The organism is Legionella sp. (assembly GCF_049790535.1).
In the GTDB taxonomy this organism is placed as follows: Bacteria; Pseudomonadota; Gammaproteobacteria; order Legionellales; family Legionellaceae; genus Legionella.
Genome location: NZ_JBAQZB010000053.1, coordinates 1 through 57671 on the forward strand (window position 1 = coordinate 1; position 57671 = coordinate 57671).

Genomic DNA, 57671 nt, shown 5'->3' on the forward strand with positions numbered 1-57671 from the left:
AAAAACAACTTATTTTTTCTAATGAACAACTCTTTCTTGCCTCCATTCTCTTGGTACAGATGATCATTCAAACACAATTGGAGCAAGGGATATATGAGTAAATTCGTGTGGATCGTTCAGGGTCAGATGCCGATCCAAATAAGCGCTTACTAATTACATCGCATTCAGTTTCTACACGTAAAATAATTTGTCGAAAACATTGAGCTTGCTTATTTTCTTCTTGTGCAACCCAAAAACTATTTTCATCATTAAAACCCAGCCTCTGCAGCAGGGTCACACACATGAATCGCTCCTGCAAGTTTTTAGCAGCTGCCAGATAAGCCTTATCGTTTTGCAAGACTAATGGTGGTTGAAAAGCTTTGGAATTAGCGGCATAAAGCGCCTTTATTAACACTTTTCTTTCGTGTACATTACTAATAGTAGCGATTTGCGATAAAAATAAGCGTAACGATTTTGCTTGCTCATCAACAATCACTGAATGATATGCTGCATACTCTGTAATCCCAGAATTTCTTAATACATTAAGCGCCTTACTCGTCATCTCTAATTCAGTTTCATTAAATTTCTTAATGTCCGCAACTACACAATGATAGTGTTCATTTTTTTCAGAAAAGAAATGATGTTTAATTGATTTTTGTAAATGCTTTCGTCGATCAAAGACGAGTTGTTCTAACTTAACTTCATCAACGAAATTGTTTGTATCTAATGCCACTAATGTAGAAGCCATTAATGGATATTTTTCTGTTTCAGCAACTATATTTTTATACTTGTCTAAAGATAAGCTGCTTTTAATCCAAAAAACCAAACACAGGCGTTTAGCGTCTTCATCTACTAAACTATGAATATAGTTTAATTGCTTTAATTTTTCTTCTCTAGTAAACAGCGCAGGAAGTTCTGACATTAACTTGGGGTTTATTAATTCTACTCGACTTACGGCACTAAAATAACTTTCCTCCGATAATACGAGTTGTATGAATTGATGTTCATAAGACTTATCGTAAAAATAAGAAAGTAATTTTATTTGCTCTTTACTCCACATGAATGCACCAAATGACTTGATAAACTGTTGATCATCAAGTAACTTGTAGTTTTTTTCCAAAGTTCCAGCTTCAGAATAAACAAGAACCATTTTTAGCAAATTCTTATTCATTCGCTTATCATTAGTTAGTTTAACGCGTTTCAGAGCTTTTCGTAATTCACTATCTTCCAAGCAACAATCAATTAACTGTGCAAAAGATAAAGGCAGCTCACGTTGAATAGAATAGTCCATAATTAAATCAAGAGCTGGATTATCTGCAAATAGGGGTAGTACACTCAATTGTAAATAATCAATAGGGTCTAATAGGCTCACTGCTTCTTGAGTGACATTTATAGTTCTCGTTATAAAATTAATTCGTTCAAAATGCTTATTAATTAAGCCTTGCTCCTCATTAAAGGCGTTTTCAAAGGGGATAACTGAACCTAATTGCTGTATCAGTTGATTTCCTGCGAAAGGCACAAAGTTAACTGCAATCTTGAATTCAGGTTTTATTTTATCAGTTAAATCAAAACTAGATAAAAGACTAATATTCCTATGTTCAGGAGCTAGATGTGTTGCTCTTATCAAACCCATCATCCATTGTCCTGGATTATCCCGTCGATACATTATCATAAAACCGCAGGGCACTTGCTTGTCATCAATATATGCAAAATCCAGATGAACAAATTGTTGCTGAAACTCTCTAGTGTCTTCATTTTCTTTTTTTAATGGCTTTGGGCCTAACAAGCAGCGTAAAATAGCGGCGGACATGTTACCTTGCCTGTAACCATAGGCCAAAAACTTCTGCTGCCATAAATGATAATAGAGTTGTGCCTGTTTCGGAGTGCCAAGAAAGGGGGTGGACAGAATATCTCGGCTCCATTCATCGTCAACATCAGCTTGAGTAGCAAATTCCGGGTGACCAAAAGCTGAAAAAACATGTAACGCATTTCCTTTTACCAAATAAGGCATTATTGTTTCCCGAAAATAACAAACTGTGGTTATTATAACCAATAACAAAAACAGTGGTTATAATTTTTTGCAAAAAAAGCATTATTTATGCAAAATTTATTTTAAATAATGCAGGGAAACAAACTTCAAGAAATGAGAATATCCTGCTCTTTATTTTTGTTCCAGGCCCTGGAACTTTGTTGGTTGTTTTGGGCCACACTTAAAGATGTGTTGTATTTAATGGTTTTAGATGTTCGAAAAGTTCCTTATCTTGACCTAAGGTATATTCTAAATTAGCTTTAGCTGTTTGATCTAAGATTTCAAAAATTTCTTTAATACCATCATTTTCACAACGAGTCAGCCTATCCACTAAGCTTGAAGCCTCATCATAACCTATGTCGACCAACCCATCAGGAAGAATCTCCATAGCGCTACCATCAATAATTTCCCAACAATGACGATACTTATCATACATCAGATTTTTAGAATGAATATCACAAAAAACCAGATTGGATTTGTACAATGGTCGTAAAAAATTGACAAAACTTTCTCTAAGTTCAAACTGTTCTGGATCGATAAAGTAACCTTTATCCAGATAAAACCTCAATGTTTTTCCTCTAACTCGTGTTTTTAATTGTGAATATCTACTTGCAGAATTAAAAAATGTTATTCCAGAAATACCATGTTTGCATAATATCTGATTAGTTTTAAGTTCTTCTGAATGTACATAAAAACTCTCTATTGGATATCTTAAAGGTAATGGATGATTAATATTTTCGTAAAGCACTTGAATCGCGGGTTTAAAAATTTTAATGCAATACTTTTTCGATCTTTCATCAATTGGCTTACTATTTACAGGGTAAATGTAATCATAAAGATAGGGAAACCAGCTTGACCAGAATCCTTTTTCATTTTCTGGTCGAAGTACCACCCTGAAAACACTTCCATAAACACCTTTACCAAGGCATTTATTATAATCTATTTTGTAATCCTTAAGTGATAATTGACAGGTTTGTCCTATGGATGGGTCTGTTAGACCAGTATTATTTAAAGTACCATTAGTATATTTTTCTCTATTCAATTTACATTCCTTACAAACTTACTGCTAAAACAATGTATATGTTTATTAGATAAACGCAATGGTGTAATTATATCATGCTAAAAAGTTTAATTCATGGAGAAATATGGAAACAATTTTTGGAGATAAAGTTGTTTGGATTCCAGCCGAAAAAATTGTTATTAGGTAACGTCCTTGAAGTTTTTTTAAACACCATTTAAGCTTCGATTGAGCACAGATTTTTAATTTCATCACGATCTGCCCCCCTTGTATGTTAAACCTCTTGCAAAAAACTACCAAGACGTTACAAAAGAGGCTATTGTTCTGAGTTAAATTGCTACTTTATGTACGTTGCAATCTTGGGGCATATAATTGAAGAAATGGGTTCACACTTTGCTGCATCTGCAAATTTACTTGTCTTGGTATCCTCTGTCTTTTGCTGAGTAAAGAATGCATGATACTTTTTAGAGCAAATTTTTGGTGAATCACTATTTTGATTTTGGACAAATTCACAAAATGCATCATATTCCTCACTAATAAATGGGGATAGCTCTTTCTTTTTCTCATCAGGTGTCAATAATTTATTAATCAGATGATTAGAAGCAATAGCCAATCCTAATACGGCTCCAAGTGCGCCGAAACCAATAGTTAAAGGAAAAAAAACAAGACAAGAAAAAACAATCGCAGGAACCAGTGCATTAATCATAATTGAGCGCACTAAGTGAACAGACTGCAGAACAATTAATTGCTTTTGATACTCTGTTTCAGCGTGAAATTTTTTAATTTCCAAATAGCGCAATTTGTTTTCATTGTTGTTTAAATCGAAGCTTACATTCAGGTTCTTAAGATGTTCTTGAAATTTATCTTCCGTCTCATTTTTAGATTGATGCAATTGATAAATAGCACTACCATCTTTGATTGTTCTGCTAATCACTGTCAATGCAAAACACAACAGAGCACCAACCGTACTTAATGTTAAGGCAGTCGCCGCAGAAATAGGCATAAATGGCATAGTTAAGAGTGTAAAGGCAAGCATTAAAGTAATCGCATAAGCACTATTATTGAATAAATCTAATTTTTGCAGTTCCCAATCTCTTTGACACTGTTGGCGCGCCCGCTTCAATGCGTTCAATTGTATTTGATAAGTTTTTAATTTTCTTTCTTCTGTTTCTTCTTCTGCTGCTGCAGCCATCAATTGTTTGATATCTTCATCATATTGTTTTATTTGTGCCTTATATTGTGTTTGTTGTTCGGAAAGATCCCATAAAGCCATACTGATATCAAAAACTAAGAGCATTAGGGTTAAGGCATCCCCCCAAGTTCCCAGAATCCCTTTACCATTTAACCAAAAAAAGCAAACAAAATTAGCTATGCCCCAAAGTGAATCATTAAGCAGCATAAATTTTCTTTGTGCCCATTGTGTTTGGAAACGTTCATGCCAAGGTGTATTTCCTTCTTCTTCACTCATCCACGGACCTTTTATCGTGTGTTTAAGTAATAAAAATAAATTCAATGAAAAACGAAAGTAATAAAGACTCCAGCTTAGAGCACCAAAATAAGGGTCTGGAGTTTTAATTGTATTCGCTGCTTGCTGAGCGTTATAAAAATCTTCAGGAATTAAATTAAGCATTGTTTTTATGAATAATGAACCCCAAACCCAATAAAGCCTCTTATCATTAAATGTGCTTAATGTTTCTTTAATCGTCTTTGTTTTACGTTCCATGCACGTGGCTATTTTCTCTGCGAACTCTTTAGCCAGAGGGATGCCACAGTATTTGACCGGTTTTCCATCAGAAAAATAGGCTTGCTCAGGCGATTTTGCAATTAGTTCCTGATACGTGGGATTAAACATATCAAGAAGAATTTCACATCGTCTAATGTGTAAATCATATTTTTTACTGTTTTCAGTTTTTTGATGACTCAATTCATAGTGTTTTTCCGCTAACAAAAGTAAATGAGTGATTTCAAGATCATATTTTAATTGAGCCTTTTCTTCTTGCAGGTAAGGAATTATAATGGGATCGATAGTCACTAAATTACTTAAATAAAAATTTAAGGGCGTGAGAAAATCACCACCGTTCATTTCGCGGTTATGTGTAAGTAGCGCTTTATGACAAAATGTCAATTTTCTATTTAAAGCATCTTTGAGATAAGATTGCAGTATTCTACTGCTTGTTGTCATCGTGTCACCTCGACATTTTGTACTAGCGATTCATTTTTAAAAAATAACCTGTTCTTTTGTATAACATGGCATCTATTTTAAAAACAATGTGGTTTTTTCTAGATTTACAAATTTGATACTAAAATTTGCACTATTTTGCATTTACTAACACAAAATAAATCTCATCAGCGCAAAAAATAGTCGTTATTTAATTATTGGTTATGGCATAATTCACCCGTAGACTTCTTTCGCAATGCTACTGTGCAGCCGCAAATTTGCCGCTCGTGCATGTACATTCTGGTTTTGCGCTCCAAGTTTTCTCGTATTTTGCGTTTTGCAGTGAGTTTTGAAGAAGCCTAATTAATTAGAATCTGAGGTATCGAAATGAAAAAAGCACTAGTGTTATTATCGGGTGGATTGGATTCAACTACCTGCCTGGCTTTAGCCAAGTCACGAGGTTTTTCTTGTTATGCTCTAAGCTTTTCTTATGGACAAAGACATACTACCGAATTACGCGCGGCCGCACGTATAGCGCAACACTATGAAGTCGAGGAACACAAAATTGTAACTCTGGACACGGCCCTGTTTCGTAATTCATCGTTAACTGACGTCACCATGGACGTTTCTGACTTTCATAATAGCACGGAAATTCCTGACACTTATGTTCCTGCACGTAACACGATTTTTTTGTCTATGGCCCTAGGCCTTGCCGAATCTTTAGGCATTAGAGACATTTACATTGGTGCCAGTTCAGTTGATTATTCTCATTATCCTGACTGTCGTCCTGAATTCATTGCTGCTTTTCAAACTTTGGCAAATTTGGCGACCAAAGCAGGTGTCACAGAAACACCTTTTACTATTCACGCGCCATTACAACATTTAAGTAAGACTGCGACCATTAAACTCGGAATAAATTTAAATGTAGATTATCGTTTGACTGTTTCCTGTTATCAAGCCAATGATGAGGGAGAAGCCTGTGGCCGATGTGACAGCTGTATTTTCAGAAAGCGTGGGTTTGCTGGCGCTGACGTGGTAGATCCTACTTTGTATCAATAAATTTACACTTTAGTTACAATATAGTGAACATTTATGATTCAATAGCCATTCAATCATTGATATGATTCCCTGGCTGTTTATAACTATTTTTATGGAGTAAAGTATGGAATTTCTAAAGAAAATTGTCATGTTACCGGGTAAGATTGTTGGAGGAATCTTTAGCGGTGTATCTTCTTTTATTAGCAATCATGAGCGCGCAATTTCAGTGGCATTCTGGGCTTCTCTGGGTATAGGCGCGGCAGTGGGATTAACCTTATATCTGTTGCCTGCTGCATTAACTGCTGTTGCTAGCTTCAGTATTTATGGTTTATCAATTGCTGGGATTGTTGGCGCTAACCAACTGTTTCAAGTTGGCTTTGCTGCTGGATTAGCTTTTGCAGCTACGTCTGCTTTAGTTTATCTTTCTGCGGCTATTGTTGATGGAATTATGGCGATTAAAAATGCATGTTACCCCCCCTCAACACCATTAGATAAAAGTCTTTCTAAAAAAATAACTTTGAATGATGAAACGAATAATGAAACGGATGATGAAACGGATGATGAAACGTTCTACTCAAAAAATAAGTTGAGCTCCTCCCCCATAGAAGTAGCACACCATTCTAGCCCAATATCATTTCAACCCGTATCTCGACCCATACGCCCTGCTGCCAATGAAATTTCTACCAATGATGATGATGATGACGAAATGAATCGGAAGACTCCGACAATGGTCCACTAATTAACTATAATAATCGTTAAAACGCGGCTAAAGCCGCGTTTTTTATTTTCATTAAAAAGTACTCCCTCTCATCTACAGCATTTAGTTCCTATTTGCGCTATAATCAGCCGTTTTTATCCATACAGGTTCATCGGACTAAAGAGGAGTTGATTTAACATGTCCACAAACCATAAATTAAAAGCTACAGAACGAAAAATATTGGTTACTACGGCTCTTCCCTATGCAAATGGGCATTTACATTTAGGACATTTAGTTGAGCATATTCAAAGTGACATTTGGGTGCGAGTTCACAAAATGTCTAACATCCAATGCATTAGTGTCTGCGGTGACGATGCGCATGGTACGCCAATCATGCTAAAAGCAGAGCAAATGGGAATTACTCCGGAACTATTGACTGCTGAAATAAAAATAAGTCATGAAAAAGATTTTAAAGGTTTTGCCATCGATTATGATTGCTATCACACGACTCATTCACCTGAAAATCAGATTTTAGCATCCGCTATTTATGAGCAATTGTGCGCAAACGATAGCATTGTTAAAAAAACCATCCGTCAGGCTTATGACCCGCTGAAAAAAATGTTTCTTCCTGATCGTTACGTCAAAGGAACCTGTCCTAAATGCGAGGCTAAAGATCAATACGGTGATAATTGTGAAGTTTGTGGTGCGACCTATTCTCCAATCGATTTGCTTGATGCCGTATCTGCAATTTCTGGTGCAAAACCTATAGAGAAAGATTCTGAACATTATTTTTTTGATTTGCCTCATTTTGAAAATTTATTAAAAGAATGGACAAAAAATGGTCACTTGCAAACTGAAGTAGCTAATAAACTGGAAGAATGGTTTGCTACAGGTTTAAAACAATGGGATATTTCTCGTGATGCACCTTATTTCGGTTTTCCGATTCCTAATACTACAGATAAATATTTTTATGTGTGGCTTGATGCACCTATAGGTTATATGGCCAGTTTTAAAAAGTATTGTGACGAACACGGAGCCTCATTTGCTGAGTTCTGGGATAAAGATTCACAATGCGAATTGTATCATTTTGTTGGCAAAGACATTGTGTATTTCCATGCTTTATTTTGGCCAGCCATGTTAGCTGCCAGTAATCATCGCCTGCCTACAGCAGTTTATACACATGGTTTTTTAACCGTTGATGGCCAAAAAATGTCTAAATCACGCGGTACATTCCTTGAGGCGCGAACTTATCTTGAACACCTGCATCCTGAATATTTGCGTTACTATTTTGCGGCTAAACTCAATGGTAGTATTGACGATTTAGATTTAAATTTTGCAGAGTTTGTTAACAGAATTAATGCTGATCTTGTGGGTAAAGTCGTAAACATAGCCAGCCGTTGTGCAGGTTTTATCAATAAGCGTTTTGCCAATCGCTTAAGTAGTACTTTAAGCGAACCACAATTGTATAAGGAGCTCCTTGAGGTGCGTCCGACACTAATTGACGCTTATGTTTCCCGCGATTATGCACGTGGAATTCGTCTTATCATGGATTGCGCAGATAAAGTAAATCAATACATTGATGCCAATAAACCATGGATATTGGCAAAAGAAGAGGAACGGCTGGCAGAAGTACACGATATTTGTAGTATGGGCATTAACTTATTCCGTATTTTAATTACCTATCTTAAACCAGTATTACCGATGATGGCACATGATGCCGAGCATTTTTTAAACTGCGACCCATTAACCTGGCAAGCTATTGATAATGCCCTGTTGAACCATACCGTTCATACATTTCAACCATTGATGGTTCGCGTTGAAAAAGAAAAAATAGAAGCTATGCTCAAGCAGTCCAAACAGGTGAAATAATGGCCTCAGTTAAAGAAATCGATAGGCTTTTACCACAAACGCAATGTGGCGAATGTGATTATTCTGGCTGCTTGCCTTATGCTGAGGCCTTAGCTCAAGGAACTGCCACGATTAATAAATGTCCTCCTGGTGGTATGGCCACCATTAAGGCTTTAGGTGCTTTATTGCAGCTTGATGCCACTCCTTATTTAAATGAGGCATTAGTCAAGACACGTGCACCCTCCGTAGCTGTTATTCGTGAAAGTGAATGTATTGGTTGTACCAAATGCATTAAAGCTTGTCCTGTGGATGCAATTATTGGGAGTGGTAAATTAATGCACGCAGTTATTGCCCACGAATGCACCGGGTGTGGCTTGTGCATTGCTCCTTGTCCCGTTGATTGTATTGAAATGGTGACTTTATCAGCTCCAGATTATGATAAAGATTTGGCCCGTCAACGGTTTAATGCCAAACAAACACGTTTATTACGTGATGAACATGAGAAGCAGCAAGCCTACAGGGAAAAAAGGCTTTTGATTTCGCAATCTGCAAACCAGATTCAGGATACTAAAGCGAAGCAGGATTACATTCAACAGGCTCTTGCACGAGTTAAAGCGAGGAAAACGCATGAATAAACAAAAAATTCGTGAAATTTTTATGCGTTTTCGCACCCAGAATCCTCATCCCACCACAGAATTGATATATCATTCTGTTTTTGAATTGTTAATCGCAGTGATTCTTTCAGCACAAGCAACTGATGTCAGTGTTAATAAAGCAACGGCTAAATTATTCCTTGTTGCCAATACTCCTCAACGTATTTTGGATTTGGGTTTGGAGCAACTGAAAGAATACATTAAATCAATCGGTCTTTATAACAGTAAAGCACAGAATATAATAAAAACCTGTGAGTTACTTATCCACAATTATCAAGGGGAAGTGCCCAGTCAACGTGAGTATCTGCAGTCTTTGCCTGGCGTAGGGCGAAAAACGGCAAACGTGGTATTGAATACGGCATTTGGGCAACCAACAATGGCAGTAGATACGCATATATTTCGAGTAGCTAATCGAACAGGTATTGCCAAAGGCAAAACGCCTTTAAGCGTCGAATTAGAACTAGTCAAGAAAATAGAGCCAGAATTTCTACATGATGCTCATCATTGGTTAATTTTACATGGACGTTATGTCTGTACTGCAAGAAATCCACAGTGCAAAACCTGTATTATATGTGATCTTTGTGAATTTAAAGATAAAAATTTATCTTAATATCAAATTACTATGAAATGGTGGTCATCTATAGTTAATAGCGTTGCGCTTACAGGTAAAATGATTAATACGGGTAGTAGGTATTGAGCGCTACAAAACCATGAACTTAGGAAACAACTGGAAGTTGCCTATGCAATGATTTACAAACAAGAATAATTAGTCCTGCTAAACACTTTCTACTTGAAAAGTTGAAAATTATCTCAAAATAAGTTATCATATATAATAACATTAAAAATAATACTTATGAATTGGAAAATAGATTTTTATAATGATTCAGTTGAAGAGGCTATTCTTAATATGCCTCCAAAAATTCAAGCTCGTATGCTTAAGTTACTGGAATTAATTGAAAAACATGGAGCTAAACTAGGTGCTCCCCATACCGAGCCTATGGGTGATGGGTTGTTTATAAGGGCAAAGGCATAGGGCGCTCCTTATATTGCTACATGAAGGGGCATCATATTGTAGTGCTACATGCTTTTATTAAAAAAACACAGAAAATCCCTAAACAAGAAATAAGTTTAGCCAAATTAAGAAAAGCGGAGGTTGAAAGAAATGGGCATTCAAAATTTAAAAAATAAAGCGCTCCAAAACCCAGAAGTAAAAGCAGAATATGATTTACTTGAAACAGAGTTTGTATTAATAGACACATTGCTTTCTATGCGAAAAAAATCTGGTTTAACTCAAGATGAAATTGCAAAAAAAATGGGAACTCAAAAAGGTAATATCTCAAGGCTGGAGAGAGGGAGTAGTAACCCTAGTTGGAAAACATTGCAGAATTATGCACATGCATGTGGATTCGAGCTTTCTATGAAAGTTAGAACCATGCATTCATCAGATCATGTCCATTTTACTAGAAAATAAAAAGGTTCCTTTAACTATCCCCGCTTTATCAACACCTCGACGAACTGAGATAGATCCTTTAGTATTTGGTATGAGTCCAGACAGAAGAAAATCACAGAATTCTTTCAGGATTCATTTTTTTTCACCGGACGCTTCCACCCATAGATCGTTTTCTGGCGTGAGTCCGTCAATGTGAGTTCTTCAGCAGGAACATTTTTACGAATAGTACTGCCCGCGCCAATGGTAGCGCGCGCACCAATAGTTACTGGGGCTATTAGTTGTGTGTCAGAACCAATAAAAACACCATCTTCTATAACCGTCTTATTTTTATTAACCCCATCGTAATTACAGGTAATAGTGCCTGCCCCTACATTTACCTTTTTTCCTAAGCTCACATCACCAAGGTAACTCAAATGACTGGCTTTAGAACCTTCTCCAAATAGGGCTTTTTTGGTTTCAACAAAATTACCTATTTTACAATGTGCAGCTAACTGAGTACCCGCTCTTATACGAGCAAAAGGCCCTATACTACACTCATTCTCAATTTGACAATCTTCTAATACACTATGGGCATGAATTTTAGTATTAGTACCCAATGTTACGTTGCTTAAGATGCAATTAGGTCCTATCGTACACCCATCACCGAGAACAACGTTACCGTTGAAGACACAATTTACGTCAATAAACACGTCTTGACCACAGATTAATTCGCCACGCACATCAAAACGATGGGCATCGGCAATAGCAACGCCTTGATACAACAATCGTTCTGCCTCATGTATCTGCCAAATACGTTCTAATTGCTGCAATTGCAAACGATTATTAACTCCCTGGATTTCCATAATATTATCTGTGTTTAATGTATTAATCTGTGTTTTATCGGCTGAAGCCAAAGCAATAATTTCCGTTAGGTAGTATTCATTTTGCGTATTATTATTGCTTAATTGTGGCAACCATCGAGTTAAATCAGCTACATTTGCGCAACAAATGCCGGTATAAATTTCTTTTACATTCTTTTCTTGATCATTTGCGTCTTTTTCTTCTACAATTTTAGAAATGTTGCCTTGTGTGTCTCTAATGATACGTCCACAACCAATAGGCTTATCTAAATGGGCAACTAAAAGTGTCAAAACAGATTGATGAGTATCTTCTGTTTTGCTACATTCCACTAAAGAATGAAGAGTCTTGGCTTGAATAAGCGGTATATCAGCAGATATCACCAAAACCAGTGTTTGAGGTGGAATATGAGGTAAGGCTTGCATTACTGCATGTCCGGTACCGAGCTGTTCAGGTTGATGGACCCAATGCACGGGTAGATCAGGGAGTGAGCTCTTAATTTGTTCACCTTCATGACCATAGATAATATGGATTGCATCAGGATTAAGTTGCTGTGCAGTTTCCACTACGCGCACTAACATGGGTTTGCCAGCAATTTGGTGAAGTACTTTAGGGGCCTTAGAATACATTCTTTTGCCCTGTCCTGCAGCTAAAATGATAATGTGTAAATTCATGAGATTTGTTATTTCCTAGGTTAAAACAATAACAGCTATGCTATTAAACAGTCTGCCTCAGTATTATAAATAAAGTAAATACTGTTATGATAAAATAATTGCAGTTCAAGGAGTAGAGCGATGACTATATTTGTTAAAACGTCTAAAGCATTAGTCGATCGAGTTAATAAAATCAATAGAAAATTCAATTGCTGAAGATAAGAAAGTCTTGTCTAGCATGGCGAGGAATACGGAAATTTCTGAAGAACAAAGAGCTATGACCCCTGAGCTGCAAAAATCTATCAATAGGCGAAGAATGTGATGAAGAAAGCTTAATTTTTTTGATTAATGTTAGGTTTATCGCTTACTTTTTCTCGATAATTTAACCTTGCCAACGCTCTATATTTGTTTCAATACCAAAAAGATCAAGGATTCTACCCACACTGTAATCAATAATGTCTGCTATTGTTTCAGGTTTATTATAAAATGCAGGCATCGCTGGACAAATAATGGCACCTTGTTGTGTTACGGACACCATATTTTGCAGATGGCCTAAATGTAAAGGAGATTCCCGAGGCATTAAAACTAATTTGCGGCGTTCCTTTAACGTCACATCAGCAGCCCGTCCAATTAAATTAGAACTAATTCCATGCGTGATTTCTGCTAAAGTTTTCATAGAGCAAGGAGCAACGATCATTCCTAAAGTTTGAAAAGATCCGCTGGCAATACTGGCACCCACATTATTCCAAGGATGATAGACATCCGCTAAACTTTTTAATTCAGTTAACGATAAGTCAGTTTCATACTTACGTGTTAGCTGCGCTGATTTACTAATAATTAGATGAGTTTCAATTGAGACTTTGCGAAACATTTCTAAAAGGCGTATTCCGTAAATCATGCCTGATGCACCACTTATTCCTATAATAATTCGGGCTGTACTCATAGGTGGTTCCTCTTAATTGAGTCAAATTTAAAACAATAATCTTTAGCTTTGTTGCTGCAAACCCTACGTCCCGGACAAATAGCAGGATGTTGAGTAATGCATTGTCTTCAGTCATCAAGATTATTCCATATAAATGGAAATAACGCACCGTAGGTCAGATTTTATACCAAATAAGTGGAAAATGTAGGGATAAAGAGGTAAATTGCATGGATTATAAAAATAAGAATTATGTTAATGAACAAAAGAGAGGAATAATGCAAAAAACTGCTTTAGTCACAGAACCAGTACCAACCGTGGAATCTTTTCCTGTTGCCATTATCGTTGGTGTGTTCAATCATGAAATAACTCAAATCTTACAAAAAGGGACCATTACCCAGTTAATGAAGCGTGGCCTTAATAAACAAGACATTAGTGTGTATGAGGTTCCTGGAGCGGTAGAAATCCCATTAGTCGCTAAACGCCTGGCAAAAGCGAGTACAGTGAAATCAATTATTACATTAGGGTCGATTATTCGTGGTGATACGAGTCACTACGATCTGGTTTGTAACCTAGTAAGTCAAGGCTGTATGCAGGTTTCCTTGGAATATAATATTCCCATTATTTTTGGTGTATTAACCACAGAAAATGAACAACAAGCATGGGATAGATTAGGAGGAAAACATGGCCATAAGGGTATAGAAGTAGCTAATGCAGCCATTTCCATGCATCAATTATTAAACCAATTAGTATAGGCCAAAACCGATGACCAATCCATATGAGCAGTTTGAGCAACGAAAACAAGATCATATCAAACTGTCCTTGATGCCTGAAAATCAAACTACTGCTTTAAGTACTTTGGATAATATTCATTTAGCACACGATGCATTACCTGATCTTAATTTCAATGAAATTATTATTGATGGAACACGATTTGGCAAGGCAGTAAAAAAACCGTTTTTCGTCAGTTCCATGACGGCAGGACACCACCAAGCCAAACAAATTAATCGTAATCTTGTTGAAGCCTGTGCTCAAAACGACTGGGCAATGGGAGTTGGCTCACAACGTCGTGAACTTACGGATACTAAAGCGGCCTTGGAATGGAAGCATATACGACGAGATTTTTCTAAAGTGAGCTTATATAGCAACTTAGGCATAGCCCAATTGATTAGTACCCCCCTTACGGATATACAGCGATTGACGGATAACTTGCAAGCAGATGCCTTAATTATTCATTGCAATCCATTACAAGAATGCATGCAACCGGAAGGTACAACGAATTATCGAGGATGCTGGTATGCATTAGAGAATTTAGTAAATAAATTGGCATTACCAATCATTGTCAAAGAAACTGGATGTGGTTTTTCGCCAGAAACCATGATGCGCTTAAATAATCTTGGTATCGCGGCAATCGATATGGGGGGGCTGGGTGGAACTCATTGGGGGCGCATTGAAGGGCATCGAGCAACTCATGATCCCATTCGACATCAAGCAGCGATTACGTATAAAAATTGGGGAATTGATACCGCAACCTCTGTAAGAAATGCGGCTGCACTTAATCCATCCTTTGAAATCTGGGGTTCTGGTGGTGTCCTTAATGGGCTTAATGCGGCCAAGCTTTTTGCTTTAGGTGCAACTACGGTAGGTTATGCGAAGCCGATGCTTGAAGCAGCATTAGAATCTGCAGAACAAGTCAATACCAAGATGTTAACTTTAGAATATGAATTAAAAGTCGCAATGTTTTGCACAGGCAGTCGTGTGTTAAACGATTTAACAAAGAAATTGGTAACCATTCACTGCGAAACATTTTAAAACAAAACACATAAACATCAATGATCTCATACTAAACAGATGTTTGCCCGCAAAGGGTGTTTATGCCAACGCCAATGACGATTTTCTGTATTGTTCATTACACCAGCCCATTCGAAATATTATGCTAAATATTCCAACCATAAAACCAAGCACTAAAGAGATCAGTAAAATCAATTTCTTGTTTGGTGCGATTGGTGTATGCGGAATTTCGATAGGTCCATCCACACGAAAAACAACGACATTATCCGTATTTATCGTGAATGACTTATAAAAATTAAGTTTAGTTTGTAACTGACGTAAATTGGGAATAAATGCATCATCAGATTTGCGATCGGATAAATTTTTTATTTTTGCTTGCAACAACGCAAGTTCAAGAGAATATGCTGAATGAGGCGGGCTACCAGAAGAATTATTGTCATTCTGATTCGTCAACTGGGCAACACGTATTTTTTCCTCAAGTTTAATGATACGATCATGACGTTCTAACTGTGCTGTTTCTCGAGCATTGTTGATTTGGTGTTGTAAATTATAAATCATCATTGAATTCTGCTGTTTTATGTCATTAAGTATCACCCTTAGCGTTTGCTCTCTAACTAACTCAACAAATTGCTTTAACCAAACTTTTACCTGAGTAGGATTATCACCACGTAAAGTAATAGTAAATTTAGGGAGACTTTCTGACGGTTGGAGCATTGAATTGGCAATAATTGAAATATTTTTGGAGAAAGAGGTGTAAATTTGTGCTGATGAGTATTTTTCTTTTTGATTTTTTGCTAAAGAAGGGAGATAAAACTGTTTAAAAAAGTGCTTTTTAATCGCTTCTGAAAATAATTCATTGTTAAAAACAAGAAAAACATCATGGGCACTTATGGGTTTTAATTCAGATTTCGATGATAACCGTCCCCAATTGAAGGCTGCGATTTCTCCATCACTGGCAGATGTGACCTTAATTTTAGCTTCAAAGACCGGTTCACTAAAAAAAATAAAAAGACTTCCTAAGAGAATACTTAATAATGTACTTAAAACTATCACTACCTTGTTTTGATACAATGCAACTAATAATTCAAAAATATTAATGTCACGGTGATTATCCAAGCTTTCTTTTTGCACTATAAAACCTCTTTTAGAATTCCATTCATAGTTTATTAAACTAAATATTAACGATAATTTTGTTAAAGGACAATTATTAAAATCAATTCCTTACATACTATTACTCTAATTGACATGAAAAAAAAGAGTATTGTTTATATATAATGCAAACTCAAGTGACTTGATGCGATTTAATCCAACTCTAGCTGAGTTTTAAATGTATTGTGAGTTATTCTAAGTTAATACACAAGGTTATCCACAGGATGTGTAAACATCTAAAATTCTTTTATTTTAAAAATTTATTTAAAATCAATAAGTTATATTGAATTTATCATTTTTCAAGAAAAAATCACTCAAAGTTATTCACAATCCTTAAAATGTTTCTATTTATAACCTGTTATCTCTTTGTTAAAATCACTTTGCAATACAGTACTACGGTGTTTAAATAGTAGTTAATATTACGATGACTAAAAAATTATGAATGAAGTTGCAGAAAAAAAAGCACTAACAGAATTTACAGAAAAAGCCTATTTGGATTATTCAATGTATGTAATTCTGGACAGGGCCCTCCCTCATATTGCAGATGGATTAAAACCGGTTCAGCGCCGTATTGTCTACGCTATGTCTGAACTGGGTTTAAAAGTTACAGCCAAACATAAAAAATCAGCCCGTACCGTTGGGGACGTGTTAGGTAAATTTCATCCGCACGGTGATAGTGCCTGTTATGAAGCAATGGTTCTCATGGCACAGCCTTTTTCTTATCGTTACCCTTTTGTTGATGGGCAGGGAAACTGGGGATCAGCAGATGATCCTAAATCATTTGCTGCTATGCGTTATACCGAAGCTCGACTCTCATCTTATGCTGAAGTATTATTGGCCGAATTACAGCAAGGTACTGTAGATTGGGTTGATAATTTTGATGGTACTTTGCAAGAACCTACGTTGTTGCCAGCACGTTTACCGAACATTTTATTAAATGGTGCATCAGGCATTGCAGTGGGAATGGCCTCTGATGTTTTACCGCATAATTTAACTGAAGTTGTTAATGCTTGTGTGTATTTACTAGAACATCCAGACGCCGATTTAGCTGCCCTTTCGCAATACATTAAAGGTCCTGATTTTCCCACTGAGGCAGAAATAATTACTCCGCCGGAGACGATCTCTGCAATATATGAGACCGGGAATGGTTCTATTAAAATGCGGGCAATTTATAATTTAGAAAAACAAAATATCGTAATTACCGCATTACCATATCAAGTATCAGGTGCGAAAGTTATAGAACAAATTGCGTTACAGATGCAACAAAAAAAATTGCCTATGGTTGAAGATCTACGTGATGAATCGGATCATGAACATCCTACTCGTTTAGTTATCATTCCGCGTTCTAACCGTGTTGATGTAGATGGATTAATGTCGCATTTATTTGCAACGACTGATTTAGAGCGTAGTTATCGCGTAAATTTCAATATGATAGGGCTTGATGGTAAGCCAAGAGTAAAAAATCTGGTGTGCATTCTAAATGAATGGTTGGTTTATCGTATTGGGGTTGTAAAAAGACGTTTGCAATACCGTTTGGCAAAAGTATTAGAACGTATCCATATAATGGAAGGATTATTAGTTGCCTATTTAAATATTGATGAAGTTATTGCCATCATTCGCGAACAAGAGCACCCTAAACAAAAATTAATTGCGCATTTTAATCTTAGTGAACGCCAAGCCGAAGCCATCTTAGAAATGAAATTGCGTCATTTAGCAAAATTAGAAGAGATAAAAATACGTGGCGAATTAAAGGAACTTTGTAGTGAGCGAGATTATTTGCAAAGTACTTTGGCCAGTGAGCAAAAATTAAGGAATTTAGTTAAAGAAGAAATGATTAAAGATCGCGATGAGTTTGGTGATGTACGACGTTCACCAATTATTGTACGTCAAGAATCGCAAGCATTAAAAGAAGAGGATATTCTACCAAATGAGCCTATTACCATAGTACTATCTAAAAAAGGCTGGATTAGAGCAGCGAAAGGTCACGAAATTAATGGTTGCGAACTTAGCTTTAAGGCTGGAGATGAATTTAAGTCGCAAGCAACAGCTCGTTCAAACCAACAAATTGTCTTTTTTGACAGCGAGGGGAAAGTGTATTCGTTACCAGGTCATTCTCTTCCTTCAGCCAGAGGACAAGGTGAGCAATTAACAGGTAAATTAAATCCAGCAGAAGGCGTTTTATTTGAGGCTGTTGTTGGTGGTGAGGCAGAACAATTGATAGTGTTAGCCTGTGATGCGGGCTATGGTTTTATTGCTAAAATTGGCGAGCTTTATGTAAAAAATCGTAACGGAAAAGCCTGTGTTAAATTACCAAAAGCCAGTCGTCTCTTACCGCCGCGAATAGTACCTAATGGTCAAAATTTGTTGGTAGCATGTGCTACTAATGTAGGACGATTGTTGATTTTTTCAATTAAAGAATTGCCTGAGTTAACTCGTGGTAAGGGAAATAAATTAATTAATGTTCCTGCTGCCAAAACGATATCCCGTGAAGAATACATTATTGATATGCAAGTTTTAGCTGATAATGACTCGCTCACTGTCCATGCTGGAAAACGTCATTTTACTCTTAAAGGTGGAGATCTGGAGTATTATAAAGGAGAACGTGGTCGACGAGGTAATCGGTTGCCACGTGGATTGCAGAATGTTACTCAGCTGCAAGTTACTTAGAGTTTTGTTCAATTCGACTTTCCAGTTGCTACTTGCCTTAAAAAATCGTTCAAGGTGAAGGCAATTCAATCGCTGGCCCGAAAAGTAAATAGTAATGAGGTCCTGAATAGATATCTTGACTATCAAATCAGAAATAAGGGTGATAAAGTCTTATAAATATCATACCTAATGATATTGGGTTCCATGATGGAAAACAGCTAAAATAGGGAAGTATTGCCCCCATGTTAAAGTTTTTTATCTTTGTAGCATTTTTATTGCTTAATGCATGTATGGTCGGCCCTAATTATAAAGAGCCGCAAAAGACTTTTGCAGCACATTGGGCAAAAAAAAATACCTCGGTTAAAGAGGCTCCATTCAAAGATACTAAATGGTGGCAAGAATTCCATGATCCAATACTTACTTCCATCATCTACCAAGGATATCGTAACAATTTATCCCTTCAGTCTGCCGGAGTCAAGGTGTTGCAGGCGAGAGCACAATTAGCACAGGCAGTTGGTGAATTATACCCACAGCAACAGCTTCTGCTTGGAAATTACACGTACACACGAATTGGCGGCACTTCCTTGCAACAAGTTTTACCATCAAACTTTGATACGGCGTTGTTAGGTTTTTCTGCGAATTGGGAAATCGATTTTTGGGGTAAATATCGACGCGCAATTCAAGCAAATGATGCGGCTTTTTTAGAGTCACTTGCTGCTTATGATAATGCTCTTGTTACGCTCACTGCAGATGTGGCAACAACCTACATTAAGATTCGTACTGCTGAAGAGCAGATTAAGATAACCAAAGAAAACATAGTGGTACAAAAAATAGGATTAAAAATTGCACGTGCGCGTTTTAATGCAGGCGAAGCAAGCCTCGTTGATGTTGAGCAGGCAATGACAGAGTTGGCACAAACAGAAGCAACGTTGCCATCAATAGTTGCTAATTTGCAGAAACAAAAAGATGCGCTGGCGGTTTTATTAGGAACGATTCCAAATGGGATTGATGAGGTTATCCAAAAAAGTCGTGGCATCCCAAAGGCTCCATCTTCTGTAGCGGTGGGTATTCCTAAAGAAATGTTAGCCAGACGTCCTGATATTCATCAGGCAAGGTTGGAAGCAGTAGCACAATCTGCGTCTATAGGTGTCACTAAAGCCAATCTTTATCCTTCACTTTCATTAAATGGTGCCTTTGCCTTTGCTTCAAATAATATTCCTAATTCCTCAGTCTCAGATATCTTCCATTGGGCAAACCGTAATATCTCGGCAGGTCCCAGTTTCAGTTGGCCAATACTCAATTACGGTCAAATTACAAACACTGTTCGTGCCCAGGATGCGGTTTTCCAGCAGGCATTATTGAATTATGTCAATTTAGTGTTAAAAGCTCAGCAAGAAGTACAAGACAATATCACAGCGTATGTTGAAGGTAAAAAAGCAGTTCATTTTCTAACTCAGGCAAATACTTCAGCAATTAAATCCTTAAAATTGGCTTTAATTCGTTATAGAGAGGGCGAAACTGATTTTACGCCAGTACTTAATGCGGAACAGCAACAATTGAGTGTGCAAACGTCACTTGTCAATGCGCAGGGAGATATTCCACAAGCTTTAGTGGCTCTTTATCGTGCTCTAGGTGGTGGTTGGGAAATTCGTGGTGGTGATGATGTGGTTTCGCAGCAGATTAAAACAGAAATGGCAGCACGAACTAATTGGGGCATGTTGTTGAAGCAAAAAAATCATCAGCCACCGGTTACGAAAAAGCAAAAAATAAAAGAACTTTATCTACCAACATGGTAACCAGTATGAACATTAATAAAAATTCAAAATTAGTCAAATTTTTAGGAGTCGCAGTAGTCGCATTATTATTTGTATATTTCATTGCACATTTTTTTAAAAAACCTAATTTTCCCAAAATACCTGCTCCATCAGTTATGGTGCAAAAGCCGCAATTGCAGGAAATGGTTGAATACGTGACGCAAACAGGAACTACCGTATCTTATAATTCTGTCAATCTAGTTGCACGTGTGGAAGGATATCTGGAAAAAATAGAATTTGTTGATGGCTCTTTTGTTAAAAAGGGTCAGGAATTGTTTGTGATTCAACCTGAACCGTATTGGGAGCAATTAAAAGCAGCGCAGGCTACTGTCGTAGCACAAAAGGCAGTTGATGCCTATAATAAGTCTGAATATGCTCGTCAAAAGCGAATGTATAAAGAGAATGCAACGTCGCTAAATGAAGTTGAAAAATGGTTAGCTAAAACTCAAGAAGTTGAAGCAGAAATTGATAAGGCAACTGCTAATGCGATAAATGCTGCAATTACCTACAGTTATACCCATGTTTCATCACCCTTTGATGGGCGTATTGGTCGTCATTTAATTGATGTAGGTAATTTAGTAGGTCACGGTGAAGCAACTAACTTGGCAACTGTAGATCAGATTTCTCCTCTTTATGTTTATTTTAACCTCAATGAAATTGATTTAATTAAATTGCTTAGAGCCGCACGTGCCATGGGGCTTAAACCGCAAGACCTTAATACAATTCCTGTGCACATTAGCATGCAAAATGAAACTGATTTTAAATACACTGCTACCTTGGACTTTATCAACACAGGTCTTAATGCCTCAACGGGCACGATGGAGTTACGTGCGGTATTGCCAAATAAAGATTATATTTTTATTCCAGGTCTTTTCGTGCAAGTACGGGTTGCAATTACCAAACCTGAAAAACAATTAACTGTTCCAGATACAGCATTACTTTATGATCAAATTGGTCCTTATTTATTAGTGGTAAGCAAGGACAATACGGTGCTTTTAAAACGGGTGAAATTAGGTAGTGTAGAGCAGGGTATGCGTGGGGTAGTAAGCGGTTTAGATGCACAAGATGAGGTGATCGTTGAGGGAGTGCAAAATGCAACTCCTGGGAATAAGGTTGTGCCTCACACAAAAGTGGCAGGTGAGAAAACATCATGATTTCTAAATTTTTTATTGAACGACCAATACTAGCCAACGTTATCGCCCTACTCTTGGTTTTATTAGGAATGGTGGCCATAGCTGTTTTGCCTGTAACTCAATATCCTGCCATCGTACCGCCAACCATTCAGGTAACGACTACTTACCCCGGTGCGGATGCAAAAACTTTAATTAATACAGTAGCTCTCCCCATTGAACAGCAGGTCAATGGAGTGGAAAAAATGTTGTATATGCAATCAACCAGCACTGATAGCGGTACTTATACCTTGATTGTTACCTTTGCTATTGGCACTGATCTGAATTTTGCACAAGTATTAGTACAAAACCGCGTACAAGCAGCCATGGCACAGTTACCACAGTCAGTGCAAAAACAAGGGGTGGTGGTGCAACAAAAATCCACGTCTATTTTACAATTTATTACTTTAACGTCGGAAAATGGTGAATACGATGGGTTATTTCTTGATAATTACGCTGCCATTAATATGCAAGATGAATTGGCACGTTTACCAGGTGTAGGTAATGTGCTTATTTTTGGTACGGGTACCTATGCAATGCGTGTATGGCTTGATCCTCAAAAAATGTTGTCTTATGCATTAAATCCAAGTGATGTATTAAATGCCATCAGTCGTCAAAATCAGGAGGTTTCGGCTGGGCAGATCGCTGCACCCCCAACCGCAGGGTCGCAACCTTATCAATTTACAATAAATGTGCCAGGTCAGCTTACTAATCAGGAACAATTTGCCAATATTATCATTAAAACCTTAACGACGCAGTCCAACGAGGGGGCTAATGGCAGTAGCAGTGCAAAGATTGTAAGAATACGAGATGTAGGGCGTGTGGAGCTAGGCTCTTCCAGTTACAGCCAGTTGGCAAAACTTAATAATAAGCCCACTGCTGCAATTGGTATTTATCAATTACCTGGTGCTAATGCTTTGCAAGTGGCCACAGAGGTACGCGAGGCGGTAGCCAAGATGGCCAAAAAATTTCCTCCTGGAATGCGCTATTCTGTTCCTTTCGATACTACTATTTTTGTTAAGGCTTCAGTTAATGAAGTTTATAAAACTTTATTTGAAGCCGGTATTTTAGTTCTGATTGTCATTCTTTTTTTCTTACAAAATTTTCGCGCTACCCTGGTACCGACAACCACTGTGCCTGTGACCATCATTGGTGCCTTTTTTGCTATGCTTTTACTAAGTTATTCGATTAACTTACTGACTTTATTTGCACTGGTTTTAGCAATTGGTATTGTTGTTGATGATGCGATTGTAATCGTCGAAGGGGTAACACAACACATTGAGCGGGGAACGTCTCCGAAAGACTCAGCAATTGCCGCTATGAATGAATTATTAGGCCCCATTATTGGTATTACTTTAGTGCTGATGGCTGTATTTGTACCTGCTGGCTTTATGCCAGGTTTGACTGGGGCTATGTATGCCCAATTTGCTCTGGTGATTGCAGCTACGGCCTTTATTAGTGCCATTAATGCGATGACGTTGAAACCCACTCAATGTGCTCTCTGGCTTAAACCGCTTAACACGCATAAAGAAAAAAATTTTCTATTTCGCTGCTTTGATAAAATTTATGATCCTGTTGAGCGCACCTATATCCACTTTATTGAGCGATTGATAAAACAGAATAAGATCGTCTGTTTTATTGGTATTCTCTTGGTTCTTTTAGCTGTATTTGGTTTAAGCAGAATCCCTACGGGGTTTATTCCAATTGAAGATCAGGGCTATTTAATGATGAATGTGCAGTTACCGGATGGAGCAAGTCTTGGACGAACCGAAGCACTCTTACATGATTTAAGTGCCCAGGTCTCCAAAATTGATGGTATTGAAAATATTATCACGATTGATGGAATTTCGCTGTTGGATAACAGTGCAAATCTTGCAAATGCGGGTGTTCTTTACGTCATGTTTAAGGATTGGAGTGTACGTGGTAAACAAGAAGGGTTATTACCGTTGTACACCAAATTGAATGAAATTGCACAAAAGACGCTAAATGCCAAAGTTTTGGTAATGATCCCTCCACCAATTCAGGGCCTGGGAACATCAGGTGGTTTTCAAATGCAGCTTGAATTACAGGATGGCTCTTTTGATTATCGTAAATTACAAGCCGCAACGGATCAAATGATTCTTTATGCCAGTCAACAACCGGAATTACAACGTCTAATGACTTCTTTTCGCGCTTCGGTACCGCAAGTTTCTGCACCGATTAATAGAATTAAAGCAGAATCGTTGGGGGTTCAGGTAGGTGATGCTTCCGATGCCTTACAAACTTATCTTGGTTCGTCCTATGTAAATTTGTTCACAAAATTTGGGCAGGTATTTCAGGTCTATGTACAAGCTGATGCTCCTTATCGGATGACTATAGAGGATGTACGTAACCTTTATGTGAAAAATAAATCTGGCGGCATGGTTCCCATTGGTACGCTGACCGATATTTATCCCACGGTTGGCCCTTCTCTTATTTCACTTTATAATCTCTATCCATCAAGTAACATTTATGGCATGGCAGCGCCTGGCTATAGTTCAGGCCAGGCCATGGAGGCGATGGAACGAGTTGCCAAGCAAGTTTTGCCTGCAGGTGTTTCCTATGAATGGACCAGTACTGCTTATCAGGAAAAAATAGCAGGGAACATGAGTTATTATATTTTCATTTTGTCGTTAATTTTGGTGTATATGATTTTGTCAGGACAATATGAAAATTGGGTTACCCCAATATCTATTTTACTCAGCGTCCCCTTGGCTTTAATTGGTACCGTCCTGGCTTTATCTGCTCTTGGACTAGCGAATAATATGTATACCCAAATTGGGATTTTATTATTAATTGCGCTTGCGGCCAAGAATGCAATTTTAATCGTCGAAGTAGCACGAGAACAACGGCAATTTCATAAAAAAACAATTATGGAATCTGCTGTGCTGGGTGCGAAAACACGTTTTCGCCCTATTTTAATGACCTCTTTTGCATTTATTTTGGGGGTAATGCCTTTAGTTTTTGCTACTGGCGCGGGTGCTAACGCACGGCGTTCTATTGGTATTACCGTATGCAGCGGGATGTTGGCTTCAACTTGCCTTGCTGTAGTATTTGTACCGGCTTTTTATGTTATGTTGCAAAATTGGCAAGAGCGACGGCAAGTAAAAAAACGAGGCCGCTCAATACCAATATCTTCTAAATAATTTCTTACTCCATTTATCTAATGCAACACAAAGTCAACTCAAAAGATAAATTTTCATTGCAACCTTTATCTGAATGCAATAAGATTATCGGGCATTTTTAATTTTTAAAAAAGCGCTGATAGTAAGGATGCCAACCACAATTTAACTAGAGGTAAATCATGGCTGACGTCATACTAGTCGATTTCACACCCATTTTTCAATGGTGCATTTGCAATAATCAATACTATTTCTCCAATTTATCCCCTTAAGAGCAACTAAAAGAAATTGCTTCGTTTTTTCAAGTGAAAATAAGAAGAGTGGAACAGTATCGTCAAGCTATTTTTGAAAAACTAGCGTGTACCAATATGATTGAAACTGTGTTTAGTGGTATTCGTTATGGCAAGATAAGTCCATTGAATGAACAAAATTGCTTTAGTTTACCATAGTTATTTTTATTATTGATGTTGTTAATTATTAGGGGCCGTTGACATTTGTTGCCGCCGTACCGCAGGGGCAAATGTCAACGGCCCCTAGCTTATTTTTTAGTTTTATTCTTCGCTCTAGAATTTATACCAAATAATGAATATATGAGTTTCTCCACCAACCCCCCTATTTTTCTTTGCCTTCCAGATCTAGTAAGAGGGATTCCAATATATCTTGAAACTCTCGCTTTAAAAGCAGAAATACCAATAAATCTTTTCCAAGAAAAACCACCACGATTCATTATAAAGCCTAAATAACCTAATTAGCTGAAGATATTATAGGAATATGTGATGTGGTCAAGCAATTTTATCTAGAGGCCTAGTGTAATGGAATGGACTCCTCTCCTTCCAGTGGGATAATATCGCTGTCTAAGGATTGGAATAAATGTTAATTGTACACCAAAATAGGTGTACAATTAAAATAAAAAGAGTAGTATTTTGATAATAGAAGTCCAAATAACAAAGAGTGCTTTAAAGGATTTAAAACGGACTCCGCTGTATCTTCAAGAAAAATTCCGAGCTTGGTTGATTGCAGTCAATAAAGCAGGGCGAGAAGAAACAAGGAAACGTCCTGGATGGCATGATGAGTCTCTTTTAAGTGATCGAAAGAGGCAACGTTCCATTCGATTAAATAAACAATGGCGAGCTATATATATAATTAAGAGTAATGGAACAATTGAATTTGTAGAAGTTACGGAGGTAATGCCCCATGAATACTAAATCAAATGACACGTTAAACGCTTTAGACGCAACCAAAGATATTTGGAATGAGATGACTTTTGGTGGATTAGTACATTCTTTGCGTATGAGCGATGAAATCACCCAAGTTGAATTAGCCAAAAGAGTAGGAGTTTCTAAACAATTTCTTAGTGATGTGGAGCATAATCGAAAAGATGTAGGAATTGCGTTTGCTAAAAAGATTTCTGATGCTCTTGGTTATTCCATAGAGCCATTAATTGAACTGCTAATCAGAGACCAATTAAGACGTCAACAGCTGAATTATATTGTTGAGCTTAAACATGCTTCTTAATTGGCTCAATTATGGCAAAAACTCTTGAACAAATTTTGGCAGAACAAAAACCAAATGTTGTAGCTAAAGCACAGATGAAAACAGAAGAAATCCTCTTTAATATTCATTTGGCTGAACTTCGAGGGCGTTTACAAAAAACTCAGGTTGATGTTGCTCAGATCCTTGATATCAAAGTTAAATGCATGGTAGTCCCAAATGACGACTATATTGATTATCACTAAGGAGGTTAAAAATGTTTAATCCAGCACATCCAGGTGAGGTTATACGTGAATTATGTATAGAGCCCTTGAAACTAACTGTCACAGAAACTGCAAAAGCATTAGGTGTAACTCGGAAAACGCTTTCAGAGTTATTAAATGGCCATTCTCGTATTAGTCCAGAAATGACAATCAGGTTAAGCATAGCATTTAAGACATCTGCAGAAAGTTGGATAAATCAACAAGCTAAATATGACTTATGGCTTGCAGAAAAAAATCGCAGTCAATTTAAAGTGAAATGTCTAGTAGATTACACGGCTTGAGAAGTCATTATCATATATGGACCCCGCCGGTTTTGCAAGAGGTAATTTTGTTTATTTTTTTTAAAATTTGCTCATAAATCAAATAATGCTACACTTTAAATGTCAGTAATTAATTGGAAATTGATTATGCTTGTTGAACAACAGAAATTACAACACTTTTTTGTAAAAATGCTTTATCCTAGGGCTGTAAAGAGTGCTTTGAATAATGTGGATACGCTGCTTTTCGATCCTCAAGGACGTGTTTTAATTAATGTTCCGTTGACAAACAAAGATAGAGAGCTCTTTTTCAGTGCAACAAGTCGAACCTCTTCTTTAATTACTACAGTTAGTTTAGACACTAGCCTTTTTCCTGAACTGCATCAAATTTATCTGCACGAGTATGATTTAAATGAAGTTCAATTTAAACAGTTAGAGAAATTTAGAGGGAGTATTATCCCTTTGCAACAAGAGTTTCATTTTCACCTGGCTTTGGTTGCGCGTACATATACAAAAATGAATGCGAAGAAATTTCCTGAAGCGCAAATGAGTCTTGCGCATGCAGCAGCGATGAAACGGGTGAATGAACTCGTCATTGTTGCATTTAAAGATTCCTTTGCTAAAGCAAAGAAAAAGTCCCATCCTCTTGATGATATAAAATTAGTCAAATTATTAGATAGTGCACGGAAACGCATTGCCAGAGAGGCACACCCTATATTTCTGGAGGAAATGATAGCTGCCACAGGTGAGCATTTGACCAAGAACGAAATGAAAGCCATGCATATTAAAGACATTGCTGAAGTAACAACAGCGACCAGCAATGATTTGTTGCATGTTGATCAATCATTAGGTCAATTTACTTGGATTGCAGGTTCTGAAGTTACGGCGCATGATCGAGGTTTGGGAATACAGCATCTTGCTGATAGACAAATTATAAGTTTTAGACTTAACGAAACCGATATAGATGAAACACGAGTGCAAATTAGAGTTCCTTCCTTGGATGTGAAAGAGGGGATTATTTCCATTAAAGATAAAGAAGCGGGTAAGAGTGGAATCACACAGAGCGAGGCGAGTGAAGATGTAGCGGAAAAACTTGCTCATTTACAAAGTAATTATAAGATGGCTGATGCACTTAGCAAAAACCCTGTAAATAATAAAGCATTCACTTATAATTTGTTAACGGCACTAAACGATCGCTTTGAGGGTGGAAAAAACAAACAATCGCAGGGGGCTGGTTTTATTTTGGTCGGTGCGCATCTGTACAATGCTCGTCAATTGAAGGAAGAATCTCCAGTATTTTGTTTTGTACAAAATATATCTGTTAACGGATTTGGCGATGTATTAGGTTACGATGGCAATAACTTAAAAACAGAGGCTACATTGATGGCTGAAATGGCCATGTTGCACAATTTGGTTAATGAAAACGACGATGAAGATCAAAAAGAAAAAATATATTCCGTTTTTGAACACTATAAAACTTATTTAGCATCAGAGAATCGTGAATCGTTTTTTTCGCAATCAGCGACCGGTAAACAGGTAATAGCGCAAATTCAGAACATCAAAGAGAATTGGAAGCATCCCAATTCGCGAGAAGATATCAGTACACTGGACCGAGTAAATCAAGCAAAAGATGCTTTAAAAATCATGATGGCCAATAATTTGCATTATCAGCATCGCTATGCAAAAATTTTTCAGTCGTTGTCTGTTTTTGTTGAGCAAGCCTCGATTGGCGGTTGTAAAAGCGGCAATGAACGTGCGCAATCTATTGCTGGTCGTGTTTCTATTTTAGACAGTGTGGTTCATAATCCAAATGATCCTATTGTTCGCGCGCTGTTAGCACTTGCTAACGCCAGCCCCCAAAAGGTTACAGAAAAAGCTACCGCATTAAAACAACACATAGATAAAAAGTATGATCATAATTTACAGTCCGCTGTCTCACTAATTAGTGTGGTGGATCAAGGTGCTGCAGCTAAAGTTAATGCAAAAAGAGGGCTTATAGGTTTATTGAATCGAAATTGTGCCGAAGAAAAAAACCTGAATCATTTACATCAAAAAAACGCAGGTTACATGCAGGCTCATATAGGATTGACGAAACTAATGATGCGCGCTTTGGATGGGCCTGAACACATGGGTTTTTTTGCCTACATGAAAGCAAAAATGGGCATTATGGGCGTGCTAGCGGGGATTATTGGATTTCCAATAGCCGGCTATTTTCACAATCGGTACAAAAAAGAAGAGCGGGTTAAATTTGAGCAGAAACTGGATGCTGCAAAGAATAGATATCTGCAGAATCACGAGAAAGAAGATAATGTAAGTAAAGCCCTACGTAGACTAATCCAGGAATCTCCAGAACCACCCGTCCTTGATTTTAGTTCCGTACTTAAAAAGGAGGCAAAACAATCACCGGCTCAAGAAGATGAGGAAGAGGTAGAAGAAAAGCAGAGAGATAACAGCAATGCACCTCACTGAAATATGCTTATGTTTCTCGTGAAACATTTTAATTTAAGGCCACAATAGCCTGACCCGTTATACTTTGTCGACAGTCCATTTGATTCCTATTTATTATTAGGTAACGTCCCAGAAGTTTTTTTGAACACCATTTAATCTTCGATCGAGCTCAGATTTTTAATTTCATCACGATCTACCCCCTTGTATTTAAAACCTCTTGCAAAAAACTTCAGGGACGTACTTAGATTATCATTAAAAAACAAGTAGATTAAATTTAAATTATAAAACTGTCTTTTAAATTTAAAATTGACCTATGTATAATCTTAAGAAAAACCCTGAATCTACTACGATAAAAAAAAGACTTCTTTCGAAGCCACGTTGTTTCGGAATAGTATTTCAAACAATATCTAATGAAACCTGGTTGGTTATCACCTATGCCGGCTTGTACATTGTAAGAACTTCCTCTACATTAGAGGAATGATCGATATAGGAATTAAAGAATATGTTAAAGCATTGTTATTTGCTGATTTTATTTGTCTTTTTTTTAGCTTCTTGTGCGCCTAATGATACCTCAAAATCTCCTGTTTCTGCCGAAGCTTTATCTTATAAAAGCACAACACAATATAAACAACTTACCCCGTTTAATCGGGTGGAAGTACAAGGACAAATTAATGTTACTTTACATACTGGATATAAAAAACCGCAAGTGATTCTAAGAGGTGATCCTCGTGATTTAGCTAAGATTAATGCTGAAGTATCAGAAAATACTTTCTATCTGTCTTTAGGCAAAGGCTACCCACATCATGGTGCAGTTCATGCGGACATTCGAGGACAGTTTTTAAATAGTTTTACCTATGAAGGGATCGGTTTAGTTGATGGTAGCCAGTTACATTCTGCTATGCTCGATCTTTATTTGGTAAATAATGGAACCACCAAATTAGCTGGTTCTCTTGGTTTGCGCCGACTCGATATAGTCGGCAAGGGTTTAACTGTTATTAATGGAATTAATAGCCAGAACCTACAAATCAATTTAAAGGGTAATCCCAAGGTACTATTAACTGGTGTGGCCAATATAAGTAATTTAATAGTCGATGGATCTACGTGGTTCAGTTTGTATTGGCTAAAAAGTGATGTACTAACTATTAGAGGCAAAAACAAGGCACGTATTCAATTGGCTGGTACGGTCAATAAATTGGACGTAGAACTTTGGGGAAATGCTTACTTTAAAGGTCGTTTCTTACGTGCTCAACGTAGTTTTGTGAAAACACATGGGCACTCGGTGGCTGAAATTTCCTCAGTCAACCATCAAAGCACTTTAGCTACAGATCGAAGTAATATTTATTATTATAATCTCTCTAACACTCGTGAAGACTTTATGGCCTATAAAGGTTCTGTATTAGACATGCGTGAATGGGATCGTAGTAATCTACGTGACTTTGATCGTTATAATAAACAATTTCCATAGCGGACAAGGATAACTATACTGTGTTATTAATACAATTAACAATGTAGTTTAAATCATTATCCAAAGCCAAGACATGGGCTGAGTTTTTTAACCAGTGGATGGAAACATTAGCTAAATTAGCGAATAACTGCCCTACTTTTGCTGAAGAAACTACATTGTCATGAACGCCCAAAAAAAGATCTACTGGTACTTTGGGAGCTATCCATTGGTGATGCAGTACCAAATTAAACAGTTCAATCACTGCCGTAAGTGGTAATTTTTTATAAGAAATTTCTGCATACTTATCCGTAACCAAATTGCCCGCAGCACCACGGATTTCTTTAAAACCCAAATGGTGTAACATTATTACTAATTTTAAATAGACATTCACGTTCATATTTAATTCTAATGCAGGAGCTAAAAGAAACATATGGTTAAAAGCAAAATACTCATTCAATTTACATGCAATTAGTCCTCCAAGAGATAATCCTACAATATCAACCTTGGTGTACTTCTTAAATAGCTGATCGCAAACTTCTCTAGTAAGTGCAAGCCAATCTGCTGCTGTCGCTTGTGCAAATGATTCAATACTCGCACCATGTCCTGGTAGTGCAGGACAAATAATTGCATCATAATTTTTTAATTGCGGAATAAGATAACGATAAACAGCGGGAGAAGATGAAAATCCATGCAAAAGTACTACAGCCCGATCTATTTTTCTCCTATATTGATTTATTGATTTTATTAGCGAAAAATCATTTTTCTTTAGATCAAATAACTGTTTTCCTCGACGCATGTAACGAAAATCATTTTTATTCATAGATCCTTATTTTGCAAAATTAATGTAAATTGTACGTTAAAGGAGAGGTCTTAAAGTAAATGAAAATCCTATCTTAGTAGGCAACTTTTAGCAACAAACCCAAAAGACTCCTCTATATGTGCAACTTTTTTCTGTCTATTCCTTTTACTGAAAAATAAACAGTCATTCAAAGTATAAGCATCATTTGGATGAAAATTCTAAAAAAACATTAAATTTAGTGTGTTTTAATGGGTGTAATTGAATTTTTATTTTCTGGATGAAATTGTAAATAAAATTTTCTTGTATAAAGTAAAAAAACGATTAAAAACCGTCCGAAAATTTTGACAGCTCCAGAGTTTCCACCCTCTTCATTGGCTAAAAAAAAGAACATTACTTGTAATAATGTGCTATCTTATATGTAAAGATAGGTGATTGAGGTTTAATTATGAGCTCTAATGAAAAAGATGTAAAGCAACAACAAGCGTTAGATAGTAATGCCGAGTTGCCAAATCAACCGCTGCAACCAGCTACACCGACGACACCACGCCCTGAAGCAACAAGTGATGATGATATTGACAAGAAAGATGATAAAGCATTGCAAGGAACGATGGAAAAGCTTCAACAACCTGGTGTCCAAGAAGATAGTAATAAAAAAAGTAAGAAAGATCCAATGCAGGAGATGGTAGATGATCTGGGTAAATTCGTGCAAGAGACAAATAAACAAATAACCGATTCTATTAAAGGTATAGGCCAAGCAGGATGGGATGGTTTACAAAACACTGGACCGATGAAAACTCTTAACGATGCGCTTAAAGAAGCCACCGATTTTATGAAAGATTCAGTCGATGATAAAATGAATAAAGTAGCAAACTCAGGTCTGGTAAAGTTTGTTTCTGATCTTAAAGACAAAATTACTAAATCCTTTTCGCAAGTAATGAATATGGGAGCTAACTCCAAGGCCGTTACACCCTCAGAATCCAAATCGTCTCAAAGGACCAAATTAGAACAGGGACCTGACACGGCTACAGATCCTATGAAGGAAGTTGCTCTTCCCAAGGCTTTATCCGCTAATGATAAAGCAAACCAGCAGTCTGCTACGAAACAACCTTCAGCAGAAGCTGATTTAAAGTCAACTGCAAGCATAAAAGGCCCCTAATCAGAAACTAGAAGCTTTTTTGACATTCAGACAACCTACCGTTCTAATAGCTTATGTGGTAAACTTTCCATACGCCCTGCTTGTGTGACTACCACATAATTTAGTTTACGCTGCAATTCACTGACGGTATCGGCACCTGCATAAGTAAGACCTGATCGTAAACCACCGACTATATCATTAATAATTGCATCCGGGTCTGCTTTGAAGGGTACTTCGGTAGCAACTCCTTCCGCTGTTTTCCATTCATGCATTTCACCCAAAAAATCTTCTTGTGCTTCTTTAGAAGCCATGCCACGATAATGTTTCACTTTCGTACCATCACTTTTTTCAATCACCGCCCCTGGAGTAGGTGCCGTACCGGCCAACATTCCACCAATCATCACGAAATCAGCACCAAAAGCCAAAGCTTTGACTATGTCACCTGAGGTTTTTATCCCGCCATCAGCAACAATTGAACGATCTGAGCGAGAGCAATTTTGAATGCACGTTAGCATAGGTACTCCAAAACCTGTTTTAATTCGCGTGCTGCACACAGAGCCACCACCAATACCCGCTTTAATGATATCCGCTCCGCAAGAAGCAAGATAATCAGCACCGGCATAAGTAGCGACATTGCCTGCCATAATGCAACGATCATGCAGTATTTGACGTAAGACTTTTAGGGTTTTACCCACGTATTTAGCGTGAGCATGAGCAACATCAACACAGAAATAATCAGCTCCAGCATCGCGTAGTGCTTCAGCGCGTTCTAATTCCGCAGCAGTACACCCAATGGAAACAAAAACAATGCCGGTACACCGTTTAAATTCCTTAATGTTTTCTTCAACAGTCATAAAACGATGTAACGCCCCCATAGCCCCTTTACTTGACATAAAATTAGCCATAGCACTTTCCGTAATGGTATCCATATTGGAGCTGATGATCGGAAGTTCCAGAGTTAATTTATTTAATCGATCAGAACTGCGAGTATCTACCACTCTTCTCGACTCATGATGGTTATAAGAAGGAACAAGTAGAACATCATCAAAAGTGATGGCTTGATCAGACATGGTGCATCCCCATAAAACGCATACTATAAATGTTCTGCCGCATAGAATGCAAGTCTTGAACGTTCTCCACGAGTTAGACTCATATGCGCGCTGTGTTCCCAATGTTTAAAACGATCTACAGCAAATGTTAATCCGGATGTAGTTTCGCTCAAATAAGGAGTATCAATTTGTTTAATGTCGCCAAGACATATAATTTTAGTTCCAGGGCCAGCCCGGGTAACTAAGGTTTTAATTTGTTTTGCAGTTAAATTTTGCGCTTCATCGATAATAATGTAACGATTCAAAAACGTACGACCACGCATAAAATTTAATGAACGTATTTTAATTTTGTTCTGTAATAAATCCTGCGTAGCACCCCGTCCAAAACTGCCACCGACTTGTGAACTATGCAATACTTCCAAGTTATCCATTAATGCCCCCATCCAGGGTGTCATTTTCTCCTCTTCCGTACCCGGTAAAAAACCAATGTCTTCGCCCACAGGAATAGTGACACGAGTCATTAAAATCTCGCTGTAACGATTTTGATCCATAACCTGAGTTAAACCAGCCGCAATGGTTAATAATGTTTTGCCCGTGCCCGCAGGCCCTTGTAAGGTAACAAAATCAATATCGGGATCTAGAAGTAAATTTAGGGAAAAATTTTGTTCGCGGTTTTTGGCATTAATTCCCCATACAGAATGTTTTGATTGAGAGTAATCACGCACTAATTGAATAATGGCATGATCTTTTTCCATTTTTTTTACGATGGCATGAAGTTGATTATCTTCCGTGCTAATGCAATCGTTAGGATTCCATTGACTGATCAAAGGGCCAGCAACTTTATAGAACGTTTTACCACTTTCTTGCCATGAGCCTATGTCTTTAGCGTGGGTATCCCAAAAATCGTTATCCAGTATGTGTAGACCTTGATGTAAAAGATTAACATCATGAAGGACCAGGTCATTGTAATAATCTTCTGCAAGAATTCCAAGAATACCTGCTTTGATGCGCAAGTTAATGTCTTTAGAGATAATAATTACCTGTTTTTTACCCTGATATTTTTTTTGTAGTCCTAATGCTGTTGCTAGAATGGTGTTATCTACTTTATGTCCGGGTAGCGTGCTTGGTATAACCTGATCAAACTCATCAGTCTGAAAATAGAGTTTTCCACTGGTATTTTTCTTATTTGAGTTAATATAAGTGGGTATGGGTAGGCCGGACACCACTTGTTCATGAGAGGTTTTGCTCATCAGCTCCACTAACATGCGATTGGTTTGTCTCACGTTTCGAGCAACTTCGGAAGTCCCTGTTTTGTGGCTATCCAGTTCTTCGAGAACCACCATTGGTAAATAGATATCATGTTCTTCAAAGTGATAGATGGCCGTTGGATCACTCATTAAAATGTTGGTATCAAGTATAAACAGTTTTTTAATTACATTGTCAGTATCCATGATTCGCCTCACCCCGAGAAGAGTAATATCCTTTGTGTTAACTCTCATTGTGCTAAGGCTAAATAGTTGAGTCAAGAACAATATTTTTGTTTTTGGATTAATGCATGCCTATTCTTTACGATTTAAGCCCATTGCCTTGCAGCTACCATGCACACAATGCCTAAATTAACGAAAAAACCATTCGTAATAGTTTGTTATTTAGTGTCGCTTGACGAAAGAAGTCCTAGCTTACAGCAATCGAAATCTCTTGGTTACGGAATATAAATCATTCTAATAACACTGTTGCTGGATATTCCTTAATTTAACCGCTTTTTGAGGTTAAGCGGTTAATTTTAGTGCGTTGAGGACTTCCTGAACGTGTCCTTTCACGCTTACTTTACGCCACTCGTATGCCAGTTTTCCCTCAGGATCAATAACAAATGTACTGCGTTCAATGCCACGCACTTGTTTACCATACATGGACTTCATCTTAATTACATCAAACAATTGACATAATTGCTCCTCCGAATCACTAATTAATTCAAAAGGAAAGTTCTGTTGGGTTTTAAAGCGTTCATGAGATTTTAAAGAGTCACGAGAAATCCCAAAGATTTGTGTATTTATTTTTTGAAATTGGGAATAAGCCTCTTTAAAATCCTGACCTTCTGTAGTGCAACCCGGAGTTGCGTCTTTAGGATAAAAATAAAGTACTACATACTGGCCCTTGTAATTATGTAGATTAGCATTCAATCCACTCGTTGCGACAAATGCAAAATTGGCGACCGGTTCACCTATATTCATTAATCTCTCCCCGTATTTTTCATGATGCGTGAACGATCTCTTTGCCACTCCCTATCTTTAATCGTATCGCGTTTATCATGCTCTTTTTTTCCTTTAGCCAGTGCAATTTTTATTTTTATGTTATTTTTTTTCCAATACAATGACAAAGGTACAATGGTATAACCTTGCCGCTCTACACCACCAATTAAATGATTCAATTCTTTTCGATTTAACAATAACTTGCGTGTTCGAGTGGGATCCGGGATATTGTGTGTTGATGCAGTCAGCAAAGGCTGAATCTGAGCTCCCAATAAAAATGCTTCACCATATTTAAGAATAACATGAGCATCAGACAAATTAATTTTTCCTGCTCTTAAACTCTTAACCTCCCAGCCTTCAAGTACAAGACCTGCTTCATACTGATCTTCAAGAAAATAATCAAAACCTGCCTTTCGATTCAATACAATGGTTGAATCAGATTGTTTTTTACTTGTCATATTTAAGATGCCTGTTGCGCTTATTCCTTCACGCGATCGTGTTTATAATCCAATGGTAATTGAGGATAAACACGCTCTAAGTGTTCGTCAACTGCTACTCGATTATCGAAAACAAAGCATTGACCTTCCCAAAGAGACTCTCCCTGAGGCATTTTTTCAATGTAATTCAGAATACCATCATGCAGATGATAAACATTGGGAAAGCCCAAATCTCTTAAATAGGCCGTTGATTTTTCACAGCGTATACCACCAGTGCAAAACATGGCAATTTTTTTGTCTTTTTTATCCAGCAAATGCTTTTCAACATATTCAGGGAAATTTCTGAAATTTTCTGTACTTGGATTAATGGCATTTTTGAACGTACCTAATTCAAATTCATAATCGTTACGTGTATCAATGACAAGTACATCAGGATCCTTAATTAAGGTGTTCCATTGTTCTGGATCAAGATAGGTCCCGGCAGAATGCAATGGGTCCACATTCTTGATCCCCATAGTAACAATTTCGTTGCGAAGTTTAACCTTGGATTTTTCGAAAGGATTTTCTTTATCAAAAGTTTCTTTAAAATTTAAATCTGCCAGACGTTCGTCTTGACGAAGCAGTTGATAAAAACAAGTCATGTCTTCACGGAAGCCAGCAAAACTCCCATTAATTCCTTCAGAGGCTAATATAATGGTGCCTTTAATGTTATTTTCCTGCATTTTAGCCAATAATGGCTCACGGATTATTTCATAGTCTGCTAAAAAAACAAATTTATAAAATGCAGCGATGACTATTTCTTTCATTGTGCTACCCAAATTGTAACTAAAAAAATTCAGTAAAAATTACCACTTACTCACAATTTAAGCAATAGGCATCAATAAAATGCATTCTTACTTTTGTCTAAGTCATGGGTTATTACCAACATAGATTATAAAGTTCATTAGATTTTTTTATCGTCAGCATAAAAATGTAACAATAATATCTTAATTAGCACAAATTTATTGACACAAATTAAACAGAGATCATACTAATAATAAGTAGGGCATCATTGTCCCAAACGCAGTGAGAGATCTCCTGAAAGTGGCTATGTACCGGTATCAGATCCATCACTGCGTTCGGAATGACGAACTTGCTCCTGCCAAAGATGTCTGCATTTTTATCTACAGATTATGATGAGATATCATAGGTATTCAGTAACTTATCAAAACCATCTCGATGCATAGCGTTCGAACATAGGTTCTATGTTCAATAGAATCTATAATAGCTTTAGTGATTTAAAACTATTTATGGCATAATTCTTATTTTTTGGTAGTTATCTTAATTTGTCCGTAACACGGTTGTTAAAACGAGGAGTAGGTTATGTGCGGCATTATGGGAGCGGTTTCTGAAAGGGATGTCAGTAAAATTTTATTAGAAGGTCTGCATCGTTTGGAATACCGGGGTTATGATTCTGCCGGAATTGCAGTAATTGATACCCATTCTCATATAAAGCGAGTGAGAATTCAGGGCAAAGTACAGAATCTGTCTGATACAATGCTGGAAACAGCCATTGCAGGTAATACCGGTATTGCACATACACGCTGGGCAACTCATGGTAAGCCCTCTGAGCAAAATGCACATCCTCATTTATCACATGGTGAAATTGCATTAGTTCATAATGGTATTATTGAAAATCATGATCATTTACGACAAAAATTAGTAGCAAAAGGGTATATTTTTACCTCAGAAACAGATAGCGAAGTTGCTGTTCATTTAATTCATTATTATTATCAAAAATCCAAAAATTTATTGAAAGCGGTACACGCTGCAGCTGCCGACATGCATGGGGCTTTTGCTTTAGGAGTAATCCATCAACAATCCCCATTTGAATTAGTTGCAATACGTAAAGGCAGTCCCTTAGTCCTGGGATTAGGTATTAGTGAAAACTTCATTGCTTCGGATAGTATTGCTTTAAGATCTTTTGCTCAATCAGTAATATATTTAGAAGAAGGGGATAGCGCCCTTGTGACCGCAAAACAAATATCAGTATATGATGCATCACTAGTTCCAGTACAGCGCCCCACGCATTTTTTAACCAGTAATTCTGAAACAGTAAGTAAAGGACCTTATCGTCATTTTATGCTAAAAGAAATTTTTGAGCAGTCTCGTGTGCTTGCAGATACTTTAGAAGGACGCATATGTAGTCTTGAAGTACTTAAATCCAGTTTTGGTGAGCGCGCATCTCACATATTTCCTTTAGTGAAACAAATTCATATCGTTGCCTGTGGAACCAGTTATCATGCTGGGATGATTGCCAAATATTGGTTGGAATCTTTAGCAGGCTTACCTACGCAAGTTGAAATTGCCAGTGAATATCGCTATCGTGATGTAGTTGTACCTAAAAATACTTTGTTTATTACAGTATCTCAATCAGGTGAAACAGCAGATACTTTAGCTGCTCTGTACAAAGCAAAATCTCTGGATTATTTAGGCAGCTTAGCTATTTGTAACATAGCGACGAGTACTTTGGTACGTGAAGCGGATTGTGTTTTTTTAACACGAGCTGGTGTTGAGATTGGTGTAGCATCCACTAAAGCATTTACTACTCAATTAGCCGCATTTTTAATGCTAGCGGCTGTTTTGTGTCATGATGAACGAGCACAGGAAATAATACATCAATTAGAGGAATTGCCTATTTGTTGTGATCGTGTATTACAAATGAACGAAGAAATTGAAGATTTAGCCTCTTTATTTGTTAATAAAACACATGCCTTATTTTTAGGTCGAGGAGTACAATATCCAGTGGCTTTAGAGGGTGCACTGAAACTTAAGGAAATTTCTTATATTCATGCAGAAGGCTATCCCTCTGGTGAGTTAAAGCATGGCCCATTAGCTTTAGTTGATAATGACATGCCCGTAATTGCCATTGCACCTAATGATGAACTGTTAGATAAATTAAAATCTAATTTACATGAGGTGAGTGCACGCGGTGGTCAGCTTTTTGTCTTCGTTGATGATGCGCAGACCTGGAAAACAAATGGTGCCCGTTTAATAAAGGTTCCTTCTTGTAGTTCCTGGATTGCGCCAATGGTTTATACAATTCCTTTACAGTTATTGGCTTATCATGTTGCAGTTGCTAAAGGTACTGACGTGGATCAACCACGTAATCTTGCAAAATCAGTAACTGTTGAGTAATAATAAGACGATTTTTATCATGTTTTTCGGGGAAGTAAATGACTCAAGAGATGTTGACGTCAGCAGCGATTATTGCGCAAGAACTTAAAGTCAAAGTGGCGCAAGTAGAAACAACAATTCGTTTGCTGGATGAGGGAGCAACGGTGCCTTTTATTGCCCGTTACCGTAAAGAAGCTACTGAAGGATTAGGCGATATACAATTGCGTTTTCTTGCTGAACGTTTGCTTTATTTACGTGAATTAGATGAACGGCGCCAAGTAATATTACACTCCATTCGTGAACAAGAAAAACTGACTCTAGAATTAGAGAAAAGTATTTTTTCGGCAAACACCAAAACTCGTCTTGAAGATTTATATCAACCCTTTAGACCAAAACGGCGTACCAAAGCACAACTCGCCATAGAAGCAGGTTTGGAACCCTTAGCTAAAGCAATCTGGAACGACCCTACTTTAGAACCTGAAGCATATGCCGTACAATTTATTAACGCAACATCAGGTGTTGACGATGCAAAAGCAGCATTAGAAGGTGCTCGACATATATTAATGGAGTATTTTGCTGAAGATGCTGACCTGATAAATGAATTACGTGAATATTTATGGCAACACGCTGTAGTCAAATCAGTTGGCAGTTCAAAGAAAAAAGAAAAAATAAATAAATTTTCCGATTATTTTGATTATACTGAAGTCATTAAAAAGATTCCTTCACATCGTGCTTTGGCTTTATTCCGAGGCCGTCGTGAAAGTGTGCTGCAAATTGGTTTAGCCCTGCAAGAACATGATTCCTCTTATGGCGAAGATAAACTGGCCGCTTATTTTAATTTTGTGGATAACCAACGAGCTGCAGATAGTTGGTTGCTTGAAACCCTGCGTTTAACTTGGAAGATGAAATTATTTACCAAGCTTGAGTTAGAATTATTGACACGTTTACGTGAACATGCTGATGAAGAAGCGATCAAAGTATTTTCCAGAAATCTGCGTGACTTACTACTTGCAGCTCCTGCCGGCCCGCAAATTACAATCGGCCTTGATCCAGGAATCAGAACTGGAGTTAAAACAGTAGTTATAGATGCAACAGGCAAGCTTCTTGATTACAGCATCATTTACCCATTTTCCCCACACAATGAATGGCATCAATCCATTACAGATTTAGCAAAATTAGCAGCAAAATACCATGTAAACCTTATAAGTATCGGTAATGGTACAGGTTCGCGTGAAACAGAACGCCTAATTGCAGATTTAATAAAAATGTATCCTGACTTAAATCTAACTAAAGTCCTCGTTAGTGAAGCAGGTGCTTCTATTTATTCAGCATCAGAAATTGCAACGCAAGAATTCCCTGATTTAGATGTCACTTTAAGAGGGGCGGTTTCTATCGCAAGACGTGTTCAAGATCCATTAGCTGAATTAGTAAAAATAGAAGCAAAATCGATTGGTGTAGGTCAATATCAACACGATGTGAATCAAACTCGTCTTAGTCGGTGTCTTGATGGCGTGGTTGAAGATTGCGTAAATGCTGTAGGGGTTGATGTAAATACTGCTTCCGCAGCGCTGTTATCACATGTTTCCGGTCTTAATGAGTCATTGGCAAAAAACATCGTTCAGTATCGTAATGAACACGGAGCGTTCAGTAACCGCATGCAATTAAAAAATGTTAATCGTATGGGAGAAAAAGCTTTTCAACAAGCTGCAGGATTCTTACGCATCATGAATGGGGATAATCCTTTAGATGCCTCTTGCGTTCATCCCGAAGCATATCCTTTGGTAAAAAAAATTAGCTCTGATAAGAACATAGACGTTCTACAGCTTATTGCTAATAAGGACGTATTACACAGCGTAAACGCAAGCAACTTTGTTGATGAACAATATGGTTTGCCTACCATCAGAGATGTATTACGAGAACTGGAAAAACCCGGCCGTGATCCACGACCGGAATTTAAAACCGCGCAGTTTAAAGAGGGTATTGAAAACATCAATCACTTACATGAAGGCATGCTCCTTGAAGGAGTAGTGAGCAACGTTACTAATTTTGGTGCATTTGTAGATATTGGCATACATCAGGATGGTTTAGTACATATTTCTGCAATGACTAACAAATATATTAATGATCCCCATGCGATTGTCAAAGCAGGTGATATTGTAACTGTTAAAGTAGTTGAAATAGATAAAGAACGAAAACGTGTTAGTTTGAGCATGAAATTAGAAGATGAGTCTTTGAGAGCACCTATAATAAAGAAAAAAACGAAGGCCCCTGAAGTTAAAAAGCAGCCGGAAGTCAGAAAAATAGAGCATAAGAAAAAAACTGAACTCGCTAAAAAAGCAGAGCCTATTAAAAAGACTATTTTTAATACGGCAATGGCAGATGCTTTAGCTAAATTAATACGTAATTAATTATGATGGTGAACAATGATTACCTCCCCAAAAGGTGAACTAACTATCCAAACATTGGCAATGCCTGCAAGTACTAACGCTAATGGAGACATTTTTGGTGGTTGGATCGTCTCACAGATGGATTTAGCCGCTGGTGTTTTAGCAAAAAAATTGGCTATGGGACGAGTTGCAACCGTTGCGATTCATTCGATGTCTTTTTTAAAACCAGTGCATGTGGGCGATCTAATCAGTTGTTATGTTACAGTGATTAAACAGGGCACTACTTCCATGACCATGAAGGTAGAAGTATGGGCACTTCCAGCAACACAAAATGAACCCTATCAAGTAACTGAAGGTGTTTTTGTTTTTGTCGCAATTGATAATGAAGGAAAGCCAAGACAGGTACCTAAAAAGATATGACCAATGACTCACCAGAGCTGCACCATTTACTTTCTGAGATGGCCACCTTATTTGAACAACAAGGAGATCCGGAACCTCAGTTATATACATTATTTTTTCAACAACCAGAACTTTCTTTTAAATTAATTAATATTATTAATAACCTGGACGAGCAGCTTGATGAAGAACTTTCTGCTTATTCAGCCTGTGTTTTTGCCTTGGATATCTGTGTAGCACAGCTGCGGGGAGCTGCAGATGCGGGTAATAAAATAAGTGCAAAACAATTAAATCAATTAATGAATCATTTAGCCGAAATTATTAACTCACAAAAACACTCACTTAGTTTTTGGTTACCCATATTAAATTCTTTTTATGAGGCTCACGTTGAATTAACTAATGAATTAAAAAATGCTTATTTTGATTTAGCTAATCAAGAAGAAAATATAAGTGATGGGGAGCCACTCTCTCATTTAGATGCTATTCGTGATTTAATACATGAATTGTCTGATCTTTCTATATTTGAAATTGCAGAAAATTTTTTTGCACAAAGTTACGCTATGCCAGCAGATTTTTTTAGCGATTTAATTCTGGATTTGTACAACATTGAGGAAGGTGCAGATATTGGTTTATTTACTTTGCTGCATCCGAAAACCGAAGTGCGTGAAGTGGCAATTGAAACGTTGAACATGATTATTAATGAGGTTACCTTTTCATCAAATTCACTTTCTCGTTTGCAAACCATTATGAGTTGGTACCCAGAAAAATATCATACTTTATTTAATAGCTGGATCAAGATTCAACGTAAAAAAGGCGTCGTATTTGCTCCTGACCCTGAAAAAGCGACGGCTAAGATCAAAGCTACAGAAGTTGATGGGACAGGTTCACAAGGCATTTTTATTCATGCTCGAAAAAATAAAAAGAACAGACTCTGTGGTTTATTACTGAAATATGATTTAGGTTTAAAAGATGCATGGATAACCCCAATCATTTCCATAAGAGAAGTAGTCAATTATTACCAGCAAGCTTTTGATGAAAACGTCACATTACGTGATGTGGATTTAGCTTATTTTATAATGATGGTTGAACACTTTTTAGCTCTGACAATTGAGCACAATGAAATTCCACGCGTGCAATTTTTAGAGATTCAGGAATTATTGGGTGTACGTTTTCGCCCTCATAAACTGAATGTAGAGGATCTTTTTAATCAACTTAGCATAGAAATCATTCCATTTACTCAAGAGGTAATTTTAAAATCCTTACAACGTTCAAAAGCCTGGCTGAAAAATAAATCGTTTACTGAGTCCTGGTATTTGGAAAATGCTTTAATTGATAAACTAGTTAATCACAATAGTAGTTATGTGGATGGAATTAGAGTATGCCGCCTGGAAACAGCTATGAATGCCGTATTTATTGAAGAAATGGAATTCAATCGTAATCGATGGCAATTTCACTTTTTATGGATTGCTTTGTGGATGAAAGCTAAAGAGCGCAAGAATGAAAAAGTATGGCGGGATAGTTTTCTCATTGCATATACCATTCATCAGGGTACGCCCTTGAGAGACATCCCGGTGATGCAAGAAATTTGCCGGCAAACGGTGATAAATAGTGTGGAAACAATGCAAGAACGAAGAACTCATTTGAGTCAGGAGTAGATGAATGTTCACTGGAATAATAGAGACAATGGGTGAGGTACTAAGTAACCAAAATTATAATGGTGCTAACCGTTTAGTTATTTCAGCAGATTTTGAACATTTGCAAGTTGGCGAAAGCATCTCAGTAAATGGGGCGTGTTTAACCTTATTATCCTCAGAAAAAACTCAATTAAATTTTGATGTTTCTCCTGAAACTTTACAATGTACTGCTTTAGCAAATCTTGCCTCCAAAGATTTAGTTAATCTTGAACGAGCAATGCTTGCATCAACACGTTTCGGTGGACATTATGTTAGTGGACATGTAGATGCTATTGCCCAAGTACATGATATAAAACACCTGAATGATTATGTTGAATTTGAATTAAGTGGATTTGATGCCAATGCTTTATTGTATTTGATCCCCAAAGGAAGTATTACTGTGGAGGGTGTAAGCCTTACAATTAATTCTGTTGCGAATCAGCGTATTAAATTAATGTTGGTTCCCCATACCCTATTAAAAACAACATTGGGAGGATTAACCATAGAACAATGGGTTAATATAGAATTTGATTACCTAACTCGAATAATTGCACATCAACTTCACACGTCTGGTCAATTAAAAATAAGTGATGTTTATTTACAAAATAAGCAAGATTAAATGGTGTTCAAAAAAACTTCAGGTACGTTCGCTAATTTGGAGAAATTTTTTTCTCTCTATTTTTCTTCAATTAACTTTTCTCTATCGAGAAGTTGATTACTTGCCGCATTAGATGCTAATAAAACATGCTCTGCTAATTTAAATTTATCGTGACAATCCAAAATTAATTTTTCTATATCTTCTTTTTTGCCTTTCATGGTTAAAATCCAATAGGCATTATCTTTAAGTTCCTTCCTATTCACTTCAGGGACAAAGAAAGAGAATTGTGATAAATCATATCTCAAACGTTCCTCGGTATAGTTATTTTTTGATAATATTTCTTCCATATATATTCTTGCTTCACGTTCAGTATTAAAAATGCGCATTTCTTGCCAAAAACTGCTGAGACGACCACCATCTGGCAGCATAATTTTTTTAATGCTTTGCGTTAATACAAAATTTGAAGAGCAAGAAAGAGCTGCATAGCAAACTTTTGGTATAAGTTTTTTTAACATATAATTTTCCCTGAGACACCATAGTTTTACAGTATAGTAAAAAATTTATCCATTCGATGAGACAAATACCAAAAATGTAGTTCTAGAAATAATTTGATTGAGAATAATTTTAGCAATAGCTCATGACCCTACTACTGACATTTTATCCAGTATGTAGGGAAAATTGTAAACATAGTCTCATTTTTTGCAGTTATTTAACTATTTTTCTGACTTTCTGAATAGCACGAATTTGCGCCACAGCACGAGCCAATTCAATCGCAGCAACAGAGTAATCCATATCAGCACTTTGATGAGCCATTGCTGCTTCTGCGTGTGTTTTCGCAGCCATCGCAGCGGCTTCATCAAGATGATCAGCGCGTTCTACCACATCAGCTAAAATAGTGACGCAATCTGGTTGTATTTCAAGCATACCGCCTTGAACATAATAAATATCCTGATGACCACCAGGTAAAGTAAGTCTTACTTCACCTGGTTTTAAGACAGTAAGCAAAGGAGCGTGACCTGCAGTAATACCTACTTCACCTAATTCCCCTGTAGCAACTATCATTTCAACTGAACCAGAAAATATTTCATGTTCAGCGCTAACAATATCCAAGTGCGTTGTTATTGTCATATTATCTTGCCTCATAAGGTTTTCGCTTTAGCAACTGCTTCCTCAATGCTACCAACCATATAGAATGCTTGCTCGGGTAAGTCATCATATTCACCAGCAAGAATGCCTTGGAAGCCTTTAATCGTATCTTTAAGAGATACGTATTTGCCGGGAGAACCAGTGAAGACTTCGGCTACGAAGAAAGGTTGTGACAAAAATCTTTGAATTTTACGTGCACGAGTTACAACACGTTTGTCTTCTTCAGATAATTCGTCCATACCTAAGATTGCGATAATATCTTTCAATTCTTTATAGCGTTGTAAAGTTTGTTGCACGCGACGAGCTGTATCATAGTGCTCTTGACCAACAACTAACGGGTCTAACTGGCGAGAAGTAGAATCGAGAGGATCCACTGCTGGGTAAATACCTAATTCAGCAATTTGCCTTGATAAGACAACAGTTGCATCCAAGTGAGCAAATGTAGTAGCTGGTGAGGGATCCGTCAAATCGTCTGCAGGAACATAGACCGCCTGAATCGAAGTAATAGAGCCTGTTTTAGTGGAAGTGATACGCTCTTGCAGCATACCCATTTCTTCCGCCAACGTAGGCTGATAACCTACTGCAGAGGGCATACGACCTAACAGTGCGGATACCTCAACACCAGCCAAAGTATAACGATAAATGTTGTCAATGAATAACAATACATCGCGTCCTTCGTCACGAAATTTTTCTGCCATAGTTAAACCAGTCAAAGCAACACGTAAACGGTTACCTGGTGGCTCATTCATCTGACCATAAACCAAAGATACTTTATCTAATACATTGGAATCTTTCATTTCATGATAAAAGTCATTCCCTTCACGGGTACGCTCACCCACTCCGGCAAACACAGAATAACCACTGTGTTCAATCGCGATGTTACGGATCAATTCCATCATATTAACTGTCTTACCCACACCGGCGCCACCGAACAACCCCACTTTACCACCCTTCGCAAATGGGCACAGCAAATCAATAACTTTAATACCCGTTTCCAATAACTCTTGGCTACCGGCTTGCTCTTCATAACTAGGAGCCTTACGATGAATTGCCCAATGCTCATCCGCATCAATAGGACCTGCCTCATCAACTGGACGACCTAAAACATCCATAATACGACCCAGTGTTTTCTTACCAACGGGGACCTGGATTGGATTGCCGGTGTTTTCTGCTTTTAATCCGCGTTTCAAGCCATCGGTTGTTCCCATTGCAATCGTACGAACTACACCGTCTCCCAGCTGTTGTTGCACTTCGAAAACTAAGTCACCATCAACAAGTGTTAATGCATCATTAACTTTAGGGACGTAATCGCGTGGGAATTCAACGTCCACAACCGCGCCAATAATTTCTACTACAGTTCCTAAGCTGCTCATTATATACCCTCTTATAAAGCGGCTGCGCCACCAACAATTTCTGCCAATTCTTGTGTAATCGCAGCTTGTCTGGCTTTGTTATAAGCCAATTGAAATTCTTTAATTAAATCACCAGCATTATCAGTTGCACTTTTCATTGCAATCATTTTAGCTGCTTGTTCACAAGCAATATTTTCTACTACTGCCTGATAAACCTGTAATTCAATGTAACGTTCTAAAAGATTATCTAACAATTCTTTAGCATCAGGTTCATAAATATAGTCCCAATGATGCCCCATTGTTTTACTGTCTTCCTCTGACTTTGGCAATGGTAGTAATTGTTTCACCAACGGTTTTTGAGTCATGGTGTTAACAAATTCGTTGTACACGATATGTAAGGCATCAATTGTGCCATTATAAAAAGCATCCAACATTACTTTTACGATACCGATAGTGTCGTTAATACTCGGTGTATCACCAAGATGATCTTTCGAGCCCAGCACATTACTGCCTACCCGTTTAAAAAACGCCTGTCCTTTACGTCCAATAACTGCAATATCAACTTCTTTGCCCTGGGTCTTCCAATCACGAATCGTACGCACTGTTTCTCGCAATAAATTTGCGTTCAAACCACCACATAGACCCCGATCTGTAGTCACAACAATAAGACCTATGCGATTAATGTCACGGTTACTCATGAATGAATGTTTGTATTCAGAGTGTGCGCGCGCGATGTGCTTCACCACATTATAGATTTTGTTAGCATAGGGCTTAGATGCGCGCATTCTATCCTGGGTTTTACGCATTTTGCTTGCTGCCACCATTTCCATCGCACGAGTTATTTTTCGAGTTTTGTTAATACTCGAAATTTTCGAACGAATTTCTTTTGCTCCGGCCATATCTCAATTCGCCTTAAATTGATTTACCAACTTGCTGTACGTTTAAAATCCTCAACAGCATTCTTCAATTTTGCTTCAATGTCGCTATCGTAAGCACCTTCTTCATTAATTGATTGCATCAATCCAGCATGCGATGTACGCATGTAATCATGCAATGACATTTCAAATGAGGCAATTTCATTTAATGGAACATCATCTAAATAGCCTTTTTCAACGACAAATAAAGCAACACCCATTTCCGCTACAGAGAACGGCGAATATTGTTTCTGCTTCATGAGTTCCGTAATACGTTGTCCACGCTCTAATTGCTTACGTGTCGCATCATCAAGATCAGAAGCAAATTGCGAAAAGGCTTCTAATTCACGAAACTGAGCTAATGCCAAACGAGTACCACCACCTAATTTTTTCATGATCTTGGTTTGTGCTGCACCACCAACACGCGAAACAGACAGGCCTGAGTTAATCGCAGGGCGAACACCTGAGTTAAATAAATCAACATCAAGGAAGATCTGGCCATCGGTGATGGAAATAACGTTCGTCGGTACGAATGCAGAGACGTCACCGGCCTGAGTTTCAATAATTGGCAAAGCAGTTAATGAGCCGGTCTTACCTTTTACTTCGCCTTTAGTTAGTTTTTCTACTTCTTCAGCATTGATTCTCGCTGCTCGTTCCAGCAAACGTGAATGTAAGTAAAAAATATCTCCAGGATAGGCTTCGCGACCAGGAGGTCTACGCAATAATAATGATATTTGTCGATATGCCCAGGCCTGTTTGGTTAAATCATCATAAACAATTAAGGCATCTTCACCACGTTCCATGAAATATTCACCCATGGTGCAACCAGCATAAGGAGCAATAAATTGCAGAGCTGCAGAGTCAGAGGCACCAGCAACAACAACAATTGTGTGCTCTAATGCACCATGCTCTTCAAGTTTGCGTACAATTGAGGCAACTGACGATGCTTTTTGACCAATGGCAACATAGACGCATTTAACGCCTGTACCTTTTTGATTAATGATGGCATCAATTGCAATTGCTGTTTTTCCTGTTTGACGGTCACCGATAATAAGCTCTCGTTGCCCACGACCAACGGGTACCATCGCATCAATTGCAATTAACCCAGTTTGTACCGGTTGATCTACTGACTTACGTGCAATAACCCCGGGGGCAACTTTCTCTATAGGAGCCATGATTGAGGCGCTAATAGGACCTTTACCATCAATAGGATTACCTAAAGCATCAACTACACGACCTAAAAGTCCATTACCTACGGGTACCTCAAGAATACGCCCTGTACATTTACCTTTTTGGCCTTCAGCCAATAAGGTGGATTCACCAAGAATTACTGCACCCACTGAATCTCGTTCCAGATTAAGCGCCAAACCATAAACACCACCTGGAAATTCAATCATTTCTCCAGCCATGACGTCTTCAAGACCATGCAAACTGACAATACCATCCCTTAAACTAACAACAGTACCTTCATTGCGTGCTTCAGATACTACACTAAAATGTTCTATTTTCTTTCTGATTAATTCGCTGATTTCAGAAGGATTTAACGCTACTTGTTCTGACATGAAAATTATCCTCTAAATTAAGCGGCTAAGCCGGTGCTAAGTTTATTGAGTTTGCCCCGAACCGAGCCGTCGATAACTAAATCTCCTGCCCGAATGATTGCTCCACCAAGCAAGGAAGGATCAATATTGATTTTTAACGAGACTTTGCGCTGTAAGCGCTGACTTAATGATTGGATTAATCGTTCTTGCTGCTTTGCAGATAAGTCAGAATAACTGCTTACCTCTACATCCAGAATTTTTTCTTGCTCTGCACGATGAACCTCGTAAAGAGCACTAATCTCAGGTAACAGCATTAATCGTTTATTTGTAGCCAATAATGCAATTAAATTATTTATTGATTTATTATTATTGGAACCCGCGTTGATTACTTCTTGCAATAACTCAATATGTTGCTCTACTGTAGAGACAGGGTTTTCAATAAACTGTGCGGCTTCAAAATTCAACACGACTCGTGCAAGCGTTATCAAATGTGCTGACCACTCAGCTAATTCTTTCTCTGCTAAAGCATACTCAAAAATGGCTTTAGCATAAGGTCTTGCAATGGTCGTGCTATCAGACATTTTAAATCTCTTCTATCAAGTTATCTAACAGGGTAGTATTTGCTTTAGCGTCCACTTCACGCATTAAAATTTTCTCGGCACCCATTATTGCTAAGGTAGCAACTTGTTTGCGAAGTTCTTCTTTAGCATGATTCACTTGTTGTACTAATTGTTCTTGTGCCAATTTTGCCTGCATTTGCGCTTCTTGTTTTGCCATTTCTTTAGCTTCTTCAATAAGCTGTGCTGCACGTTTATGTGCTTTTTCAATAATGTCCGCTGATTGGGCTTTAGCTTGCTTTAACTCATCTTTGACACGATGTTGTGCTAACTCAAGCTCTTTGCGGCCTCGCTCAGCTGCTGATAAACCATCAGCAATTTTGTCTTGCCGTTCTTCTAGAGCTTTTTCTAATGGAGGCCAAACCAGTTTCATGGTAAATAAAACAAACGCTGCAAAAACCAGCATTTGTACTATTAATGTTAAATTAATGTCCACCGTTATATCTCCTGCAACAATCAGAGCGCTCGCGCGCCCCAATCATTTATAATCAACCCAAGTTGCTTAGGAAAGGGTTTGCAAACGTGAAGAATAATGCGATACCCACTCCAATCATAGTTACAGCATCTAACAGACCAGCAACAATGAACATTTTTACTTGGAGCATTGGCACCATTTCAGGCTGACGAGCTGAGCCTTCCAGAAATTTGCCACCAAGTAACCCAAACCCGATTGCTGTGCCCAATGCACCTAAACCAATTAACAATGCAACCGCAATAACGGTCATACTTTGAACTTGTGCTATTAAACTAGCAGCTTGCATATTTATCCCCTTTAATAATGGATGATGAAAATAAATCAGTTAATGTTCTTCGTGTGCCAAACTAAGGTAAACAATAGTTAACACCATGAAAATAAATGCCTGCAATGTAATTACCAGAATGTGGAATATTGACCAAGCAAGCGCCAGAATAAACTGAGCCATGCCTAAAGTCACTGTACCAAGAGGTGACGTTATTGAAGCATTTAAAGTGAGCAAGGCAATCAAGATAAAAATCAATTCGCCAGCATATAAATTACCAAATAACCGCAGTGCTAAAGAAATAGGTTTGGCAATTAAACCAACCAGTTCAAGCAAAAGGTTAAACGGTATAAATCCAGGATGATTGAAAGGCTGTAAAGTCAATTCTTTAATGAACGTTTTAGTCCCTTTTATTTTAATACTGTAAAAAATAATCAGCAGAAATACCGTGATTGAAAGCCCAAAGGTCACATTTAAGTCATTTGTTGGCACTACTTTCAAGTAGTGCACACCACTTGTTTGCATCAACATTGGTAATAGATCCACGGGAATGATATCCATGAAATTCATCAGGAAAACCCACATAAATATGGTTAATGCCAACGGACCAATTAACTTGCTTGAACCATGGAAACAATCTTTGACTTGATTGTCAGCAAACTGCAACATAAGCTCTGCAAAATTTTGTAACTTGCCAGGGACGCCCGTGGTTACCCTACGCGCAGCAAAATACATGAGTACAAAAATAAAAAAACCAATAATTAAGGAGAAAAATAATGTATCAAGATTCAAAGTCCAGAAACCACCACCTGACCCCATTCTCATCTCACTAACATTATATGTGAGGTACGTTAGATGGTGCTTAATGTAATTTGTGCTAGATACCATTTCAGTCACTTTCGAGCCCATTTTGTTTATTAACAATAATCAAGGGAGTAAACCAATGCGTCATTAAAATCATGATGTATGACATAAAAAACGCCAATGGCGTAATTTTAACCCATACAAAAATTGCCATGAACAGCGCTATAGACAAAATGATTTTTACTGCTTCGCCTTTATAAAAGCTATTCACTATCTGTTTAGCAGATCGCGCACCTTGATACTTAAATAATTTTCTTGCAAAATATATATTAGGAACAACACAGACCATACCGCCAAGTAATGCTGAACTTGCGGCATTAACTCCATATACTATTGCACATAACGCTGCAAAAACTAATACTGCGCCTAACTGTAGCAGCCACAATCGCACTATTCCACGTTCCCTTAGCTGTTTGTTCACATATTCACCTAATATTCACCGCGCGGATTATAAGACATTCTCATTTAATGATCAACGGTCGTAACTGTATTTCTTGACTTTATCAATCAATAGCTAAATATTGTTTATAAAACTAAAGAAAATAAAATTGACGATGCTAAGGCTCCACAAATATTTAAAAACATTAAAGCAATGTTTAAAGAGGTGCAAAAACCTAAAGTTGATGATCTTGAAGTAACTGATAAAAATAAATTTGATCGTTAAAACAATATAAATTTAAAAAGATAATGTTATGCCAAATGATAAATTTCATGTTTTTGAACACTTAAATTCAAATAAAAAAGAAGAATCTCCTGAATTAAACTTAAAAAATCTAAGGGAGCAAACACGCACCCTGCAACGCAAAAATAATGAGTTAGTCAGTAAAATGGGAATTGGATCAATAAATTGCCAGTTCTAACTCTAGTGATAATTTACAGGAATTAGATATGCAAAAAAATGATATTCTATCTCAGATTAAATCTGCCAATTATGAAAAAAAATAAATACACTGCTTGAAAAAATACGTAAACTAGAAATTAATCTTAAGGAGTATTCTGACGTAGGAGGCAATTCGCCTTATGTATTATAACAAAGCGGCTTTTCATGTCTATACTTAAAAGTAGGGGACGTTTTATCTTAACTCAGATAGTACGTAGCGTTTGTAACCTCGCAAAGGAAGGAAAGAACATGCCTGATAAGACTCAACACACCGCAGCTAGCCTGCAACAAAAAATGTTGGCTCGTTATAGTGACGGCAACCATCACAAGCATAACAAGCATCACCTGAAATACCGCCAACATTGTCGCTCTCATCCATCCAATCAACACAACATTATAAATAATAAAGAAGAATTAACTGGGTCGACTGGATTGTTGCGTGAATTTAAATTAAGAAAAATGAGAAAACGACCCGATAAAGGACACGTTCATTAATCTATTTCGGCTATTAGCTATTTAACGTCAGTAGAGATGGTATTAACTTGCTTTGTTCGAATTGAGGTAAAGACTGGAGTTTATCCATCACTGACGTTAACATGCTGAGTCATCTAGGACGCTTAGAATACACTTTCAACGAGAGATCATACGGCTATTTTTGATAGACCAAATATTTAAGCATTTTAACTACATGAACTACACCATGTGTATGTCTGGCAATATTAATTACGGTTATCGCTTGCTTCGGACGCACATCACCCATTAAATACACAACACCATCTGAGGTAATCACTTTAAACGCATTAGGGTCAATTGAAGAGTCAGCAAAAATTTGACTACGAATTTTCGTTGTAAGCCAACTGTCTTTTAATGAATTTGATGGAGTATTACTCAATCGCACTTCATTAAACAAACGCCTGTATCCTTTAACTTTGTTTAGGCGTTGCCTTAATTCAGCAAGTATTGCCGGAGTTGGCAAATGACCTGCTATTAAAATATCACCATTAAAAACAGCGATATCCAAAACACAATTAGGGTTTCTAAATAATGGATCAATGGCTAATGCATTATTCACCTTAACGTATAAATGATAATCATCCAATTTTTTATAAACATTATGTCGATCATACACCATTGAAGCACCAGTCCATAAACCACTACTTCCTGAGCAAGCAAACAGACCGATCAATGTCAAGGTAAATAGTAAAGCAAACCATCCTTGTTTCCACATATTAGCGAATATAGCGGAAAATTTTAACAACTTTTTTTACACCATTAACGCGTCGTGCCACATCAACTGCTAATGATGCTTGCTGATCCGTAACGATACCCATTAGGTATACCGTACCATCTTCGGTTACAACACGTATAGAACCTGATTCAAGTCCTTTCCTGGCAAGCATACTGCTTCTTACTTGACTGGTTATCCAACTGTCTTTTGTACGTTGCGTTAATGGGATTGGATTGCCTACAGTTATTTCGTTATAAACACGTGGTGTCCCTGAAGCATTTTGCGCTACTTTTTCAGCTAAAACACGTAACGACGCAGTGGGTGTTTGTCCGACAAGTAAAACACTACGATTAAAACTTGTGACAAGAACTCGCGAATTAGCAAATTGTCGATTAGTAACAATTCTAGTGTGAATTATATGAAATAATCGTGCATCTGCTTCAATAGTCATCATGCCACGCTTATCATAAACCATCCCTACCGCAGCCCCGGTAACGACTACCGCAACACAGCTACTAAGCAATGTTGCCGCTAAAACCAAGGTCGTAGTTTTTAATCTAGAACTTAAACTCATTTTTTATCCTAAAACTTGACCAAATAATGACTGATCAATTAAATCACAAAAACAATGTAATATAAATAAGTGCATCTCTCTTATTCGTGCTAAACTGTCAGATGCTACACGCAATTCCATATCTTCCGGACCTAAATGAGTGGCAAGAACCCCACCATCACGACCGCTTAAGGCAATTGTATCCATTCCTCGTTCATTAGCAGCCTGCAATGCGTGCAAAATACAATCAGAATTACCGGTAGTAGTTAATAAAAGTAATACATCCTTTTCTTGTCCTAGAGCCTGTATTTGTCGGGCAAAAATCTGACTATAATGATGTTCATTGGCAAAGGAACTGATGCTACTTGCATCGGAACTTAAATTAAAGACCGGTAAGGACGGTCGCTCTACTTCAAAATGATTCAACATCGCACTGGAAAAATGCATGCAGTTAGCGCTTGATCCACCATTGCCACACAATAATATTTTACCATCACCTAGCAAACAATTAACTAAACGTTGCCCTGCTTTAGCAATTGCGCTGGATAAAGCATCTGCGAGTGCTATTTTTGTTTCGATATTTATACCAAAAAGATGTCTTATTCTTTCTTCCATTTGAACCATTTTTAAACCTTAATTCGTGTTAGCCTAATTTAATAATCCACTCCAAAAGCATCTTTTAGCCACGTAATCGATGCTGATTTTCCGTCAATACTAATTACATCAAAGCGCATTGCCAAATTGCTTTGTTTATTATGAGTCATCACATAATGTAAGGCTGATTTTATTATTTTTTGTTTTTTAGCATAGTTAATACTTGCCAGACCGCCGCCAAAATCAGCAGAAATGCGTGCACGTACCTCAATAAAAACCAAATAATCATTATCGCGCATAATTAGATCAATTTCACCTAATCTACAACTGTAGTTTTGTGTAACTAATTTAAGGTTTTGTGCTACTAAATAAACCAATGCCTTTTCTTCAGCAATACGTCCTTTCTCACGAGTAGTCAATCAGCTTGCCTCACCTAGAGAATGGGCAAGACCTTGTCTAAATTGTCCCCACTCCAACACTCGCGCTATTTGTTGTGAGGGTTTAAGATATAAAATACCCTCTCCAGAAGTCAATTCATCTGCAGGAAACACCATTAACTGATTTAATTGCGATGCTAATAGATAACTATCCTTCCCTAAGGCATATAACCTATTGTAACTGTTAAATTGCTCTGGCCAATTGCGGCTACCCATTTGGTGAGAAAACACCCAGGGAATGTCGCAGAAAATAATACCATCTAAATCTTTATCTTTTAGTGCGTTAGCACTGCCACCATACATACTAGCTGTAGAATAAATTGGTACATTCGCCGCATAGTAATAGTTTAACAAAGGCATAATTTGTCGCGCTTTAGAAGGATATGCCAATAAAAAAATCATATCAAAATCCTGACGCCGGCTAACAATAGATTGGATGTTATAACCTAATAAGTCTTTTAGCTGTTTTTCGCGTTGCTGACTATCAGTAATATGAAAAAAATCCTTTATTTTTTTATTTAGATCATTCTTTGTAGCATACAATAATGTATCCACAACACGACCATTTTTCTTTTGCCATTGTTGGATGAATGCTTTACTTACTTCTTTACCCCATTCATTACCTGGAGCAATAATTAATGCCCGATGATACCCTTTGCTACGCGCTTTAATAGCTACCTGCTTTGCTTCATTTAAAGGAAACAGTCCAAATAAATAAGAGTTTTCCTGTACATTAACATCTGAGTCGTTCAAGAGCAAGGTAAGGACCGGATGTGGCAATGCTGCGACAGCAGCTACTTGGGATTTAATTAAGGGTCCGACGACATAATCAGCTCCTTCAGCAAGTGCTGTTTGATACAGAGAAGCCGCATCACCCTTATTGTTATCATAGGTTTTAACAGATACAGAGGCTTTTTTATTGCTCTGCATATAAGCAGCCATAAAACCATCGCGAACTGCCATTCCAGGACCTTCCAAGCTGCTACTTAATGGCAATAAAAGTGCTACCTGCTTTGGCTGCACCAGCATTTTATTGGCAATAGAATCCAGAGGATTAGGTAAAATATTTGTTGCTGGATGATTTGGAAACTGAATTTGCCATTGCTCTAAAGCCGCAAGCAATAATGTGTTATTCTCGCGATGTTTATGCGAAATAAGCGCTAACTGCAACCAGCCTTGTAATTCGAATTGATTATTTGTCTCAGCGATTACTGCATCTAATTCAGTAGACGAAAGATGGATTAAGGTTAACCAAAGATGGCGACGATTATTTTTTTGGCTGAATTGATCATGAAGTAAATGTTCTAGCTTAATGCGCTCAGTGACTGATTCTAGGATTTTATCCGTAGCAAAATAGGCTTGTGCCAATAATTCATGCAATTGTACTTGTTGATAATAAGAGCGTTTATTCTCCTCTGCTATCGTTGATAATTTGCTTAAAGCCACTTTAGGTCGATCGCGCATAATAGCAATCTGTGCTAATAAAATATTTTTTTCATCCACGAGTACCGGGGTTAAATCTACAGTCTGTGCTAAAATAGTTGCACCCTGATGCCAGTTACCCTCAGAAATTGCCCGGCCTGCAGCTTTAAGCAATGATTTTTGTTTTTTGCTTCCTTCTTGATTTTGAGCTTGGCTCAGATAGCTCGAAACAGACTTTACATAAGGATTTTTTGGTTTTTTCTTTACAACAACTGGAGTGAATGTGGAACTTGTCGCCGTCGTTAAAGAGGAGTTCACTGCAGTAGTACACTGACAGAGAAAGCAAGTAGATGTCAACAAGTTAAGTACATAAATTTTATATAATTTTAAATACATGTGTTGTAAGACACCTAATAGGTCATAACAGAGGAGGATAAACTATGACAAACTCTCTAGCAACAGGAATAGGAGTGCTTTATGTTGTTGCAACTCCAATTGGAAACCGTGAGGATATTACACATAGGGCATTAAACGTACTGAAATCTGTGGATTTTATTTTAGCAGAAGACACGCGTCACTCGCTGCAATTATTGTCTTCATTAGGAATAAAAAA

Annotated in this window: 57 protein-coding genes (1 of these 57 running past the window's edge); 29 read left to right on the forward strand and 28 right to left on the reverse strand. The window is 37.5% G+C overall.

Annotated elements, in window-relative coordinates:
* Positions 1-67 precede the first annotated feature (67 nt).
* The 3 genes from WA877_RS02600 to WA877_RS02610 all read right to left on the reverse strand — a co-directional run bounded on the left by WA877_RS02600 (position 68) and on the right by WA877_RS02610 (position 5208).
* Positions 68-1990 carry a hypothetical protein gene (locus WA877_RS02600; RefSeq protein ID WP_425169377.1) on the reverse strand — a complete coding sequence of 641 codons (1923 nt, stop codon included), beginning with the start codon at positions 1988-1990 and terminating at the stop codon, positions 68-70.
* Positions 1991-2189: 199 nt separating this feature from the next.
* Positions 2190-3050: a hypothetical protein gene (locus WA877_RS02605; protein WP_425169378.1), complete on the reverse strand. Its 861-nt coding sequence runs from the start codon at positions 3048-3050 to the stop codon at positions 2190-2192.
* A 313-nt stretch (positions 3051-3363) separates the two neighbouring features.
* A complete protein-coding gene (locus WA877_RS02610; RefSeq protein WP_425169379.1) occupies positions 3364-5208 on the reverse strand; it encodes a hypothetical protein in 1845 nt (614 codons plus the stop codon).
* Between the two features lie 363 nt (positions 5209-5571).
* On the opposite strand from WA877_RS02610, the gene queC reads away from it, so the two are divergent.
* The 8 genes from queC to WA877_RS02650 all read left to right on the forward strand — a co-directional run bounded on the left by queC (position 5572) and on the right by WA877_RS02650 (position 10891).
* The gene (gene queC / locus WA877_RS02615; protein WP_425169380.1) at positions 5572-6243 is read left to right on the forward strand and encodes a 7-cyano-7-deazaguanine synthase QueC; all 672 of its coding nucleotides are present in this window, start codon (positions 5572-5574) and stop codon (positions 6241-6243) included.
* Between the two features lie 103 nt (positions 6244-6346).
* Positions 6347-6961 (forward strand): hypothetical protein, encoded by a 615-nt coding sequence (locus tag WA877_RS02620; protein WP_425169381.1) that lies wholly within the window; start codon positions 6347-6349, stop codon positions 6959-6961.
* Between the two features lie 156 nt (positions 6962-7117).
* Positions 7118-8788, forward strand: coding sequence for a methionine--tRNA ligase (gene metG / locus WA877_RS02625; RefSeq protein WP_425169382.1), 1671 nt, complete (start codon positions 7118-7120; stop codon positions 8786-8788).
* Complete coding sequence (locus tag WA877_RS02630; RefSeq protein WP_425169383.1) at positions 8788-9402, forward strand: RnfABCDGE type electron transport complex subunit B; 615 nt, start codon at positions 8788-8790, stop codon at positions 9400-9402. The genes metG and WA877_RS02630 overlap by 1 nt, the downstream gene beginning before the upstream one ends.
* Positions 9395-10030: an endonuclease III gene (gene nth / locus WA877_RS02635; RefSeq protein ID WP_425169384.1), complete on the forward strand. Its 636-nt coding sequence runs from the start codon at positions 9395-9397 to the stop codon at positions 10028-10030. Before WA877_RS02630 ends, nth begins: the two co-directional genes overlap by 8 nt.
* A gap of 243 nt (positions 10031-10273) precedes the next feature.
* Positions 10274-10453, forward strand: coding sequence for a type II toxin-antitoxin system RelE/ParE family toxin (locus WA877_RS02640; RefSeq protein WP_425169385.1), 180 nt, complete (start codon positions 10274-10276; stop codon positions 10451-10453).
* A gap of 20 nt (positions 10454-10473) precedes the next feature.
* Positions 10474-10608 (forward strand): type II toxin-antitoxin system RelE/ParE family toxin, encoded by a 135-nt coding sequence (locus tag WA877_RS02645; RefSeq protein WP_425169386.1) that lies wholly within the window; start codon positions 10474-10476, stop codon positions 10606-10608.
* Entirely contained in the window at positions 10583-10891 is a 309-nt protein-coding gene (locus WA877_RS02650; RefSeq protein WP_425169387.1) for a helix-turn-helix domain-containing protein, read from the forward strand. The genes WA877_RS02645 and WA877_RS02650 overlap by 26 nt, the downstream gene beginning before the upstream one ends.
* A gap of 104 nt (positions 10892-10995) precedes the next feature.
* On the opposite strand, the gene glmU is transcribed toward WA877_RS02650, so the two are convergent.
* Positions 10996-12381: a bifunctional UDP-N-acetylglucosamine diphosphorylase/glucosamine-1-phosphate N-acetyltransferase GlmU gene (gene glmU / locus WA877_RS02655; protein ID WP_425169388.1), complete on the reverse strand. Its 1386-nt coding sequence runs from the start codon at positions 12379-12381 to the stop codon at positions 10996-10998.
* A 361-nt stretch (positions 12382-12742) separates the two neighbouring features.
* Positions 12743-13303: a UbiX family flavin prenyltransferase gene (locus tag WA877_RS02660; RefSeq protein WP_425169389.1), complete on the reverse strand. Its 561-nt coding sequence runs from the start codon at positions 13301-13303 to the stop codon at positions 12743-12745.
* Between the two features lie 254 nt (positions 13304-13557).
* Here WA877_RS02660 and ribH point away from each other — a divergent pair, with 254 nt between their 5' ends.
* Positions 13558-14034 carry a 6,7-dimethyl-8-ribityllumazine synthase gene (gene ribH / locus WA877_RS02665; protein WP_425169443.1) on the forward strand — a complete coding sequence of 159 codons (477 nt, stop codon included), beginning with the start codon at positions 13558-13560 and terminating at the stop codon, positions 14032-14034.
* A 10-nt stretch (positions 14035-14044) separates the two neighbouring features.
* Positions 14045-15091, forward strand: coding sequence for a type 2 isopentenyl-diphosphate Delta-isomerase (fni, locus tag WA877_RS02670; protein ID WP_425169390.1), 1047 nt, complete (start codon positions 14045-14047; stop codon positions 15089-15091).
* 60 nt (positions 15092-15151) lie between these two features.
* Here fni and WA877_RS02675 read toward each other — a convergent pair whose 3' ends face one another.
* Complete coding sequence (locus WA877_RS02675) at positions 15152-16201, reverse strand: Wzz/FepE/Etk N-terminal domain-containing protein (protein WP_425169391.1); 1050 nt, start codon at positions 16199-16201, stop codon at positions 15152-15154.
* A gap of 456 nt (positions 16202-16657) precedes the next feature.
* Between WA877_RS02675 and parC the strand changes: the two genes are divergently transcribed.
* The 4 genes from parC to WA877_RS02695 all read left to right on the forward strand — a co-directional run bounded on the left by parC (position 16658) and on the right by WA877_RS02695 (position 25012).
* Complete coding sequence (gene parC, locus WA877_RS02680; protein WP_425169392.1) at positions 16658-18886, forward strand: DNA topoisomerase IV subunit A; 2229 nt, start codon at positions 16658-16660, stop codon at positions 18884-18886.
* Between the two features lie 221 nt (positions 18887-19107).
* Complete coding sequence (locus WA877_RS02685) at positions 19108-20661, forward strand: efflux transporter outer membrane subunit (RefSeq protein ID WP_425169393.1); 1554 nt, start codon at positions 19108-19110, stop codon at positions 20659-20661.
* A gap of 5 nt (positions 20662-20666) precedes the next feature.
* Positions 20667-21833, forward strand: coding sequence for an efflux RND transporter periplasmic adaptor subunit (locus tag WA877_RS02690; RefSeq protein WP_425169394.1), 1167 nt, complete (start codon positions 20667-20669; stop codon positions 21831-21833).
* Positions 21830-25012, forward strand: coding sequence for an efflux RND transporter permease subunit (locus WA877_RS02695; protein WP_425169395.1), 3183 nt, complete (start codon positions 21830-21832; stop codon positions 25010-25012). The genes WA877_RS02690 and WA877_RS02695 overlap by 4 nt, the downstream gene beginning before the upstream one ends.
* Before the next feature lie 514 nt (positions 25013-25526).
* Here the strand turns inward: WA877_RS02695 and WA877_RS02700 are convergent.
* Positions 25527-25715 carry a hypothetical protein gene (locus WA877_RS02700; RefSeq protein WP_425169396.1) on the reverse strand — a complete coding sequence of 63 codons (189 nt, stop codon included), beginning with the start codon at positions 25713-25715 and terminating at the stop codon, positions 25527-25529.
* Positions 25716-25911: 196 nt separating this feature from the next.
* Between WA877_RS02700 and WA877_RS02705 the strand changes: the two genes are divergently transcribed.
* From WA877_RS02705 to WA877_RS02730, 6 genes are all read left to right on the forward strand, one after another.
* Positions 25912-26193, forward strand: a complete 282-nt coding sequence (locus tag WA877_RS02705) for a type II toxin-antitoxin system RelE/ParE family toxin (RefSeq protein ID WP_425169397.1) — start codon at positions 25912-25914, stop codon at positions 26191-26193.
* A complete protein-coding gene (locus tag WA877_RS02710) occupies positions 26183-26503 on the forward strand; it encodes a helix-turn-helix domain-containing protein (protein WP_425169398.1) in 321 nt (106 codons plus the stop codon). The genes WA877_RS02705 and WA877_RS02710 overlap by 11 nt, the downstream gene beginning before the upstream one ends.
* 11 nt (positions 26504-26514) lie before the next feature.
* Entirely contained in the window at positions 26515-26724 is a 210-nt protein-coding gene (locus WA877_RS02715) for a hypothetical protein (protein ID WP_425169399.1), read from the forward strand.
* Between the two features lie 11 nt (positions 26725-26735).
* Complete coding sequence (locus WA877_RS02720; protein ID WP_425169400.1) at positions 26736-27023, forward strand: HigA family addiction module antitoxin; 288 nt, start codon at positions 26736-26738, stop codon at positions 27021-27023.
* A gap of 126 nt (positions 27024-27149) precedes the next feature.
* A complete protein-coding gene (locus WA877_RS02725) occupies positions 27150-29468 on the forward strand; it encodes a hypothetical protein (protein WP_425169401.1) in 2319 nt (772 codons plus the stop codon).
* 481 nt (positions 29469-29949) lie between these two features.
* Positions 29950-30912: a GIN domain-containing protein gene (locus WA877_RS02730; RefSeq protein WP_425169402.1), complete on the forward strand. Its 963-nt coding sequence runs from the start codon at positions 29950-29952 to the stop codon at positions 30910-30912.
* Between the two features lie 13 nt (positions 30913-30925).
* Here the strand turns inward: WA877_RS02730 and WA877_RS02735 are convergent, their stop codons facing one another.
* Positions 30926-31711, reverse strand: a complete 786-nt coding sequence (locus WA877_RS02735) for an alpha/beta hydrolase (protein ID WP_425169403.1) — start codon at positions 31709-31711, stop codon at positions 30926-30928.
* Positions 31712-32135: 424 nt separating this feature from the next.
* Here WA877_RS02735 and WA877_RS02740 point away from each other — a divergent pair, with 424 nt between their 5' ends.
* Complete coding sequence (locus WA877_RS02740) at positions 32136-32846, forward strand: hypothetical protein (protein WP_425169404.1); 711 nt, start codon at positions 32136-32138, stop codon at positions 32844-32846.
* 35 nt (positions 32847-32881) lie between these two features.
* On the opposite strand, the gene WA877_RS02745 is transcribed toward WA877_RS02740, so the two are convergent.
* The 5 genes from WA877_RS02745 to WA877_RS02765 all read right to left on the reverse strand — a co-directional run bounded on the left by WA877_RS02745 (position 32882) and on the right by WA877_RS02765 (position 37366).
* Entirely contained in the window at positions 32882-33895 is a 1014-nt protein-coding gene (locus WA877_RS02745) for a guanosine monophosphate reductase (protein ID WP_425169405.1), read from the reverse strand.
* Positions 33896-33918: 23 nt separating this feature from the next.
* Positions 33919-35325 carry a PhoH family protein gene (locus WA877_RS02750; protein WP_425169406.1) on the reverse strand — a complete coding sequence of 469 codons (1407 nt, stop codon included), beginning with the start codon at positions 35323-35325 and terminating at the stop codon, positions 33919-33921.
* Positions 35326-35643: 318 nt separating this feature from the next.
* Entirely contained in the window at positions 35644-36105 is a 462-nt protein-coding gene (locus WA877_RS02755) for a peroxiredoxin (protein WP_425169407.1), read from the reverse strand.
* Complete coding sequence (smpB, locus tag WA877_RS02760) at positions 36105-36581, reverse strand: SsrA-binding protein SmpB (protein ID WP_425169408.1); 477 nt, start codon at positions 36579-36581, stop codon at positions 36105-36107. Before smpB ends, WA877_RS02755 begins: the two co-directional genes overlap by 1 nt.
* Before the next feature lie 20 nt (positions 36582-36601).
* Positions 36602-37366 (reverse strand): rhodanese-related sulfurtransferase, encoded by a 765-nt coding sequence (locus WA877_RS02765; protein WP_425169409.1) that lies wholly within the window; start codon positions 37364-37366, stop codon positions 36602-36604.
* Between the two features lie 556 nt (positions 37367-37922).
* Here WA877_RS02765 and glmS point away from each other — a divergent pair.
* From glmS to ribE, 5 genes are read left to right on the forward strand one after another with little or no spacing between them, the layout of a single operon-like run.
* Complete coding sequence (gene glmS, locus WA877_RS02770) at positions 37923-39737, forward strand: glutamine--fructose-6-phosphate transaminase (isomerizing) (protein WP_425169410.1); 1815 nt, start codon at positions 37923-37925, stop codon at positions 39735-39737.
* Between the two features lie 38 nt (positions 39738-39775).
* Complete coding sequence (locus WA877_RS02775) at positions 39776-42124, forward strand: helix-hairpin-helix domain-containing protein (protein WP_425169411.1); 2349 nt, start codon at positions 39776-39778, stop codon at positions 42122-42124.
* A 15-nt stretch (positions 42125-42139) separates the two neighbouring features.
* Positions 42140-42523, forward strand: a complete 384-nt coding sequence (locus WA877_RS02780; RefSeq protein ID WP_425169412.1) for an acyl-CoA thioesterase — start codon at positions 42140-42142, stop codon at positions 42521-42523.
* Positions 42520-44154, forward strand: coding sequence for a hypothetical protein (locus WA877_RS02785; RefSeq protein ID WP_425169413.1), 1635 nt, complete (start codon positions 42520-42522; stop codon positions 44152-44154). Before WA877_RS02780 ends, WA877_RS02785 begins: the two co-directional genes overlap by 4 nt.
* Before the next feature lie 4 nt (positions 44155-44158).
* Complete coding sequence (gene ribE / locus WA877_RS02790; RefSeq protein WP_425169414.1) at positions 44159-44791, forward strand: riboflavin synthase; 633 nt, start codon at positions 44159-44161, stop codon at positions 44789-44791.
* Between the two features lie 56 nt (positions 44792-44847).
* On the opposite strand, the gene WA877_RS02795 is transcribed toward ribE, so the two are convergent.
* From WA877_RS02795 to WA877_RS02840, 10 genes are all read right to left on the reverse strand, one after another.
* Positions 44848-45285: a hypothetical protein gene (locus WA877_RS02795; RefSeq protein ID WP_425169415.1), complete on the reverse strand. Its 438-nt coding sequence runs from the start codon at positions 45283-45285 to the stop codon at positions 44848-44850.
* A 190-nt stretch (positions 45286-45475) separates the two neighbouring features.
* A complete protein-coding gene (locus tag WA877_RS02800) occupies positions 45476-45898 on the reverse strand; it encodes a F0F1 ATP synthase subunit epsilon (protein WP_425169444.1) in 423 nt (140 codons plus the stop codon).
* Between the two features lie 11 nt (positions 45899-45909).
* Complete coding sequence (atpD, locus tag WA877_RS02805) at positions 45910-47289, reverse strand: F0F1 ATP synthase subunit beta (protein WP_425169416.1); 1380 nt, start codon at positions 47287-47289, stop codon at positions 45910-45912.
* A gap of 11 nt (positions 47290-47300) precedes the next feature.
* Entirely contained in the window at positions 47301-48167 is an 867-nt protein-coding gene (atpG, locus tag WA877_RS02810; RefSeq protein WP_425169417.1) for a F0F1 ATP synthase subunit gamma, read from the reverse strand.
* A gap of 23 nt (positions 48168-48190) precedes the next feature.
* Positions 48191-49744 carry a F0F1 ATP synthase subunit alpha gene (gene atpA / locus WA877_RS02815; RefSeq protein WP_425169418.1) on the reverse strand — a complete coding sequence of 518 codons (1554 nt, stop codon included), beginning with the start codon at positions 49742-49744 and terminating at the stop codon, positions 48191-48193.
* A 17-nt stretch (positions 49745-49761) separates the two neighbouring features.
* A complete protein-coding gene (locus WA877_RS02820) occupies positions 49762-50304 on the reverse strand; it encodes a F0F1 ATP synthase subunit delta (RefSeq protein ID WP_425169419.1) in 543 nt (180 codons plus the stop codon).
* Between the two features lies 1 nt (position 50305).
* The gene (locus WA877_RS02825) at positions 50306-50776 is read right to left on the reverse strand and encodes a F0F1 ATP synthase subunit B (protein WP_425169420.1); all 471 of its coding nucleotides are present in this window, start codon (positions 50774-50776) and stop codon (positions 50306-50308) included.
* A 52-nt stretch (positions 50777-50828) separates the two neighbouring features.
* Positions 50829-51101 carry a F0F1 ATP synthase subunit C gene (gene atpE, locus WA877_RS02830; RefSeq protein ID WP_425169421.1) on the reverse strand — a complete coding sequence of 91 codons (273 nt, stop codon included), beginning with the start codon at positions 51099-51101 and terminating at the stop codon, positions 50829-50831.
* 39 nt (positions 51102-51140) lie between these two features.
* Positions 51141-51968: a F0F1 ATP synthase subunit A gene (gene atpB / locus WA877_RS02835; RefSeq protein WP_425169445.1), complete on the reverse strand. Its 828-nt coding sequence runs from the start codon at positions 51966-51968 to the stop codon at positions 51141-51143.
* A gap of 1 nt (position 51969) precedes the next feature.
* Positions 51970-52365, reverse strand: a complete 396-nt coding sequence (locus tag WA877_RS02840) for an ATP synthase subunit I (protein ID WP_425169422.1) — start codon at positions 52363-52365, stop codon at positions 51970-51972.
* A 271-nt stretch (positions 52366-52636) separates the two neighbouring features.
* Here WA877_RS02840 and WA877_RS02845 point away from each other — a divergent pair, with 271 nt between their 5' ends.
* On the forward strand, positions 52637-52804 hold the full coding sequence (locus WA877_RS02845; RefSeq protein ID WP_425169423.1) for a hypothetical protein: 168 nt from the start codon (positions 52637-52639) through the stop codon (positions 52802-52804).
* Between the two features lie 269 nt (positions 52805-53073).
* On the forward strand, positions 53074-53319 hold the full coding sequence (locus tag WA877_RS02850) for a hypothetical protein (protein ID WP_425169424.1): 246 nt from the start codon (positions 53074-53076) through the stop codon (positions 53317-53319).
* A 154-nt stretch (positions 53320-53473) separates the two neighbouring features.
* On the opposite strand, the gene WA877_RS02855 is transcribed toward WA877_RS02850, so the two are convergent.
* Genes WA877_RS02855 through WA877_RS02875 form a run of 5 tightly spaced genes read right to left on the reverse strand, consistent with a single transcriptional unit; the run spans position 53474 to position 57454 of the window.
* The gene (locus WA877_RS02855) at positions 53474-54052 is read right to left on the reverse strand and encodes a BON domain-containing protein (protein WP_425169446.1); all 579 of its coding nucleotides are present in this window, start codon (positions 54050-54052) and stop codon (positions 53474-53476) included.
* Position 54053: 1 nt separating this feature from the next.
* Positions 54054-54626: a BON domain-containing protein gene (locus tag WA877_RS02860; protein ID WP_425169425.1), complete on the reverse strand. Its 573-nt coding sequence runs from the start codon at positions 54624-54626 to the stop codon at positions 54054-54056.
* A 3-nt stretch (positions 54627-54629) separates the two neighbouring features.
* Positions 54630-55229, reverse strand: coding sequence for a D-sedoheptulose-7-phosphate isomerase (locus WA877_RS02865; protein ID WP_425169426.1), 600 nt, complete (start codon positions 55227-55229; stop codon positions 54630-54632).
* Between the two features lie 29 nt (positions 55230-55258).
* Positions 55259-55618 carry a YraN family protein gene (locus WA877_RS02870; RefSeq protein ID WP_425169427.1) on the reverse strand — a complete coding sequence of 120 codons (360 nt, stop codon included), beginning with the start codon at positions 55616-55618 and terminating at the stop codon, positions 55259-55261.
* Positions 55619-57454 carry a penicillin-binding protein activator gene (locus WA877_RS02875; RefSeq protein WP_425169428.1) on the reverse strand — a complete coding sequence of 612 codons (1836 nt, stop codon included), beginning with the start codon at positions 57452-57454 and terminating at the stop codon, positions 55619-55621.
* Between the two features lie 44 nt (positions 57455-57498).
* On the opposite strand from WA877_RS02875, the gene rsmI reads away from it, so the two are divergent.
* Positions 57499-57671, forward strand: the 5' portion of a protein-coding gene (gene rsmI / locus WA877_RS02880; RefSeq protein WP_425169429.1) for a 16S rRNA (cytidine(1402)-2'-O)-methyltransferase. Its footprint extends 691 nt past the window's final position; only the first 173 of its 864 coding nucleotides appear in the window; the start codon lies at positions 57499-57501; the stop codon falls past the right edge of the window.

Bases quoted from the DNA above. Each gene is read 5' to 3' on its own strand.
- WA877_RS02860 (WP_425169425.1), bottom strand. From the start codon at position 54,626: ATGAGTTTAAGTTCTAGATTAAAAACTACGACCTTGGTTTTAGCGGCA.
- ribH (WP_425169443.1), top strand. From the start codon at position 13,558: ATGCAAAAAACTGCTTTAGTCACAGAACCAGTACCAACCGTGGAATCT.
- WA877_RS02785 (WP_425169413.1), top strand. From the start codon at position 42,520: ATGACCAATGACTCACCAGAGCTGCACCATTTACTTTCTGAGATGGCC.
- glmS (WP_425169410.1), top strand. From the start codon at position 37,923: ATGTGCGGCATTATGGGAGCGGTTTCTGAAAGGGATGTCAGTAAAATT.
- WA877_RS02745 (WP_425169405.1), bottom strand. From the start codon at position 33,895: ATGTCTGATCAAGCCATCACTTTTGATGATGTTCTACTTGTTCCTTCT.
- WA877_RS02735 (WP_425169403.1), bottom strand. From the start codon at position 31,711: ATGAATAAAAATGATTTTCGTTACATGCGTCGAGGAAAACAGTTATTT.
- WA877_RS02600 (WP_425169377.1), bottom strand. From the start codon at position 1,990: ATGCCTTATTTGGTAAAAGGAAATGCGTTACATGTTTTTTCAGCTTTT.
- WA877_RS02850 (WP_425169424.1), top strand. From the start codon at position 53,074: ATGCCTGATAAGACTCAACACACCGCAGCTAGCCTGCAACAAAAAATG.
- WA877_RS02820 (WP_425169419.1), bottom strand. From the start codon at position 50,304: ATGTCTGATAGCACGACCATTGCAAGACCTTATGCTAAAGCCATTTTT.
- atpD (WP_425169416.1), bottom strand. From the start codon at position 47,289: ATGAGCAGCTTAGGAACTGTAGTAGAAATTATTGGCGCGGTTGTGGAC.
- WA877_RS02855 (WP_425169446.1), bottom strand. From the start codon at position 54,052: ATGTGGAAACAAGGATGGTTTGCTTTACTATTTACCTTGACATTGATC.
- WA877_RS02640 (WP_425169385.1), top strand. From the start codon at position 10,274: ATGAATTGGAAAATAGATTTTTATAATGATTCAGTTGAAGAGGCTATT.
- WA877_RS02755 (WP_425169407.1), bottom strand. From the start codon at position 36,105: ATGAATATAGGTGAACCGGTCGCCAATTTTGCATTTGTCGCAACGAGT.
- WA877_RS02725 (WP_425169401.1), top strand. From the start codon at position 27,150: ATGCTTGTTGAACAACAGAAATTACAACACTTTTTTGTAAAAATGCTT.
- WA877_RS02775 (WP_425169411.1), top strand. From the start codon at position 39,776: ATGACTCAAGAGATGTTGACGTCAGCAGCGATTATTGCGCAAGAACTT.
- WA877_RS02650 (WP_425169387.1), top strand. From the start codon at position 10,583: ATGGGCATTCAAAATTTAAAAAATAAAGCGCTCCAAAACCCAGAAGTA.
- atpA (WP_425169418.1), bottom strand. From the start codon at position 49,744: ATGTCAGAACAAGTAGCGTTAAATCCTTCTGAAATCAGCGAATTAATC.
- atpE (WP_425169421.1), bottom strand. From the start codon at position 51,101: ATGCAAGCTGCTAGTTTAATAGCACAAGTTCAAAGTATGACCGTTATT.
- WA877_RS02695 (WP_425169395.1), top strand. From the start codon at position 21,830: ATGATTTCTAAATTTTTTATTGAACGACCAATACTAGCCAACGTTATC.
- WA877_RS02720 (WP_425169400.1), top strand. From the start codon at position 26,736: ATGTTTAATCCAGCACATCCAGGTGAGGTTATACGTGAATTATGTATA.
- WA877_RS02660 (WP_425169389.1), bottom strand. From the start codon at position 13,303: ATGAGTACAGCCCGAATTATTATAGGAATAAGTGGTGCATCAGGCATG.
- atpG (WP_425169417.1), bottom strand. From the start codon at position 48,167: ATGGCCGGAGCAAAAGAAATTCGTTCGAAAATTTCGAGTATTAACAAA.
- WA877_RS02700 (WP_425169396.1), bottom strand. From the start codon at position 25,715: ATGAATCGTGGTGGTTTTTCTTGGAAAAGATTTATTGGTATTTCTGCT.
- WA877_RS02620 (WP_425169381.1), top strand. From the start codon at position 6,347: ATGGAATTTCTAAAGAAAATTGTCATGTTACCGGGTAAGATTGTTGGA.
- WA877_RS02685 (WP_425169393.1), top strand. From the start codon at position 19,108: ATGTTAAAGTTTTTTATCTTTGTAGCATTTTTATTGCTTAATGCATGT.
- ribE (WP_425169414.1), top strand. From the start codon at position 44,159: ATGTTCACTGGAATAATAGAGACAATGGGTGAGGTACTAAGTAACCAA.
- WA877_RS02715 (WP_425169399.1), top strand. From the start codon at position 26,515: ATGGCAAAAACTCTTGAACAAATTTTGGCAGAACAAAAACCAAATGTT.
- parC (WP_425169392.1), top strand. From the start codon at position 16,658: ATGAATGAAGTTGCAGAAAAAAAAGCACTAACAGAATTTACAGAAAAA.
- WA877_RS02730 (WP_425169402.1), top strand. From the start codon at position 29,950: ATGTTAAAGCATTGTTATTTGCTGATTTTATTTGTCTTTTTTTTAGCT.
- WA877_RS02645 (WP_425169386.1), top strand. From the start codon at position 10,474: ATGAAGGGGCATCATATTGTAGTGCTACATGCTTTTATTAAAAAAACA.
- glmU (WP_425169388.1), bottom strand. From the start codon at position 12,381: ATGAATTTACACATTATCATTTTAGCTGCAGGACAGGGCAAAAGAATG.
- atpB (WP_425169445.1), bottom strand. From the start codon at position 51,968: ATGGTATCTAGCACAAATTACATTAAGCACCATCTAACGTACCTCACA.
- smpB (WP_425169408.1), bottom strand. From the start codon at position 36,581: ATGACAAGTAAAAAACAATCTGATTCAACCATTGTATTGAATCGAAAG.
- WA877_RS02610 (WP_425169379.1), bottom strand. From the start codon at position 5,208: ATGACAACAAGCAGTAGAATACTGCAATCTTATCTCAAAGATGCTTTA.
- WA877_RS02740 (WP_425169404.1), top strand. From the start codon at position 32,136: ATGAGCTCTAATGAAAAAGATGTAAAGCAACAACAAGCGTTAGATAGT.
- metG (WP_425169382.1), top strand. From the start codon at position 7,118: ATGTCCACAAACCATAAATTAAAAGCTACAGAACGAAAAATATTGGTT.
- fni (WP_425169390.1), top strand. From the start codon at position 14,045: ATGACCAATCCATATGAGCAGTTTGAGCAACGAAAACAAGATCATATC.
- WA877_RS02780 (WP_425169412.1), top strand. From the start codon at position 42,140: ATGATTACCTCCCCAAAAGGTGAACTAACTATCCAAACATTGGCAATG.
- queC (WP_425169380.1), top strand. From the start codon at position 5,572: ATGAAAAAAGCACTAGTGTTATTATCGGGTGGATTGGATTCAACTACC.
- WA877_RS02765 (WP_425169409.1), bottom strand. From the start codon at position 37,366: ATGAAAGAAATAGTCATCGCTGCATTTTATAAATTTGTTTTTTTAGCA.
- WA877_RS02845 (WP_425169423.1), top strand. From the start codon at position 52,637: ATGCCAAATGATAAATTTCATGTTTTTGAACACTTAAATTCAAATAAA.
- WA877_RS02750 (WP_425169406.1), bottom strand. From the start codon at position 35,325: ATGGATACTGACAATGTAATTAAAAAACTGTTTATACTTGATACCAAC.
- WA877_RS02875 (WP_425169428.1), bottom strand. From the start codon at position 57,454: ATGTATTTAAAATTATATAAAATTTATGTACTTAACTTGTTGACATCT.
- WA877_RS02690 (WP_425169394.1), top strand. From the start codon at position 20,667: ATGAACATTAATAAAAATTCAAAATTAGTCAAATTTTTAGGAGTCGCA.
- WA877_RS02795 (WP_425169415.1), bottom strand. From the start codon at position 45,285: ATGTTAAAAAAACTTATACCAAAAGTTTGCTATGCAGCTCTTTCTTGC.
- WA877_RS02710 (WP_425169398.1), top strand. From the start codon at position 26,183: ATGAATACTAAATCAAATGACACGTTAAACGCTTTAGACGCAACCAAA.
- WA877_RS02800 (WP_425169444.1), bottom strand. From the start codon at position 45,898: ATGACAATAACAACGCACTTGGATATTGTTAGCGCTGAACATGAAATA.
- WA877_RS02865 (WP_425169426.1), bottom strand. From the start codon at position 55,229: ATGGTTCAAATGGAAGAAAGAATAAGACATCTTTTTGGTATAAATATC.
- WA877_RS02630 (WP_425169383.1), top strand. From the start codon at position 8,788: ATGGCCTCAGTTAAAGAAATCGATAGGCTTTTACCACAAACGCAATGT.
- nth (WP_425169384.1), top strand. From the start codon at position 9,395: ATGAATAAACAAAAAATTCGTGAAATTTTTATGCGTTTTCGCACCCAG.